The following is a 55,617-nucleotide window of genomic DNA, read 5'->3' on the forward strand; positions in this document are numbered from 1 at the left end:
TATCACTTCTATATGCTTTCCAAATATAGAACCTAGTACAAAATAAACTAACGTCCAGACAAATCCTGTTACATATGAATAAATCGCATATGTCTTAAAAGACATGTTATTCATTCCTACTAAATACGGTACGATATGCCTCACAACAGGTATAAAATAACTTATAACTAATGCATAATGACCATATTTCCCTATCATCTCTTGCGATTTTAGAAGATACTTCATCTTTTTCTTTTTCATCAATTTATTAAGCACTTTTATGCCAAAGATTTTCCCGAGTATATACCCTAAAGAAAGGCCGGATACAACGCCTAAATACGTTAATAAAAAGGCGGGAATCAAATTCAATATACCCATCGATGATACAAATCCACCACTCATTACAATCATTTCATCTGGAATCGGCATACCGATAATACCAAGCCATAAACAAAAAAATAGTGCCCAATAACCATACTGCTCAATGTATGACATTAATTCATGTAGCTCCATTATGCATATGCTCCCCTTAGCTCTTTTTTACAGCTAAAGACGTAAGCTGGTGGGAAATTGAACCACACTTTTTCTAGTGTAATTTCAGGGAAGAAATGCTGTATAAATCCTTTTTTCACAAGTGAATATTGGAATGTAATAAATTCTCCATTCTCATGTATCGTTTCCATTACACTGTTTAAAATGCGCTTTGAAACCTCTTCTGGTAAAGAAGTGAAAGGCAATCCCGATAAGACGTAATCAATACATTCTATATTCAATTGTTCCATATACTTCTTTATATTTTCCGCTGAGCCGTGTATAACAATCACGTTCTGCTCATCTTTAAATTTTCTCTTTAACTCTTTGAAAAATACTTCATTAATTTCAATAAGAAGAAATATTGTCTCCTTCTTCTTTCTCTTTATAATTTCTTTCGTAAAGGCTCCTGTACCAGGCCCTAGCTCTACAATGCATTTCGCTCTATTAAAATCAATTACATCTACCATTTTCTTTGCTAATATCTTTGAACTTGGCGCAATCGCACCAGTATGTTTCGGATTTTTAATAAATTCATTTAAGAATGTTATGAGCTGCATATACTCTCTCTCCATTCGTTCAATAGTTTTTAACTTGTGTTTAAGTATAACTATCGTTTCTTAACAAATATTGAGGAGATTTCTTAAGATTTTATGAAGATGAAGGAAATCTTCATCTTTACTATAAACAAACATAAAAAATTGAATTCCAAAGATAAGCGAATCAAACATATACAAATAAGTCAGCTTGTTTATTTACCATGAATGATCATGTTCCTACTCCGATTTTGTATAGCGAAGTTACTATTTTTATGTTAGAATCCTCTAAGATATTTGAAATTAGTATAGAAATCATTTTTGGAGGCTTTATGAATAATCAAAACGATAATAAATCAAATGCATTATTTGCAGCTATACAAATAGTGCTACCACTTTTATTACCTATTCTTGTCCCTACATTTTTAATAGTGGGAATGAAAAAGTGGATGCCCGATGAAGTTAAGTATCCAAGCATAATATCATTGTTCGCATTATGTATGGGATTTTTCATAGTAGGAATTCTCTTCTCTATTGTTTTACGTTTATGTAAATTATCTGAGGAAAAATTAAAAGAATTAGGATTTTTAGGATTTACACTTTCGGCTGTTAGCACATTTCTAAGTTTTTATGTAGGTTACTTTTGGTTGGCAGACCTTAACTTCACATCAGTTGAATTATCACCTCATGCCGTATTAATTTTCGCTATTCTATGTACCTTGCTATTGGAAGGTATTTTTAAAGTAATGGACATGTTTGATAGTTCGGACGAAAATAAAGCTCACGTATAGACAAAAAAGCATTCGACTAACATGTTAGTCGGATGCTTTTTTACTAAGATAAAACAACTCTTTCATTACTTCGCGCTCACAATCTTATAATAAGAGCGAACTGTTAAGAAGTAATATCCGATATAAATAACGCTGTATACTCCGATACTAATTAGAAGCGGAATCATAATTTCAAATGGTAGTATGTTCCCTAAACCTTTTAATGCAAACAAACTGTGTAGAATTCCGATTACTAGTGGAATTGCAAAGATAAAGCTCACTTGTTTTGCAATAGCTTTTTTCATTTCTTGTTTCGTTACACCGACTTTATGAAGGACAACGTAACGCTCACGATCTGCACTTGCTTCTGTTAGCTGTTTGAAGTAAATAATAGAACCTGTTGCTAGTAAGAATACAAGTCCTAAGAACATTCCGATGAACATCATTAGTCCAGTTGCTTCAAGTCCCATATGGAAACCAGTATAGAAGTCTCTAAATGGTGGTGCCATTTCTGATTCACTAGCTGGCATCACTTTTGTTAATTTTTCTGTTAATACTTTACTGTTTCTTTCATCTTTTACATCAATATTTTTTACAACACGTGTTCCAAATGCTTGCTTCGCCTGTTCATACATTTCATCTGAAACGACAACAACTAATTCACCTAAGTTCGTAATTGCATTATTATTTGCACCTTGGATCGTCAATGTCTTCGTTTCATTTCCAATTTGGAATACCGCTTTATTTCCTTTATATTCAGGGCTAAACTCATACCCTTCAATATAAGAACTATCATATATAAATGCTTCGCCAGTAGCTATATTCACTGTTTCCGCATCGATTTTTTTCGCAAGTTTGTTGAATTCAGATTGAGATATAAATTGATATTTCTCTGAGATACTGTAGTTCATATTAAAGATGAAATCGACTTTAGCTCCTTCAAACTTTCCTTTTACAGGAACCATCTCAACTTCAAATTGATCTTTTACAGGGTGATTCTCTTTCTCTTCAGCAAAAATCGCATTTACTTTCTTATCTAGTTCTGCATCTTTCTTCTCATAAGAGTAGCTGTATGGTGCAACTGCTTTTGATTGTGTAAATGTGTTGTAATACATCGTAACTGACGTACCAACCGCCGTTAATGTTACTGCACTTAAAATAGAAATTGTCGCAAGTGACTTTGCATTTCCTTTAATACGATATAGTAACTGTGACGTCGTTATCATATTCATACCGTTATAAAACGATGATTTATTATTTCTTGCACGTTTCAATACGAATACTGTAAAGAACATAAATAGTAAATACGTACCTAATACTGTCGCAAGTAATATATAAAGTGCGACTGCCATAAAGTTTGCATACATAACTGCCTTCATAAACATTAACGCTAAGAAATAACCTGAGCCGATTAAGAAAACTGAAATTAACGCCATAATTACGGATCCTTTTGGCATTGCTTCTCCTTCACGCTCTGCGCGGAAAAGTTCAATTAACTTAAAGCGATAAATTAAACGATACCCTTGAAGTGATGTATATAAAATAATCACAAAGAAAATAATTGCTGTATCAATAATCGCAGCCATCGGTACTTCAAAATGAACATTTAAGTTTAATCCCATCATACTTACTAGTAGTTCAAGGAATAGTTTCGAAAGGACGCTACCGATCGCAATCCCGATAATTAAAGACATTAATCCCATTAACATATTTTCATAAAAGAGCATTTTACCGATCTGTCTTTTTCGGATACCAAGTAACGAATATAGCCCAACTTCTTTTTTACGTTTTCTTGTAAAGAAACCGTTCGAATATATAATAAACACTGCTACGAAAATGATTAGCATTACACTGGAAACTTGGAATGCACCGCTAATCTTTTTTGATGCTTCCGCTGCTTTTTCCATTTGTGAATTATATTGCAGTGCTTTAAATGTAAAGTAAATTACGATACTAAATATCATAGATGCAAAATATACAAAGTAGTCTTTAAAGTTCCGCTGTATGTTGCGGAGGGCAATGCTAGATAAGGTCATCAGCCATACCTCCAGAAATGGAAGACATTACGTCAACGACTTTTTGGAAGAACTGTTTACGTGTTAATTCACCACGGTGTAATTCTTTATATAACTCACCATCTTTAATGAAAATAACTCGTTTACAATAACTAGCCGCAAACGCATCATGCGTTACCATTAAAATTGTAGAATTATCATATTCATTTAACGACTTCATACTTTCTAATAAATCTGTCGCTGATTTAGAATCAAGTGCTCCAGTCGGCTCGTCCCCAAATATCATACTAGGACTTGTAACGATCGCACGCGATGCTGCGCAGCGCTGCTTCTGTCCACCAGATACTTGGTATGGGAACTGGCTTAAAATATGATCAATACCGAATTTCTTTGAGATTTCAAGAACGCGGCGATCAATCTCACTCGCTTTCACCTTCGATAATGCAAGAGGTAACGCAATATTCTCTTTCACCGTTAACGTATCTAATAAGTTATAATCTTGGAAGATGAAACCTAAATGATCACGGCGGAATAACGCTAGCTTATCATCGTTCATCTTCACGATATCTTTTCCATCAATTAAAATCTCACCGTTCGTCGCATTATCAATTGTAGAAAGAACATTTAAAAGAGTCGTCTTACCCGAACCAGAAGGCCCCATAATTCCAACGAACTCCCCTTCTTTTACTTGTAAGTTAATACCTTTTAAAGCTGCAAATTTATTCCCACCTGTGTCATATACTTTTTCAATATTTTTTGCTTCTAACACTGTTTTCATCTCGACATCCCTCATTTCTTCTATTCTCTATTTTCAACTATATATACTCTCTACTCTTGCCACTATCGATGTTTCTTACACAAACATGACAGTTATGTAAGGCACATAAGTAAAGACATCAGAATTTAACCTAATGTACTAAAGTACTTTGTTACTATAACATTGGGATATCATGCCATCCATTCATTCTCCTTACATGAACATTACATTTTTGTAAGGTTAAAAATGCCCCCACAAAGTTGTGCATGAAATGTCGGATGGAGCTATTTCGTTCCTGATATTCTATATACAAAGGAGGTCATATAATGGATTCACTTAAAAATATGAATGCGGCAATGCAGTATATTGAAGACAACCTTACACACGAAATTGATTTTAAAGAAGTCGCAAAAATAGCTTTCTGCTCCGAATATCATTTCAAAAGAATGTTTTCTTTTCTAGCTGGCATATCACTATCAGAATATATTCGCTGTAGACGTCTTACCCTTGCTGCCTTTGAACTAACAGATCGCAATGCAAAAGTCATTGATGTTGCTATAAAATATGGATACAACTCACCAGATTCATTTACACGTGCATTTCAAAATTTGCACGGAATAACGCCTTCAGAAGCTCGAAGTACTAGTCGTTCTTTGAAAGCTTATTCACCAATGACCTTCCAACTATCCATTCAAGGGGGAAATGAAATGAACTATCGAATTGAAGAAAAAGGGCCATTTCAAATCATTGGTATACAAAAACGAGTACCGATTGTTTTTAACGGTGTAAACGAAGAAATTGCTTCTATGTGGAAAAGTTTAGACAGCCAATCAATCGAAACATTAAAGTCCCTTTCAAATATTGAACCTACCGGAATTATTAGTGCTTCTACGAATTTTTCTGAAGGAAGAATGGAGGAAAAAGGCGAACTCGATCACTATATTGGAGTAGCCACAACGAAAGATTGTCCAAAGCAATTCAAACAACTTGAAGTCGCAGCTTCAACATGGGCTATATTTGAAGCTGTCGGTCCATTTCCTGATGCATTACAAAATGTGTGGGGACGTATTTATTCCGAATGGTTCCCTTCTTCGAATTATGAACTAGCGGAAGGACCCGAAATATTATGGAATGAAAGTAAAGACGTATCCTCACCAAATTTCAGAAGCGAGATATGGGTACCTGTTTTAAAAAAGTAATATAAAGTTCTAAAATTTTTCAAAATAAAGAAGCTGCTCTTCCTCTTTAAAGGAAAAGCAGCTTTTTATTTTATACTTCTTCTCGACTCGTTCTTATACAAGAAAATAGTAATAATCGCAAGCACTATAATAACTACCAAAGTAAATACTCTATAGTTCGAGATAGTAGCAGTACCGATTAACAAGGCAGGTATAACAGCCGTAATTAAGCCACCAAACATACCGACAAACGATCCTACACTTTGTTTTACTATTTGAGTTTCTGATACCCAATCATAATAACCAAATCGATTATTAATAAAAATCCCCCATACTGCCGAAAAGAATGAATATGTTATCGGTGTTATTACGATTAAAAGAGAACTCCAAACATCTAGTTTTAACCCTATTATTAGTAATACGGCACTAATAAGTGATGCAGGTATACTTAATGAAAGATTCATAAGAATTTTACTGTCATAAATCATCTTTGGCGCTATAGGCAACGACTTAATAATCCATACATTTTTTCCTTCTAATGACAATGATACACATGTTGTACACGTCATCGAAATCGCTGCTGCAATAGCAAATGGCGCAACCTTTTGCAACAGGGCCTCAATTCCAGGATACGCTATTAATTGACTTGGTCCTACTACAACTATAGCTAGTGCGAAAGCTAGCGCCATCACAACTCCCATTCCGCTATTTACCACATACACTGTAGAAGAAAAGAAACGCTTCAGTTCTTTTTTATACAATGCGGCCAATACACTTTCTTTTCTCATGCTATGAATTTCATAATTTGAAAGCATATGATAAGTGGTAATCTCTGTATTTATTTGCTTATATTTTAACGAAAGGATTTTTACAAAAAGATAATACCAAATAACCGATATCCCAACGAATAGGATGAAAGCTACAATATCAGCATTAACAATTGCTTTTTGAAACATGTTAGCTAATGGATACACTTTAGTTAGTTGCTCTGAAATAATTGCACCTATTCCGTTCATATCATTAAGACTATATTGAGCATTTCCGCTTTTTAGCATAAAGAAACCGAATGTAATAATTACTATAAAACTTAAAGTCGTAGTTATTTTATTCGTATTTTTAAATTTAGAAGCGATTGCCGTAATAGCAGCTCCAAAAATCGCTGCTATTGTTGTTGGAATTAAAGATGCTATAAACATACTGATGAACCACATAAAGTAAAAAGAAACTGATGGCCTCTCATGTATGCCATAAACAACTCCCATTGGTAGCATGATTATGATTGAAAAGATCGTATTCAGCAAATATAAATACAAAAACCTACTTGTAATAACCGTACTTACACGAATCGGTAATGACATTAAAAGATCGTAATCCTTAAAAGCAAAAATCTCTCCATTTGCCTTAAATATAGTGAAAAACAACGTCAATACACTGCTAATAACTAGTGCATAAACTGGGATAATTTCACTTATTCCTAGTCTCACCAATCCATATGCCGAGGCCCCACAATATAGCATTAACATGACACCAACTAAGGCAATAGATGCTGACAGTAAAACCTTATTCTGCTTCTTCTTTTTATCTTTTTCGTATTTAAAAGTATTTAAACCAAGCTGCGTTATCAAGCGGATTTTTAAAAGACCTAGACTACTAATATTCATTAGCAAGCTCCTTCATAAAGAGCTCTTCCAATGATCCTTCCTTTATTAAAGAATTCACTTCCCCTGAAAGTGCTAATTTCCCTCTATTAATCATCGCTATTTTATTACATAACTTCTCCGCCACATCTAAAACATGCGTAGAAAAGAAAATCGCACTTCCCTTTTCACAAAGCTCCTTCATAATACCTTTCAACACTACAGCAGCCTTTGGATCAAGACCAACGAAAGGTTCATCTAAAACTAATAATTTCGGTTTATGCAAAACCGCTGATATAATCGCTACTTTTTGTTTCATCCCATGCGAATAAGAAGATATTAAGTCTCCCAAGTAAGGTGTAATCTCAAAGGCATCCCCATACTTCTGGATCTGTTCTTCCCGATCCTTCACCGGCACTTTAAATACATCCGCAACAAAGTTTAAATATTGAATTCCTGTTAATTGCTCATATAAATCTGGATTATCGGGAATATACGCCATTACTCTCTTACATGCAATCGGATCCTTTTTTACTGAATGTCCATCAACAAAAATTTCACCCTCTTCAAAATCTATAACTCCTACTAACGACTTAATTGTTGTACTTTTCCCCGCACCGTTATGCCCAATAAATCCAAAGATATCTCCTGCTTGAACAGTAATGTTTAAAAGATCTACTGCTTTCTTACCACCTTTGTATGTCTTGCTAAAATTTATAATTTCTAACATGTGATTTCCCCCAAACTATCTTTTTAACTGAATTTTCAGACCTAAAATCGAAAAATTTACTCAGCGAGCTTTTTCGTTATCCCCACTGAGTATTAAAATTTCTTAACACATAGAAACTATAAATATAAAATTTGACTAGTACAGTTCAATCCCTTATTGCTCACAATTGCATTTCTTTTTTATAAATAGCATATGACTTTATCGTTGATATGAAGATGCATATTAATATTATTCCAATCCCCATAAAAATATTGAATGGATCTGGAAGTACCGCCCCAGCATATATACAAAGTGCACCTATTACAAATACCTTCGAAGCAAATCTGTGTGTTTTTCTCCAAACTACAGGATTTTCTAATGTCCAGTCCACCCGGATTCCTACTAAGCCATTTGGCTTCGTTTGTTGCATATAATTGCCGAGTACTAAAAACAATGTTCCAAGTCCGAAATTAAATGCAATGGAGCCCAATGCAATATAATTAGACACTGCTAATAGCGCAAATATATTACAGCCGAACCCTATCAAAAGAATTGCATAATGGATTGCAGAAAGGACTTTAGCATGCTGTTTATACTTATCTTTCGTTACATCAATATACCCCATAGCTAGCCATATCAAATACAGCAACACCATACTACCTATTGAAACTGAACTCGCTTCTACTTTAGAAAAATATCCATCTACCATTCCTGCAGCATTATAATGACGTGGAATTTGTTTCGGTAAATAAGGCCATACAATGTACCAGCCAATTGCAATTGCAATAATTAAACTCCATGGTAATACGTGTCTTTTCATCCTCTCTCCCCCATAAATTTTATATTAAGCCCCTATCTCTTTCTTATAAGCAACATAGGAATATCCCATCGTTAGTCCTACTGCACCAATAATAATTCCAGCCATTACGAAAGATTTCCATGCTACCGGCGCGAAAACACTTAAAATCATAATGATTCCTAATGCAACAAACACCTTTCCACTAAAACGGTGTGTTTTTCTCCATACTTCTTCGTTACTTAACGTCCACGGTGTTTTTATGCCTACAAAGTAATTTGGTTTACATTGTGGTAAATAGTTTCCGATAACTATGAATAGAATACCAACTAATAATTCAGGCATGCGATTAATGAATAAATTATATCCTAGTCCACTTGTAATAATATCTATATTTCCTACAAATAGTAGCAATAGTATCCCGTTATTCATCATCATAAAAGCTTTAGAAAATTTCTCGTAATTTGCTTTCCTTGGATCAATCTTTGGTATCACATTTAGAAATACATATAACGCAATCATAATTCCAACCATAGAAATCATTCCATATAATTTAGAAGAATAACCATCTACCTTACCACCACTCCAATGTGTCGCGATTGTATCCGGCAAATGTGGCCAAGCAAACGCCCAAGCTATACAAGTTATAAGAATTAATATAATTGCAAAAAGATGCTTCTTCATTTCCCCTCTTCCCCCTTATTCGTAAACGTAAACACCCAAGTCAATAAATCTTGAAATACAGTTGTGTTTAAAGAGTACATAACGAATTGTCCTCTTTTTTCATCTTGGATAAGTTCAGCATTTTTAAGCGCATTTAGGTGATGAGAAATACTTGGCTTTGTCATATTGAACTGTTCAGCAATTTCGCCAGCTGTTAAATCGCCTTCTTTTAATAAGTCTAAAATTTTTCGCCTTGTCGGGTCTGCTAATGCTTTAAATGCTTGATTCAATGTCTTTCTTCCTTTCAATAATTAGACATTTAGATATTTATCTAAATCTTAAAATATTTTCAGTTAATTGTCAATTGTATCCTAGCCCTTTTTACTTTTTCCACTTTTGACCTATATTGTTTACTAGCTTATATTTCAACATAATGAAAAGACGAGAAACACATGATACACTATAGCTACAATTGTTTTTTTAGGAGGAATATACATATGTATAAAATTTTAATCGTTGAAGACGATCCAAATATTTCATCATTACTACAATCTCACATTCAAAAATATGGCTATGATGCTGTTGTTGCGGAGAACTTCGATGATATTATGGAATCGTTTAACGCTGTGAAACCACATCTTGTTTTACTTGATGTAAACTTACCGAAATTCGATGGATTCTACTGGTGCCGTCAAATTCGCCATGAATCTACTTGTCCAATTATTTTCATTTCGGCACGCGCAGGTGAAATGGAGCAAATTATGGCGATTGAAAGCGGTGCGGATGATTACATTACAAAACCGTTCCACTACGATGTTGTAATGGCAAAAATTAAAGGGCAATTACGCCGTATTTACGGTGATTATGCACCAAATATTTCTGAGCGTATCGTTGAAGTTGAAGGACTAAAACTATTCCCTGAGCGTCCAGAAATTCATTTCGGCGCTGAGCAAGTTCTTTTAACGAAGAAAGAAGCAATTTTAGCAGAAATGTTGTTATCTAAATTTCCTCGTACAGCGAGTCGTGAAGATTTACTAGCCGCTCTTTGGGACGACGAAAGCTTCGTTGAGGAAAATACATTAAACGTAAACATCACGCGTCTTCGTAAAAAGTTCAATGAGCTTGGTATTGAAAATGCTATTGAAACAGTACGTGGACTTGGGTATCGTTTTAACGCAACTTGGAGTGAATAAGCATGAAACTATTTTTACGTGATCATTTTGCATTTTTCCTACTATATGTATTAAACTTCGGAATCATTTTCGTTCTCTATGATGCAGTAGATGGATTTCAAAATAATAAGTTTTACTTCATCGTTTTAAGCTTATATTTATTCATCTGTTTCCTCGCTTATCGTTACGTTCGTAATCGTAGAATGTACCACAGATTAAGTGAACCACCAGAGAAAATGGAAGATGCGTTTATTGAAAGAGCGACTGCTCCTATGCCCCACGGTGTAAACGAGCTCGTTCGTACGCAATATCGTCTATTCCAAAAAGACCTACAAACATTTGAAGTAAAACAGCAAGAACACCAATTATTTATTAACCACTGGGTACATCAAATGAAAACGCCCGTTTCTGTTATGCAACTTATGGTGCTTGAAATGGAAGATGAACATTTAATCCCTAAATTCAAAAAAGAGCTAGAGCGATTAAATCAAGGGCTCGATATGGCTTTATACATGGCAAGATTAAATAACTTCCATGAGGACTTCCATGTTGAGACGATTTCATTAAAAGATGCTGTAACAAAAAATATTAACGGATTAAAAGAACTATTCATTCGAAACGGAGTCTTCCCCGTTTTAGAAGTTCATTCAGATTTAAAAGTTGCTTCTGATGCGAAATGGCTAAAGTTCATTATTTATCAGTTAATGACAAATGCAGTTCGCTACTCTGGTGAGCGCGGAAAGAAAGTTTTCTTATCAGCTTATCGCAATGGTAAAGATATTATTTTGGAAGTTCGTGACGAAGGCGTTGGTATTCCGCAAGAAGATATTCGAAGAGTATTTGAACCTTTTTACACTGGAAAAAACGGTCGTGCATTTGGAGAATCTACTGGTATGGGACTTTATATTGTAAGTAAAATTTGTGATTATTTAGGTCACTCTGTGAAACTAGACTCTGAAGTTGGTAAAGGAACGACGATTAAAATCATCTTCCACAACGCTGCAAATAATCAAGCAGAAAATACGGAGAAGGTGACCGAAGCATGATCGTAACATATGCTAGCAAAATGTATGAGATCTCACTCTCATACATTTTTTGCAATAAAACTACATATCAGCCTTCTATCGGGAGGTACTTATTATGACATTTTGGCAATTCGCATTCAAAAATGTAACGCGCAACTCAAGAGCTTATTTTGCTTACTTTATAAGCAGTTCCTTTTCCATTGCTGTTTTCTTTTCATTCGCTGTTTATTTGTTTCATCCAAAATTACAAAATTCCACTATGATCTCTGAAATTTCAGGATTAATGATTTTTTCAGAAGTTGTTATTGTTTTGTTCTCGTTCTTTTTTTTACTCTATTCAATCGGATCGTTTTTAAAGGTTCGTAAAAAGCAATTTGGGATTTTAACTGTTTTAGGTATATCAAAAAAGCAATTACATCGACTCGTTTTCACTGAAAATATGCTAATTGGTATTTTATCTATCTTTTTCGGTATGCAGTTTGGATTTGTATTTTCACAATTTTTCTTATTAGTGACAGCGAAAATTACACACCTACCAGGGATATATTTATATATACCTACGAATGCTTTCATTTTAACAACGATTGTGTTTCTTGGTCTCTTTATCGCTGTATCTGCATTCACACCAATGCTTATTCGAACAAAAAAAGCAGTGCACCTTTTAAAAACAAACAATGTAAAACAAAAAGAAAGAAAACCATCCATATCCATTTCTCTATTTGGTGCTATCTGTTTATTAGGTGGTTATATTTTAGCTGTAAACCCTAAATATTTTTTCTCAATAAACCCGCAAGTAGGCGTTATATATATGGTTTCAAGTATTTTTGTGATTCCAGCACTTGTTACAATTGGGACATATTTTTTCTTTTCTCAAATTAGTTTCTTACTTATTTATATTTTAAAGAAAAGAAGAATTTTTTATATGAAACGTATTAATATGCTTTGGATTTCGGATTTAGCAAGTCGTATTCGCACGAATATCAATATGCTTTTTATTGTAGCGATGCTATCTACAATAGCCTTCACAATGATTACATTTCTATATGGATTTGGAAAGTTTACAAAGCTAGATGTTACGAGAAGTTCACCTTTTCCATTTTCTTATTTTTCATATGACGCAAATCCTTTTGCTAACAAGCATTTAACTTGGCTTGAACAGCAGTTACAAAAAGAAAATTTCTCTTATAAAAAGATAGAAGCTGATTTATATGAAACACCACTGAAAGAAGATGAAGGTATAACGGCTTACAATGACGTCTATGCAATGAAACAAAGTGACTATAATAAACTTGCAGCTTCCCTACGAATGAAACAACTATTCATGAGCGATAACGAAGCATATGTCTTAAGCAATAGCGCTTATTTCACCTTATTTAGCCAATTTGAGCCAAGCTTCAATAGAAAATCCATTACACTTTCTAGCACAAATACGATATTACAAGTAAAGGGCTATGAACAAGCAGGGGCCATTCCATCTAACTTTTCATATCAAACTTTAATTTTACCTGATGTTGTTGTAAACAACTTACCAAGTACAACAAAGCATATATCAGCGTACAATTATAACGTACAAAATTGGGAAAAGACGTATAAAATTGCTAATGATTTTATGAAAAAAATACAAAAAGATCGACAGGAATTCCAATACGAAGGCCCCCTTATCCGCCCCTATGAATCAGCAGACTCATTATATAGAATCACATCAGGAAGTGCTGCATACTTCCTAATCGGGACATTCTTAGGTGTCATTTTCTTTATTGGAGCAGGTAGCGTTCTTTACTTCAGAATGTATACAGATTTAACAAACGAACAAGAAAAATATGTAGCAATTTCAAAAATTGGTGTAACAAATGCAGAGATGAAACGATCTGCAACCATTCAACTTAGCATTTTATTTTTCGTTCCATATGTTATGGCATCCATTCATACAATGTTCGCAACAAAAATGCTTCAAGATGTAATTGATTTATCACTATTCAAAGAAATTTCAGCCGTTCTTATTATTTTTGGCATAGTTGAAATCGTCTTTTTCTTATTCATTCGTTCCTTTTACATGCAAAAGTTATCAGAGTATACGAATGGTTAAGTTTTATGAATATATTAGTACAGGAAAAGGGTATCTCTTATATCCTTTTCTTCTTCACTCTATTAGGAGGTTTAGGTGAATGACATTTTGGCAGTTTGCCTTTAAAAACGTAACAAGGAACGCCAGAGCTTATTTCGCCTATTTTGTAAGCAGTGCGTTTTCCATTGCAATTTTCTTCTCGTTTGCAGTTTATTTATTTCATCCTAAATTGCATATGACAGGCGTGAATGCTGCTCTGAACATATTAATGACAATCTCAGAAGTTGTCATTGTATTCTTTTCATTTTTCTTTTTACTATATTCAATCGGTACTTTCTTAAAAGTACGAAAAAAACAGTTCGGGATTTTAACAGTACTTGGCATATCTCCAAAGCAGTTAAAGAGGCTTGTATTTCTAGAAAACATGTTAATTGGTGGCCTATCCATATTTTTCGGCATTCAATTTGGCCTTGTCTTTTCACAGTTCTTTTTATTAGTTACCGCCAAAATTACGCATGTGCCTGGTTTATATTTATATTGGTGGCCTACAGGTGCTATCATTTTAACTATAATTATCTTTCTTGGACTCTTCATTCTCGTATCATCTTTTACACCGATGCTAATCCGTACGAGAAAAGCTGTACGTCTTTTAAAAGAAGGAACAAAACAAAAAGAAAGAAAAGCATCCGTACTCATCTCTCTATTTGGTGCGATATGTTTAATATCTGGATATGTTTTAGCAGCAAACCCGCTATATTTTATTTCACTAGGAGATATCGCTGGGCTTTTGTACGCTGCCTCCTGTATATTTGTCATCCCATCACTTGCTGCAGCTGGGACATATTTTTTCTTCTCACAAATTAGCTTCTTACTCATTCGCATATTAAAGACGAGAAGAAAATTTTATATGAAACGTATTAATATGCTTTGGATTTCTGATTTAGCAACCCGTATTCGGACGAATATTAACATGCTCTTTATTGTGACGATGTTATCGACACTCGCTTTCACAATGATTACATTCTTATATGGGTTTGGGAAATTCACAAAGTTTGATGAAATAAGGCAAAACCCTTTCCCGTTTACTTATTTATCACATACTGAAAATACGTTAGCTGATGAACATTTAAATTGGTTAGAACAAAAATTTAACGAAGAGCATTTTACTTATAAGAAATTTAAAACGGATATATATGAAGTATCTTCGGCGGAAGAAAGCCCGCAGCTCTATTATGCAATTAAACAAATTGACTATAATATACTGGCTAAGGCGTTAAATTGGGAAACTCTCACAGTGAATAAAGACGAGTCTTATATATTAATTAAAGATTTAGATGCTCAAGTCATTGGAACGCTTCATAATAAGGAAAAGAAAAACACTCTTACACTTACTCAAAACTCTTTACCATTGCAGGTTAAAGACTATACAAGTTATAGCCCGTTCCCAATTGGTTTAGTACCTCAATTAATCGTACTATCTGATGAAAATGTAGAAGCATTATCATCTATTTCGAAAAAAATGAGTGTATATAGCTTCAAAGTTATGGATTGGGAAAAAGCATATAATATTGGTTCAGCATTTATAACAAAAATCGCTAACGACAATGCGGCGATTCAAGCAGAACATCCACCGTTCCACGCAAGTGAAGCAAGTGACTCTTTATACAACAAGAAACTAAATGTTGCTTCCTTTTTCTTAATCGGAACTTTCCTTGGCGTTATTTTCTTTATTGGTGCTGGCAGTGTTCTTTACTTCCGAATGTATACAGATTTAACAAATGAGCAAGAAAAGTATATAACGATTACAAAAATTGGTTTAACAGAAACTGAGATGAAGCAATCTGCTACAATCCAACTTGCTATTTTATTCTTCGTCCCTTACATTATGGCATCCATCCATACGATGTTTGCGACAAAGATGCTACAAGATGTATTAAATCTCTCGTTCTTCGCTGAAATTACAGTCGTGCTTATGATTTTTGGAACGGTTGAAATTCTCTTTTTCCTTTTAATTCGTTCCTTTTATATGCAAAAGTTATCACAACATATTAAGTTTTAAAAATAGAAAGGTGATTATTATGGAAGAGGTATTACACATAAAAAACGTCTCAAAAGTGTATGAAGGAAAAGTCCCTCATACTGCTTTAAAAAATATAAATTTACACGTAGATAAAGGTGAATTCGTTGCGATTATGGGACCATCCGGAAGTGGGAAATCCACATTTTTAAACGTTATTTCGACTATCGATTCACCTACTTCTGGAGAAGTCGTTATTAACGGAAAACAACCGCATACATTCCGTAGAGAAAAGTTAGCTATTTTCCGCCGCCAAGAGTTAGGTTTTGTTTTCCAGAACTTTAACTTATTAGATACACTAACAATTGGTGAAAATATCGTATTACCTTTAACGCTAGATAATGTTCCTTTAAAAGAAATGGACGAAAAACTCGATAACATTTCAAAAAAGCTTGGAATTGATCATATTTTGGACAAACGTATTTTTGAAGTTTCTGGAGGACAAGCACAGCGTACTGCAGTAGCACGTGCCGTTATTCATAACCCTTCTCTTTTACTAGCTGATGAACCGACAGGAAACTTGGACTCAAAAGCAGCTATCGATGTAATGGAACTATTTACGAAGTTAAATAAAGAAGAAGATGCAACAATTTTAATGGTTACGCACGATCCTTTTGCAGCTAGTTATTGTAACCGTGTTATTTTCATTAAAGATGGTGGGCTTTACAATGAACTACACCGCGGATTATATCGCGAGAAATTTTATCAAGAAATATTAGATGTCCTAGCATTACTAGGAGGAAGACGTGGATGACATTTTGGCAATTCGCATTTAAAAATGTCTCTCGTAATTCTAAAGCATATTTCGCCTACTTTGTAAGTAGCGCTTTTTCTATCATGGTTTTCTTTTCATTTGCTGTTTATACGTATCATCCGCGCCTACAAAATGTTCAGAGCTATCAAGAACGAGATACCCTGATGAACTTAGCTGGTTCAGCACAGTTTGTCATTGTCTTGTTCTCATTCTTCTTCCTGCTTTATTCACTTGGAACATTTTTAAATGTAAGGAAGCAACAATTCGGGGTATTAACCGTTCTTGGTATATCAAAAAAACAATTAAAGCGACTTTTATTTACTGAAAATATGATAATTGGAATACTGGCTATTTTTGTTGGTATACAAGGCGGGCTTGTGTTTTCTAACTTTTTCTTACTAGTTACTTCTAAATTAACAGGTGCGAAAGGCCTCTACTTATATTGGCCTACAAAGGCAATTATCGTTACAACATTAACTTTTATTATTTTATTTTTCATCGTTTCTACATTTACACCGATGTTCATTCGTACTCGTAAAACAATTCGACTAATTAAAGTTACTAAAAAAGAAACGGAAGAAAAAAGACCATCAATAATAATCTCGTTGTTTGCCTTAACTTGTTTAGGACTATGCTATTATATTGCTGGTTATCCGCAAGGCTATGTAACGGAAAAAAATGTACAAAATGGATCTGTATTCTTTATCATATTATCTATTTTGCCACTCGTAGTAATCGGGACATATTTTTTCTTTTCACAAACATTTCTTCTCTTCATCTTCATTTTTAAAAAAAGAAGAAAGTTTTATATGAAACAAATAAATATGTTATGGATTTCAGATTTAGTTGCTCGTACTCGTAGTAATATTAATGTACTTTTTATCGTTTCTATGTTGTCTGCACTTGCATTTACAATTATTATTGGGCTGTTTGCTGCTAATAACAATACAAAGGCATCGGTATTAGAGCGATATCCTGTCCCCTTTACGTATACATCAGAAGGTGAAAATCCCCTAGAACAAAAGCACATTACTACAATTGAAACTGAGCTTACAAATGCTAATTTTCAATACCATAAGTATAAGTTTACAGTTTTAAAAGATACAGCTTTAAAAGATACAGCTTTAAAAGAAGAGATTGCGCTTATGAAAATGAGTGATTATAACTCGATTGCTAAGCAATTACAGAGACCAGAAATAGCTCTTGATTCTACACAAGTTTATATTATTTCTCGTCATTCACCAGCGCTCTTAAATCTTGTATCAAATCCATTTGCAAAACAAGATACAATTGCAATCGGATCTAATAAAAAAGAATTTCATATTAAAGGATTTATTAATAAAGGGATAGAAGCATCCTTTGCATTCCCCCATTTAATTGTTGTACAAGATTATGTTTTTGACAATATGATTCCTCATATTGAAACGACCGTAATCTATAACTACTTCGTAGAAAACTGGGAAAATGCAATGGTTCCAACAAAAAATATGTTACGTGCTATTGGTGATGATGCACGTGAGTTCTACGAAAAACATAAAGAAAAGAAAGCGCAAGTTCCTTTCTACATATATACGGCTACTGATGAACTAGTTCACGGTAAAGAAGATGCAATTGCTAATTTCTTTATTTGGGCATTTCTCGGCTTTATTTTCTTTATCGGAGCAGCTAGCGTTTTATACTTCCGTATGTATAACGACTTAACGACTGAAAAACAAAAGTACATTACGATTACAAAACTCGGCTTAACAGAATCGGAAATGTTTCGTTCTGCAACGATTCAGTTAGGAATTTTATTTTTCATTCCTTATATAGTTGCTGGTATTCATACAATATTTGCGATTAAGTTTTTACAAAGCATGTTTTCTTTCTCTTTATTAAAAGAATTAATCATTATACTTACGTTGTTCGGGATTATCGAGATCATTTTCTTCTTCTTAATCCGTTCTCTGTACATTAGTAAATTATCACAGCATATAAAAATATGAATAAAATGGCCTTGTGCATATTGCACAAGGCCATTTTCAATAGTTTTTAAATAATTAGCAGCAATATCCACCATAGCCGCCGCCATAACCGCCGTAACCACCATAACCGCCACCATAACCGCCGCCTCCGCCGAAGCAGCTAGCACCGATAATGATTAATAAAATAAACAATACGATTAGAAGCGCAAAACCGCCTCCGCAGCCACGTCTGCGATCGAAATCATCACATCTGCGGTCGCAATCATCATGTCTGTGTTCACACTTTTCGCCCATTATTCTATTCCTCCTTTAGTATCATTCATAACAAGTTCTTCTTGCTCTAAATGAGGGGATTCCATTTATATTATGTTTTCAGGGCAAATCGGAAGCTTGGCACTCCTAAAAACGGGCTTGTTTCATGAAAAGAGCCCCAACACAAAAAGAGGATACCTTTAAATAGGCACCCCCTTCTTCTAAACAAACATATTAAGTAAAAGCGCAAAGCCGAATGCAATAAATGATAACAATGTCTCCAGCACCGTCCACGTTTTAAACGTTTCTTTTACTGTCAAACCTAAATACTCTTTTACAAGCCAGAATCCTGCATCATTTACGTGAGAAAACATTAATGAACCTGCACCGGTTGCAATAACGAGTAATTCTAAATTTACACCAGACATGTGCTGAATAACCGGTGAAACAATTCCAGCTGCTGTCGTTAATGCTACAGTAGCTGAACCTGTTGCAATTCGGATTAATCCCGCTACCATGAACGCTAAGACGATTGGTGATAATGAAATATGTTCTGCCATTTGAGCGATGGCTGTTCCAACGCCGCTTTCAATTAATATTTGTTTAAATCCACCGCCTGCACCAATTATTAAAATAATGGAACCGACAGGTAGTAAACTTTCATCTGTTAATTTTTTAATCATCTTTTTATTAATTCCTTGTTTTATACCAAGCAAATAAAACGCTGCGAAACATGAAATAAGTAAAGCGATTACCGGACTTCCTACAAATACTAAAAATTCAGTTATTTTTTTCGGTAATGAAATATATGGTGCGACTACTGATAAAATCATTAAAACTACTGGTAATAAAATGATAAAGAATGAAGCTTTACGACTTGGCAAATCAGTAGATACTGTCGTAACTCGAACAAGCTCCGGTTCATTTTCAGGTATAACCCTCTTATGTACCCACTTTGCAAATACCGGTCCTGCGATAATTGCTGTTGGTAACGCGATAATTAATGAATACAATAGTACCTTTCCTAAATTCGCGTTATAAATCCCGATTGCTGTCATCGCACCTGGATGCGGCGGCACTAGCCCATGTACAATCGATAATCCAGCAATAACAGGTAAAGCAATTAACAATATATTTTGTTTCGTTGTTTTTCGAATTGAAATAACAAGTGGTAATAAAATGACGATTCCCACTTCAAAAAACACTGGAATCCCTATAACAAATCCGGCGAATAACATAGCCCAAGGTAATTTTTTCACCCCGAAGAATCGAATGAAGAAATCTGCAACTTGCATGCCAGCCCCTGAATCAGACATCATTTTCCCTAAAATTGTTCCGAGAGCCAAAATACCAACTAAATGTCCTAGTACACTACCAACACCAGTTTCATAGGCAGTAACAATTTTGGTCAAGTTCAACCCAGACATAATAGCTAAAAATAGACTAGCAACTGTTAAACTAATAAACGCATGCCATTTCCACCATGATACCCCTAAAATAACAATTGCGATCGCAATTAACGTGACGATTAATAAGTATATATCCATATCCCATTCCCCTTCGATATGAAATTTTTTTACAAAAAAAGAGGGAATTGGTCCCTCTTCACTTTTTAAACATCATAATTTACAACGTAATGCTGCATTTCCGTATTGTAGTAGCCTTCACTATATTCAATTACTTCGCCAACTTCATCGTAAGAATAGCGCATACGTTTTAATAACGCTGTTCCCTCTTTTTCTCCTAACGCTTCTGCAACGAAATTAGGCGCAAATCCAACAGCGAATTCATCTCTGAAGTTTTCTAAATGTATACCACGGTCCTCGACTAGATCATAAAGCGATTGTAAGTCAAAGTCCGCTAAGTCTGTACTTGCCATTTGTGCTGAAAAATAGTGCGTATAATGAATGTACGGAGTATCATTTAAAGCATATAGACGCTCAATACGAAAACTCTCTTTGCCAAACAAACGAAATGGTACTGTTCCTTCTTCATTATGAACCACTTCTGCCTTTAGCAATTTCTTTTGTACTTTATAGCCTTCTTCCACTAACACTTCTGTAAATTTCTTTCCCTTTGAAAGCTTTGTCGCAGAAGTATTTCGAATGACTTTCGTTCCTTTACCACTTTTCTTTTCTAAATATCCTTCTTGAACGAGTTCTTTAATTGCGTTTCGCACTGTAATTTTACTCACTTTGAACTCTTCTTCTAATTGTGGTTCAGAAGGAATATTTGTATGAATGGCATAAACACCATGTAATATTCGATCACGAATAATATTTTTAATTTGTAAATATAATGGACCTCTTTTTCTCGTTACGTTCACCGTTACACCCACTACCTTTCTACATCACCTACTGATGCCGTCATTGCCCGAAGTATATCTTTCTCTGATGACATTGGCGTATCACCGACGATTGTATGTGCAAGCATTCCAGCTGCTGACGCAAATGAAACAGCTTTCTCTGGTGCAAACTCTTCTATCTCGCCATGAATAATTCCGCTCGTATAAGCATCTCCAGCACCTATTCTATCATATACAGAAAACGTAAGTGTTTTGGCAAAAGTGAACGTCCCATCTTTACATATGAATCCGCGAAGTGAGTGTGTATTATCGCTATTAATAGAACGATGTGTCCCAGAAATTGTAGCGATATTATATATTTCAGCGACTTTTGGAATAAGATCAACAAGCTGTGCTTCTCGCTCCGTCTCTTCCGTTTTCATTCCGAGAACGAACATTGCATCTTTTTCGTTCATCATTACAATATCAGCTAGCCCTAACATTTCTTCATAATGCGGTTTCGCCTGTTTATATCCATCTTCTCCCCAAAGCGATGGACGATAATTGCAATCAAAGACAACAGTGCCTCCATTTTCTTTAACTGCCTTCGCCAAAGATTTCATATGATGGCGCACAGTATCATTCATCGCAAGGGTAATCCCGCAAAAATGAACGATATCAATTTCTTTTGCGATTTCTTCAAATTGGTACATCTCTTCACATGCCGTATTGAAACTACTTTCTAATCGGTTCGAATATGTAACGCGGCTTGCGCGTGCTCCAAATCCATTTTCTAAAAAGTACATACCAACATATTTACCGCCTCTTGAAATAAACGGTGCTTGAATGCCTAGTTTTTGAATGTGCGATACCGCCGCATCTCCAACCGAATTTTCCGGTAAAGTTGAAATAAGAAGCCCTTCATGCCCTAGATGAGAAAGTGCTGCTGCAACGTTCACACCTGTACCTGAAAATGAGTAATTTAATGAGTTTGCTTGCGATAGCAATTCATACCCTGGCACTTGCAGGCGCATCATAACTTCACCGAATGCTGCAATTTTCTTACGCATATTGATCAACTAACTTCTTCACGACCGCTAGTAATTCACGAACATCTTCTGTTTTCGTATTGCCAGTTTCTTTATCAATAATAGAAGAGTACACATGCGGGATAACTTGCTCTACGTTTGCTTCTAATGCAATACGTACAATTGTTTCAAAGTTTTCTTTATCAATTCCGCCCGTTGGCTCTAATGCAAATCCTTCTTCCGCACATGCTTTCGCAACAGCGCGATATTCTTCTTCATGCGCTAAACCTTTCATTGGGAAGTATTTCAATGAATTCCCGCCCATATCACGTACAAGTGCGATCGCTGTTTTAATTGGAACGATTGCTTTTTCTTCTCCAGCTGCACTAATTGGACCAGTAGAAATATTTACGTACCCTACTTTTCCTGTTGGTGATACTAAACTATTAATCCAGCTATCTTTTCCGCCAAGATTTGCACGTGTTGCTCCAACTGAAGGGAACACTTGGTTAATATGGCTACCTGGATAATGCTTCGCAATTTCAGCTACAACTGCTGCTTGGCGATTATCTCCTGCTCCTAGTCCGATTGATACAGCGTCATCAATTTCTTTTCCGTATGCTTTCATCGCAGTTACTGCTTCTTCTACTGTTGGATAATCTTTTGATAACACTCCAACGACTACATAACCTTCTGCTGCCTCAAAGATATCTTTCGCATTTCGGGTATTGTTCGCTAATACATTTAATGCTACGCGGCCTTTATAAAAACGTTTTTGAATGTTTGTCATTTTAGTTTCCCCCTACAATTTCTCTCATTTTTTCTTCAATTACATGTATGTCATCACCTTGAAGTGGGCGTGGATCAATATCAAAGAATCCTTGTCTTACTCCGTAATCACGTGTGTAAATTGCGATTTCCCCTTCGCGTAATGCTGTTACAACGTCTTTTGCTGATTTATTTAACTCGTTCTCGTTAATATGAATACGTGCTCTAAAGATTGCTCTTCCTGCCTCATCTTGAACGATCGTTACATTTACACCATTTAATTCTTTTAGCGGCATAAGTACTTGTAATAACTCTTTTTCTTGTTCACTCTTATCTTCTTTTACTCCGTACTCATCAAGCGCTTGAAGTAAACCGAAAGTTGTTTCTTTCCCAACTTTCATACTTCTACCACTGCAATGTAATTGCACTTTCAGCCACTCGATATATTTTCGTTTCCCGCCGACAATACCAGAAGTAGGTCCTTCAATTGCCTTTGAACCGCTATAAATGGCTAGGTCTGAATACTTCACATATTTTTGAATATCTTCTTCTGCTGCTGCATCAACGATAAGTGGTACATTATTTCGCTGCGCTACTTCCCACGCTTCTTCAACAGAAATCATATTTTTTTGCACTGCATGATGTGATTTCACATAAAGAATAGCTGCTGTATTTTCGCCAATTGCATCTTCAATATGCTCCGCTTTCCCTTCATTTGCGTAACCTACTTCAACGAGCTTACCGCCGCCTAAATAAATCATCGTTTCAACAGGAGCACCGTATTGAACGTTATGACCTTTTAACATAATCACTTCGTTTTTCGCGATTACTTCTTGATGAAGTCTTTCACTTTTACGGCGATTTCCTTCTGTAACGATACCAGCGATAGAAAGCGCAATTCCGCTTGATGCTGAATTTACAACAACTGCTGCCTCTGAATCTAGAATTCTCGCAATATGGTCTCCCGCTTTATCTACTAAATCAGCAATTTCTACATAATTTTGTCCACCATGTTTCATCGCATCCATAACTGTATCTGTAGGAGCGGATACACCTAAAATACTCATTCTACCGCTCGCATTAATAACTCTTTTTAATCCGTACCTAGCATTCAATGAATGACCCATTGATTACAACCCCTTTCGTATCAATTCTTATTTCAGCAATGCGCTGATCCCCTTCTGAATCAATTAACGTAATCGGTTCATCTTTCACCGTAAATAAAGTTAAGTTTGCAATATCGCCTTCTTGAATACGACCAAGCTCTGGTTTTTTCAGCCACTCTGCCGCATTTTTCGTAACTGCATCAATTACTTCTTCTAGCGGATAACCTAGGTAAAGGAATTTCGAAAGAACGTTAGCCATACTGTAAACTGGACCGTGTATACGATTCTTCCGGTAAATATCTGTACTAATTGTATTAAGGGCAATGCCGTAACGCTTCGCTGCCTCTGCTACTTTAAAAGAAAAACTAGCATTACCATGCCCAACATCTAAATGAACACCGCGTTTCACTGCATCTAATAAAACAGATATCGGTTTTCCTTCTTCATCAAATAAATTATTTTCTTTCCCGTTTAAGTAATGTGTAATGACATCATCTTTTTCTAAAAGAGGTACAACTTCCTCTATACGCGGAGGAGCTGAACCGATATGTACCATAATCGGTAATGATGTTTCACGAGATAAAGAACGCGCTACGTGCAGCGGTTCAATTCCGCTATCACAAACGACACTTTTACTCATTCTCGCCTTTAATCCAACGATTACATCTTTATACTTTTCTACTGCATCTATTACTTTCTCTTTATCTATCCATTCCATATTGGATAATTCATCAATTCGTTTCAAACCGATGCGAGAAATATTTAAAAAGGCAAATAAATTCGTTTTTGCCTGCTCTCTACTTTGTACTAAATCTGCAATACGATCAGCTCCGCAGCTACCCGCATCAACAATTGTCGTTACCCCTTGCTTAACGCCAATTTCATCTACCTCATCGCCATACGGATCAAACTCTGGAAAAGCATGAACGTGCAAATCAATCCATCCACTCGATACGTAAGTACCTGAGTAATCAAGAACCTTTCCACCCTCGCCAGCACCAGCTTTCGTCACCTGTGCGATTTTATTATTTTCAACTACAATGTCAATCTCTTCCCCGTTCACACGCTTCACATTACGTAGCACGAATCGTTCTGTCATTGTATTTCCACCCTTTTCTATAAGAAGCCATAAGAATACGCTTACATTAAAGTTTCATTTTATATCTCTTTCACATATTTAGAGTATCACGAAAAAAAAGAAAAGTAAATATAACGTTATAATGTTTAATGGTAAATAAAAAAACAATCCACAAAATGTTGAGAGTACAGGAAATTATATCAATGATTCGACAAGGAATATCGATTTACCGACAAAAAACGGCAATCCATTTCTTATATGCCAAAAGACTGACCCAAAACGGACCAGCCTTTTTCTCTATTCTTGAACAGTCACAATAACCCCGTCCATATTGTTCCCCGAAATTTCATACTGCTTATTCACCGGAACATTCACGTTCATACGATCTGAAACTTTATAATAAGAAACCGTATATTTCTTACCTTCAACCTCAGTTGAAACTTCTTTTTCCTCTTTTAAGAAGTCCAAATATTCCTCTAACGTAATCTTCTTTTTTTGCATAATTGCGCTATGTGGTAAGCCGACATAACGTATGTGCCACGGCTCATATTGAATGCCCGTAATGTTACTTTTATTTTTCGGATAACGTAAAACAAATCCGTGCTTCCATACGTTCTCTTCAATCCATTTTCCTTCAGGAGCTTTCTCCATTTTCTTTTGAGTAGACCCAACGTCGAGTGATAAACCTAAATTATGTTCACTATATCCTGCTGGAAGTGCATAATCAGATCCCATTTCTTTATATAATTTACTTTGTTCTTGAAAATCTCGGTAACCGCTACTCATTAAGAAATGCTGTACTCCATCTTTCCCAGCTGCATCGACAACGTTCAAAAACTTTTTTACAACACCCTTTGATAAGCGAAGATTTCTATCAAATATTACATAGCCTCTTACTAATTCACTATTGTGATTTACATTTATAATATCGGACCTAACACTATCTTTTTTAACCGGGTAATCTTTATTAACTAATAATAGATCACCTTTATAAATTTGTTCCTCTGTAACCTCTATCTTTTCAGTGTTCGCGGCTTTTACTTTGTTATCTTTTTCTGCAATTTTAACATCGATCTCCTTTTGAAATACTGGTAATATATAAAAGCCTACACATGCTGTACATACTATAAAAAGAGAAATAAATACCCACTTTTTCATTTCTAGTTCCTCCTTAACGTAACTTACGTATAGAATAGAAAAAACTATTAAAATAAAAAGTGGGGTAAAGTTTAAATTTTTATTAAATTGCTTTGCTCTCTTCTTTTGGTAATCTCACTTCAAATATCGTTCTAATTACGTTACTTTCAGCAGAGATTGTCCCATCATGCTGTTCGATAATATTTTTTGCGATAAATAGCCCAAGGCCTGTTCCGCCCTGTTGCTCTGACCTGGCCTTATCACCTGTATAAAACATATCAAATAAATATGGTAAATCCTCTTCTGGAATGCTATCTCCGTAATTAATAATTTGTACAACTACCTCTTCATGATCAATATATCCGTTCACATCAACAAACTTTCCATCGTATCCATAGCGAATCGCATTCGTTAAAAGATTTTCAAATACTCGAGCTAACAATTTCCCGTCACCGTTAATAGGTAAATGCGAATCCATATTCAATCTCGCTTCTAAACCTTTTTTTTCTAATAACGGATATAATTCTTCATCTAACTGTATAAGTAATTCACTTATATCAATTGGTCTTTTTTCAATTTGCAGCATGCCATAATTCATTCTCGTTATTTCAAATAATTCATCAATTAAGATTTCAAGCCTTTCGGATTTCGTAAAAGCAATTGTGGAAAAATGTTTAATTTGTTCCTTCGTCAAATTCTCATCTTTAAGAATTAAATCTAAATACCCTAAAACAGATGTTAGCGGCGTTCTTAAATCATGAGCTAAGTTGACAATGAGCTGATCTTTACTACTTTCCGCAAAGTCTCCTCGTTCAACCGCTTCTTTTAATTTTTCACTCGCTACATTAATTTCGCGTGCGATATATCCAAACTCATCATTTGATGAAACACGAACTTGATTTGAAAAATCTCCGTTCGCAAGATGATGAATCCCGTTCGAAATCTCATCAAAATATTTTAAATACGGTCTAGTAAGAAAGAAGAAAAACATAATGGACAGAGGAATAAATACAGTTAAAAAGAAATTAATGTCCCCAATTTGTCTTACCATTGAACGAAATTGGGCTAAAGGATCCTCATAACGAACTGCTAATTTATAATAGAGACGTAGCCCCTCATAAATCAAATACGTTACGCCACCAGCTAATATCATACTTAACGCAAATAGCATAATCATCTTCGAGCGAAAGCTTCTCATCGTTTTAGCCATTGAAAGTATAACCTACCCCCCACACTGTTTTTATTAACTTATCCTTTCTTTTATCTTCCCCAAGCTTTTTTCGCAAAGTACGGATATGTACCATAACTGTATTTCCACTTTCGTAATACCCTTCAGCCCATACTTGCTGAAAAATATTTTCCACACTGTACACTTTCTTCGGATGACTTGCTAATACATATAAAATATCAAATTCTTTTGGTGTTAATTCAATTGGCTCTCCGTACACATTTACTGTTCTTCGCTCAGGATCAATAGCGACTCCGCCTATTTCTAAAGCAGATTTATTCTCCGCTACTTTCGGCTGATTTAACGTAAGAAATCGGCGTAATTGTGCATTTACACGTGCGACTAATTCAATCGGTGTGAAAGGCTTTGTCATATAATCATCTGCACCTAATACAAGACCTGTCACTTTATCAAAATCAGATGTTTTCGCACTTAAGAAAATGATTGGCATGTGGTGCTTGCGGCGAATCTGCCTCGTCACTTCATATCCATCCATTTTCGGCATCATAATATCTAAAACCACTAAGTCAATTGGCTGAGTTTGAATAATATGCATGGCTTCTTCTCCATCAGCTGCTTTAACGACGTGGTAACCCTCTTTTTCTAAATGTATCTCAATTAAATCAGCAATTTCCGCTTCATCATCAGCTATTAAAATTGAAATGCGCTTCATTTTAGTCCCCCTACTTTATTCTGTTTTCATACGCTCGATTTTAAACTAGTCTATCCAATTTGTACAATAAGAAAAGGCTACCCGTAAGAGTAACCTTGATAAATGAAATTATATCGGCGATTTTCAAAATATATCAACTGTAATTTAAATTATATCGGCGATTTTTTAAATATATCGACTTACCGAAAATTAACGACAAAATCATCCCGCTATTTGCAGGTAGTCAGTACTAATAAAAGCTCCCATTCATCGCTCAAAAATAATCCGCTGCTTTGTTATTTCTTCCAACCTGCCTCGATCTACTTCATACTCACGTTCAATACTTTGCGGTACCCTTACTTTTCCGCCTTCAAGCATCACTTCCGGTGAAATAATATCCCTCTCCCAATGTCTACTAGAAGCAGATATATCTCCAGGAATCATAAAGTTTGGCAATGAAGCGAGTGCAACATTTTGAGCTCGTGAAATCCCCATTTCTACCATGCCACCGCACCAAACTGGTATGTTATGCTCCATACAATAATTATGGATTTGAACGGACTCTGTTAATCCGCCCACTCGCCCTGGTTTAATATTAACGACGCGGCAACTGCCAAGCGTAATCGCAACACGTGCGTCTTCTAAACTATGGATGCTTTCATCTAAACAAATCGGTGTTTCAATTTTCTTTTGCAACTGTGCATGATCAAGAAAATCATAATCCGCTAACGGTTGTTCAATCATCATAAGTCGGAATTCATCTAGTCGTTTCAACTTCTCCGTATCCGCTAATGTATAAGCTGAATTTGCATCAGCCATTAACGGGATATTCGGAAACTCTTTACGAATTTCTTTCAGTAATTCGTAATCATGTTCTGGCTTTATTTTCACTTTAAAGCGCTCGTATCCTTCTTCCGCGTACTTCTCGATTTGTTTTAGCATAACCGGAATCGTATTGATCCCAATCACAACGCCGACTTCAATTTCAGACCTATTTCCGCCAAGCAATATCGCTAACGACTGCTTTTGACGATTCGCATATAAATCCCAAACAGCACCTTCAATTCCGGCCTTTGCCATTCGGTTTCTCTTTATATGTTGGAACAAAGACGGTACTTCATTCGGATGAGAGATTTCAGCTTTCAATAAATCCGGTAATAAAAAATCCTGAAGTACATGCAGCGCTGTCTTCACCGTTTCTTCCGTATACCACGGTTCAGAAAATGCAACGACTTCACCAAAACCAATGTATCCATCTGTATCTTCTAATTCAATGACGATACTTTCACGCTTTTCATAAGTCCCGTAACTTGCCGCAAACGGGATAATGAGCGGCATTTCCGTTATATAAAGTGTCGCTTTTTTTATTTCCACCTACATCTCCTCCACTAATTGTCTTAACTCTCGTCTTAACAATTTCTTCGAAGCATTTCGTGGTAATTCCTCTAAGAAACATGCTTTCTTCGGCACTTTATATTTCGCTAATTTCTCTTCGCAAAAACGAAGAATTTCTTCTTCTGTTACGTCTCCACTTTTTACAACAAAAGCAGCTGGTACTTGTCCCCAACTTTCGTCAGCCATACCGACAACCCCCGCTTCTACTACCGCCGGATGAGAGAGCAATACTTCTTCAATTTGAGCTGGATATATATTTTCTCCGCCAGAAATAATTAAATCACTGCGTCGATCTAATACGTATAAAAATCCTTCCTCATCTAAATAACCGAGGTCACCAGTATGAAGCCATCCATTTCTGATCGCCTCATGCGTCGCATCTTCACGGTTAAAGTAGCCACCTGTTACGTTCGGTCCTTTTACTACAATTTCTCCTTCAGCACGGGGCGGCACAACTACGCCGTCTTTTTCAATACGAAGCTGACACTGAAATAGTGGTTTTCCGGCTGATCCTACTTTCGTTAACATATAATCTGCTGTTAACGTACAAATTTGCGATGATGTTTCTGTCATACCGTACGTTTGATACACAGGAATTCCTTTTTCCACACATGTTTCTAATAACGGCTTCGGTGCTGGTCCTCCCCCAAGTAACATGCATCGTAAAGAAGATGGATATGTACCTTCGCCAAGTCGTTCTAATAAATCTGTTAGCATTTTAGAAACGACAGAAATAATCGTAACGCCTCTCGTTTGAAGTGCTTTATGAATAAAATTAGCATCATATTTTGGAACGAGTAAAATGCGCATACCGTACATAATATTTTTCATTAAAAGAGATAACCCGCCAACGTGGAACATTGGCATACAAGCTAACCAACAATCATCATCACGAAGCCCTAAATTAAGCGAAGAACCGACTGCACTTGCCCAGTGGTTACCGTACGTTAAAACAACGCCTTTCGGTTTCCCTGTCGTCCCTGACGTATAAATAATTGTCATCGCTTCTTCTAAAGAGAATTCTTCTTGTATAAATGCTTCCGCCTTCGGTCCTTGCATCACTTCAGCAAATGAACATACTGGAACATTTTCCGTCTCAAACTCTTGATCCGTCACTAAGCAAACAACTTCCGCATCATCCATTTGCCAAAGTAGCTCTTCTCTTGAAAGACGCGTATTTAAAAGCACAGCTACTGCACCTATGTAAGATAGGGCGTGAATAACTGTAATCATCTCCATACCATTTTTCATCAGAACAGCCACCTTTTGCGCCCGCTTCACTCCTACATGCGTGAGGTATTCACAAACAGATACTACTTTTTCATGTAACTGCACGAAGGTAACCTTCTCTTCCTCTATTTCAATTGCAGTGCGATCAGGTGTTAAAAATGCACGTTGCATTAACCAATTCGGCATAGTCTCCATCACTCATTCTCCTTTCATGAAAGAAAGAGACCTGATATGACATCAAGTCTCTTAGTTGTTTTGTTTCCGGTTTTGATCTTTGGTCTCATCCAGCTACAGCGGCTAGAATGTTCGGTGGCTTCACTTCTTCCTACGAGGCAAAAAGCGCCTCTCTGTCAGAAGTTCCATCCCCCTCACATTCTAAACGAACCGCTTCCGCTTTTGGTTTGATCACGGGAAACGAGGGAATTGACCGAAGTCCGGAGTGCGTTTTTCTTTGAACGCGTCGCGGCCTTCTTTTGCTTCGTCAGTTGTGTAGTACAATAACGTTGCGTCTCCAGCTAGTTGTTGAATACCAGCTAAACCGTCTGTGTCTGCGTTGAATGCAGCTTTTAGGAAACGAAGTGCCATTGGGCTGTTTGCTAAAATTTCTTGTGACCATTGTACTGTTTCTGCTTCAAGTTCTTCTAATGGTACTACTGTGTTTACTAAGCCCATATCAAGTGCTTCTTGTGCACTATATTGACGGCATAGGTACCAAATTTCACGAGCTTTCTTATGGCCTACCATACGAGCTAAATAACCAGCTCCGTATCCACCGTCAAAGCTTCCGACTTTAGGACCTGTTTGTCCGAATACAGCGTTGTCTGCAGCGATTGTTAAGTCACATACGATATGAAGTACGTGTCCACCACCGATTGCATAACCTGCTACCATTGCGATAACCGGTTTAGGGATTGCGCGAATTAGACGTTGTAAGTCTAATACGTTTAAACGTGGGATTTGGTCGTCACCTACATAGCCACCATGACCGCGAACTTTTTGGTCGCCGCCAGAACAGAATGCACGTCCACCTTCACCTGTTAAAATGATAACGCCAACATTTGCATCATCACGAGCGTGTGCAAAAGCATTGATTAACTCCATTACCGTTTTAGGACGGAATGCATTATGTACTTCAGGGCGGTTAATCGAAATCTTTGCGATGCCATTGTATGTTGAATAAATAATATCTTCGTAATTGCCTTCTTTTACCCATTCAATAGTCATTACTATTACCTCCTTTTATATTTCTGATCTCCGCTATAAGTGCAACTTCCTTCTTGCTGAAAAAAGTATCACTGCATAGTTTTTAGAAATCCCTTTACTATTGTATCAAACTTTTCCGGTTGTTCCACATGAATTGCATGGCCAGCCCCATCAATTTTGACAAATTTCGCATGAGGGATGCATTTTTCGATGTTTTTTAATAGGCGAAAGAACTTTTCATCGCTTTCTCCATTCAGTAAAAGGACAGGCATTTTTAGGTTTTGCAATTCGTTCCACCATGAAGGTTGAGCCCCTGTTCCCATGCCACGAAGACTATTTGCAAGTCCTTTTGGATTATTAGCAAGTCGTTCTTTTCGCAACGCTTCTTTTACGTTTTGCACTAAACGTTTTTGCGTTTCAAATAGCGGAATATTTTCCCACATCGATACAAAACTTCGGATGCCTTCTTGCTCAATTTTATCGGCAAGTCGTTCATCTTTTTCCTTGCGTTCTTTTCGCTCCTTTGCACTCTCAAGTCCAGCTGTACAGTTTTCTAAAAGAAGCGAACGCACATATTCTGGATATAAGCATGCCATCGTAATCGCAAGTCTACCACCCATTGAATAGCCAAGTATGTGCGCATTTTCAATATGAAGATGATCCAGTAGTTCTTTCATTTGCAGTGCCACATTTTGAATATCATAATGCATCACATCTTCAGGACTTTCCGTTTTCCCGTGTCCAACAATGTCTACTAGAATGACTTGAAACTGCTCGCTCCAAGAAGGAATAAAGGAACCCCACGTTTCCATGCTTCCCGTAAAACCATGAAGAAGTAGAAGTGGTTCCCCGCTTCCGGCTACTTCATATTCATACGATACACCTTGCAATGTTACTTTCATTTTGATTCACCTTGCAAAGATGTATTAATAACGTCCATTGTTTTTGCCCATAGTTCACGATGTAATTTCAAGTTTTCTTCGCGATTCGTACAAATTTCCACGACGTGTAATCCATTCGTTTTCGTTCCAGTTTGTACTTCTTCTCGGAAGTTTTCCCAACCATTTACACGGCTAAATGAACCACCATACATTTTGACAACATGTTCATAATCAAGCCCAATTGGTGTTCCAAATAATGATTCGAAATGTTCCTTTTTCTCGTATTGTGGTAAGAATGAGAAAATACCTCCACCATCATTATTTACAACAACAATCGTTATATTTAACTCATGTAGTTTTGCGGCTAATAGTCCGTTTAAATCGTGATAAAATGATAAATCACCGATTACTAATACGAGCGGATCACAAATAATACTCGCTCCTAAAGCTGTTGAAATGATTCCATCAATACCATTTACACCGCGGTTCGCCATTACTTGAATGTTTTTATCCGATGTGAAGAAAAATGAATCGGTATCGCGAATTGGCATACTATTACTCGCAAATAACGTTGCCCCTTCTGGTAATACACTTACAATATCCGTAATTACTTTTCCTTCAAATGCCGTTTCATATGTTTCCATCTCACGAAGCGTTTCTCTCGTTTTCTCGTTTATTTGTTTCCACATTCCGAACCAATCATTCTTTTTCATAACTGGCATTTTCTCTAGTAATGCTCTGCAAAATTCACTGTCACTAGCTTGTACAACTTCTGTCGCAACTAGAGCTGGATCTATCCATTGTCCAGATTCATCAACAACGATATGAACAGCTTTCGTTTGTTTTTTGATGAACTGCGTTAATGCTTTAGAGACAGGCATTCCTCCGAAACGAATTAAAACATTCGGCTTCCACGTTTCTTTTAACAATTCATTTCGTAAAAATGTATCGTAACAATCTATAACCATCGTTTTATCATGATTACCACTACGGAGGTTAGAAAGTGGATCTGCTAAAATTGGATACCCTGTTTTCTCAGCTACTTTCATAACAACTTCTGTTATTTCTGGATGACTGCCGTCTCCACAAATAATAAGCCCCTTTTCCATATGTGAAAGGCGCCCTACAAGAGAATCTACATATTCACTCGGCATCGTCACGTTCCCTTGCTGAACTACTCCTGTATATTCACCACGCCCTTTATCCCATAAACTTTCTAATGAGAAATCCGGTATAAGCGGCTCGCGAACTGGAAAATTAAGATGAACAGGTCCTTGCGGCGCTAGAAGTGCGCTTGCTATCGTACGCTGCGTTGTCATTCGAGCGTAATGATACATTGCTTCACTTGCTTCAGGAAGTGCCATCTCTGTAAATTGCTTCACAAAAGTACCGTATAAATTAAATTGATTCATCGCCTGTGGTGCACCCACATCTCGTAATTCATGCGGTCTATCCGCTGTCAATACGATAAGCGGCACTCGTGAATGAAACGCTTCACATACAGCTGGATAATAGTTCGCTGCTGCCGTTCCTGACGTACATAATAGCGCAACAGGACGTTTTTTTGCTTTCGCAATACCGAGCGCAAAGAATCCTGCTGATCTTTCGTCTACATGTAAATATGTTTTCATTCCTTCATGTTGTTCCATTAGTAAGGCAATCGGCGTTGACCGTGAGCCTGGACTAATGACAACATCACATACATTTAGACGCGTCAGTTCGTCCACGAACGCGCCTAAATAATATGATAATGCTTCTATATGATTGTTCATTTCATTAATTCCTCCAAAGCACCAAGCATCGGTCTAAACTTCAAACTTGTTTCTTCATATTCAAGCTGCGCTACTGAATCAATTACGATACCACAGCCGGCAAATAAGGATGCCTTCTCGCCATTTAATAATCCGCAGCGAAGTGCAACCGCAAATTCACCATTTCCTTCATCATCTATAAAGCCAATTGGTGCACCATATAATCCTCTATCTAAAAGCTCTACATCACGGATTAATTTCAACGCCTCATGACGAGGTGTACCACCAAGAGCTGGTGTTGGATGTAATTCTTCTACCATCGTTAAAAGACTTGCATCACCTTTTGCTTCTACTGGCGTATATAAATGGATTAAATTTTTCGTCGTTAATAAGCCTGGGCTCTCCGGAATATTAACAGATTCGCAATGCTCACTTAGCACACCTCGAATCATGTTAACTACATAACCGTGTTCAGCCAAATTCTTTTCATCATGAAGAAGCGTCTCACCATTTTGTTTACTTTCTTCTATAGAATTGCCATGACCAATTGAACCAGCAAGGCACATCGATGTGAACTTCTCGCCTTCTTTTCGAATCAATCGCTCAGGTGTCGCCCCTAAGAAGCATGCTCCTTTATAATCAAAAGAAAATACGTAACAATCCGGTTGCCCAATGCGAAGCGCTTCTAAAACAAGAACGGAATCAATATGCTGATCCATCGTTAATTTTAGCTCCCTTGCTAATACAACCTTCTGCACGTTCCCTTGCTTCATTTCATCTTGCACTTTTCCAATCGCGTTCATCCAGCCACTCGGATCAACTTCTACTTTAGAAGTAACTGTTAATTTTGATCCTACTAGTGCACATTTACTCTCTTGTAAAATTCTCTCTTCTACAGAAATAATTTCGTTATAAAGAGTTTCTGCACAATCTTCAGCTGAAACGAACTGATTAATCGTTAACCACGCCTTTTCATTTTTTACAGTTAATAAAAATGCTGGTAGTGAAAATGTGGTATCATCAAATTCTTTCCAAAGATTCGTTTTTTCTTTTTCTTGGTCAAATGAAAATCCACCAAATAAAATAGGACCTGTTCCAAATTCGTATCCTTCTCTTTGTACGAATGCTTTCTCTTTTACTTGATCCCACTCGTCACGAGCAGTTTGAAAGCGTTTGTGAGAAGAATTTGCTATAGTGAAAACAGAGCCAATTCCAGCAAATATTACATGCTGAGCTGGGTCTGCAAAATAACATCTATTTTCGAATGCGATCCTTTTTCCTGCTGCATAAAACAGAAGTGGATCCACCCAATCTATTTGTTTTACAAAACTAACTAATGTTTTTTCATCAGTCGTACGCTTAATAGCTGTAACAAGAACTTCTTGTAAGCCTTTTCGTTTCGTTTGAATCACAATTGTCTCCCCCCTATGGGCGAAAAATAGTCATAATTACGCTTGATTTTAAGATACACCTCAAAGGAAAGGCCTGTCAACGTTTAGCATTTCTGAGAAATTCACCTTCTCTTCCTAGAAAATAAACGTTGACACTAAATGATGCTTTTTCTACACTTAATTGTGTACAATATGTGACCAAGGAGGATTCAACATGGAAATGAACGTCGAAACGAATTCCTCTCCTACGGCGCCAAAGCCAAGTAAACAAACAGGCTGGCGAATTTGGTGGAGTTTATTACGTCCCCATACATTAACAGCAGCTTTCGTTCCTGTTTTCATCGGAACAGCTTTTGCAATGCAGGTCGGAGGTATAAATCAAATACATCTTCCTCTTTTCTTTATGATGCTTCTTGCTTGCCTTCTCATTCAAGCAGCAACGAACATGTTTAATGAATACTTTGATTATAAAAGAGGACTCGATCATGAAGGTTCAGTTGGAATAGGCGGTGCTATCGTCCGCGATGGCATTAAACCAAAAACCGTTCTTAACTTAGCATTCGGATTTTTAGGCATCGCAACGCTATTAGGTGTTTATATTTGTATGAACTCTAGCTGGTGGCTTGCTGCAATCGGTCTTGTTTGTATGGCCGTTGCTTACCTTTACACTGGTGGCCCTATTCCAATTGCGTACACACCATTTGGAGAGCTAACAGCAGGATTATTTATGGGTGTCATTATTATTGGTATTTCATTCTTTATCCAAACAGGCGCAGTAACATCAGAAGTGATTTTATTATCTATTCCAAGCTCCATTTTAATTGGTGCAATTTTACTATCTAACAATATTCGTGATTTAGATGGTGATAAAGAAAATGGTCGTAAAACGTTAGCAATTCTCGTTGGACGCGAAAGAGCCGTTGGTGTACTTGCTTCTATGTTTATCGTTGCCTACATTTGGACAATCGCTTTAATCATCGTTAACATCGTATCACCATGGATGCTTATCGTATTCTTAAGTGTACCGAAAGCATTTAAAGCGACGAAAGGCTTTATCGGCAAAAGCATTCCAATGGAAATGGTACCTGCGATGATTTCAACAGCAAAAACAAATACAATTTTCGGTCTCCTAATGGGAATCGGATTATTGCTTGGATACTTCCTATAGAAAGGAGCTGCTTATGCGGCTCCTTTTTTCATATACCGACTTCCCGGCTGAAATTCACCTCATAATTCCTACTCTCAACGCTCATACTATGTAAAGAAACTGAATTGTAGGAAGGTGGACGACTATGTTAACTCCACAACAAATAAATCAATTTAAATCTATTCTAGAAAAACAACAGCAAGAAGTTGAACAAACGATACAAACTCATGAAGATGAAAACCGTACATCTGAACGTGATTCAGTAGGAGAATTGTCTAGCTATGACAACCATCCAGGTGATATGGCTACAGAATTGTACGAACGTGAGAAAGATTTCGGACTCATCGAATTTTGGCATAAACAGTTAGAAGATACGAAACATGCTCTGCAAAAAATTGAAGCTGGTACGTACGGAATTTGCGAAGTGTCTGGTGAGGAAATTCCATTTGAAAGATTAGAAGCAATGCCAACTGCTACAACGTGTATTCAGCACACTACAAATAAATTAGATATGCAGACGCGCCCAGTTGAAGAAGAGGTGCTAGATCCTTCGTTTCATAAGCACGACGAAGATCATTCTGTAGAGTACGATGCTGAAGATGCTTGGCAAGACGTCGCAAATTACGGAACATCAGAAACACCATCCGATTTAGAAAGACAGGATTCAAAAAACTATAATGGCATGTACGTAAATAGTGAAGAAAATGTTGGGTATGTAGAGGATTTCGAAAACTTTATTGGAACAGATATGTATGGAAAAAACCCACAAGTTTTCGCAACAGAAGAACATGAAGAATATGAACAATTGCTTGATGACTTTGAAGAACGCACCTTTAAAGGTGAATTATCTTCAGATGATTCTGGTTCTAAAGCATAAAAAAAGCATTCCGAAATTCGGAATGCTTTTTTCGCTAGCTAATTAGTTTTTTGTAACGTTAGCTGCTTGTGGTCCGCGGTTTCCATCAACGATTTCGAAAGAAACTTCTTGACCTTCTTCTAAAGTTTTGAAGCCGTCGCCTTGAATAGCTGAGAAATGTACGAATACGTCTTCTCCGCCTTCAACTTCGATGAAGCCAAAACCTTTTTCGCCGTTAAACCATTTAACTTTACCTGTTTGCATGTCATGTACCTCCTAAATAAAAATGAAACTATGAATCCACATGAAAAGGTGGATATAAAGGACATGAATGTATAACAAGCTTACAGCCTTTAATACAACGCGCTTTATTTCCGTACCACATTATGTAGCTCAATAGTGTTTTCACTATATCATGCTATATCAAAAACGTCAAATGAGAACACTTTCGTCCCATCGTTTTTTATAATTCTAGTATAACCTTAAATTTTCATTCTATTTTTATTCAAAAATTACCAAAACTACAGTATTCTAATTCCTTTGATTTCTGTACAATATAATTACTACATATGATGAGGTGAAAAAATGCAAGCACATGAAATCGAGTATAAATTATATGGCGATGATATGCAGTTTGTTGAAATTGAATTGGATCCAGAAGAAAGCGTTGTCGCAGAGGCTGGCGCAATGATGATGATGGAAGATCATATCGAGATGGAAACGATTTTCGGTGATGGTTCTGGACCATCTAATGGTCTATTCGGTAAATTAATGGGCGCAGGTAAACGTCTCGTTACAGGTGAAAGTATGTTTATGACTGTATTTACAAATACAGGTCATGGCAAACGACACGTATCATTCGCCGCTCCTTATCCTGGAAAAATTATTCCTGTTGATTTAACAGAATACCAAGGAAAAGTAGTCTGCCAAAAAGATGCATTTCTTTGTGCCGCAAAAGGTGTTTCTATCGGAATTGAGTTTACTAAAAAAATAGGAACTGGTTTCTTCGGTGGTGAAGGTTTCATCATGCAGAAACTTGAAGGTGATGGTCTAGCTTTCATGCATGCAGGCGGAACTGTATATAAGCGTGAATTGAAACCTGGCGAGAAACTTCGCATTGATACAGGTTGTCTCGTTGCAATGACGAAAGATGTTAACTACGATGTTCAATTCGTTGGAAAAGTAAAAACAGCTCTATTTGGCGGCGAAGGTTTATTCTTCGCAACGCTAGAAGGTCCTGGAACAGTTTGGATTCAGTCCTTAACACTTAGCCGCTTAGCAGCACGTCTTACAAGCCCAGCAGCTCAAAACAGCGGTGAAGGTAGCGTTTTAGGCGGACTTGGTCGTTTATTAGATGGAAAAGAGTAAGAAGTGCCCTTATAGGGCACTTTTTATTTAGGTGGACTATACAAACCATTTTGGATCATAAAGTATTTCATCGCTTCATTAAGCCACGCCTCTTCTTCTTCCGTATAAGGAGAAGGCATCATATTATTATATTGTTCTTCTACATTCTCTAATTTACCTAGAGAATACATTGTCTCTTCACCGACATACTTAAGAGTCGCTTTCATATGTTCATCAACCAATTTTTGCACTTCTGAATCCTCAATTTGTCTTCCAAATAACCTTTTCACTTCTTTTGCTAAACGCATAAACTCTTTATCAAGTGCTATGTCCTCTTCTTCCGGCTTATTATATAATCCATCAGCCACTTCTTTTGGTACATATTCTTCAAGCCATAAACGCTGTTCGTTTTCTTTTTGGATACTATTAATTAAGCTCATTAATATATTACTATCTACCTCTTCATCTTCCTCAAGGTATACCATTGTTCGTTCAATCGCCTTTATCGAAACTTCAAGTTGTTTTTTCTTTTCTTCAAAGGCTACTCTTTGATTTTGTAATGTTTCTTTTAAGCTTATATTCAAACTTTTCACATTGAGCATGACACGAATTTCTTCTAAACTATATCCTAATACTTTAAGACTCACTATTTTTTGGAGCGCTAATATATCTCTATCTTTATATACACGGTGTCCTGAACTTATATTTTTTTCAGGTTTAAGCAGGCCAAGTTCATCGTAATACTGTAGTGTTCGTATTGATATACCTGTTCTCTTTGAAAACTCACCAATTGAATAGCCTTCCTTTTTGCTCATCCTACACTCCTCCTAACAATATGTTTACAAAAATCATACTCCCTCACGTAACTGTAGGTTCAAGCCTTTTTTCAAAAAGAATGAATCAAGTCCCTCACTGCATATATTGAACTATACCTTTTCTTAAGGAGGGCTTTCTTGATGCGTACTCCTTTATCCTTTGATAAAGACACTGCCATATTGTTAGCATCTTGCTGCGATCTAACGTATGAACAATATAAACAAAATGGCATTTTCGAAATACCCGATGGGTTCCAATATGTACAAGGGTTTCAAGGAAAGGCCATTCAAAAGACAGAATGGTTCGGATTCATATTAGAATCTGAGGATACAATTATTGTAGCTTTTAGGGGCACACAAACAGATACAGATTGGATTATCGATTCACTCGTTAACCAAAAGCCATACCCATATGCTTTAAATAGTGGAAATGTCCATAATGGCTTTCTTTCAATTTATGAATCTTGCCGGGATTCCATTATGGATATGCTCGTGTCATTACCAGCCCATAAGAAACTTCTTGCAACAGGCCATAGCTTAGGCGGTGCACTCGCTACACTACACATACTAGATGCACGTATAAATACTGCCTTCGCACAGTACGGTCTTTATACCTTTGCCTCTCCAAAAGTTGGAGATATCGCCTTTCGAAATTATTATAAACTGCAAGTAGCTAGTAGCTTTCGTTTTGTCAATTTATTCGATGTCGTTCCTCTTCTCCCTCCAAGAAATGTCCATTTTAATGATAAAGACTGGGAATATGCACACGTCCATCACAACATGACATTTACGAAAAATACAAAATCCATTACGAATAACCATTCCATTACAACATACAAAACATGTCTGACCTCTCATTTTTAACCAGTAAACAATTGGAAATTTAATATTTGTATACTATAATAATCTATGAAATTACTTTCGGATGAGGGGACCTTACATGCTAAAATTTTTCTTTGCACTTTTTCTTATAATAATTTTTTCGTTTACAGGTTTCTTTACATTTTCATACTTTGCGACAGGGGAATATGACGGAACAGCTATAATATATACCGCTATCCCATTTCTTTCTTAAGCAACATAAATAAAACGAGCTTAATCCCATTAAGCTCGTTTTATTTTTCTAAGCAAGCGTATCCTTGTTTTAAAAATAAATAAAAGCCCCTTCAACAGGGGCTTTCATCTAAAATAGTTTAACAGTATTACCAATACCCCAAATTTCATTACTGTACTGCAAAATTGTTCGATCACTCGCAAAATGCCCAGATTGTGCAATGTTCAAAATCGACATTTCCAGCCATTTCTCCCTATTTTCATAGGCCCTTCCGACAGCTTCTTGTCTTTCTGCATATGGGCTAAAATCTCGAAGAACGAAGTATTCATCATTTTGAATAACGAGAGAATCATAAATCGCCTCAAATTCAGCTCCCGACTGTGCAAAGAAACCATTCGTTAACTGATCTACTACTTTTTTAATGTGCATATTGTGGTGATAATAGTCACTTGCACGATATCCACCGTTTTGGTAGTAATGAAGGACCTCATCCGCCGTTAAGCCGAAAATGAAGCAGGCATCATCACCGACCCGGTCTTTTATTTCAATATTAGCTCCATCTAACGTTCCGAGTGTAATTGCACCATTCATCATGAATTTCATGTTACCTGTTCCCGATGCTTCTTTGCTCGCAGTTGAAATTTGTTCACTTACATCTGCCGCCGGGAATATATCTTCTGCTAAAGAAACTCGGTAGTTTTCTAGAAAGATAACTTTCATAAATTGACTTACGTACGGATCGGTATTTACTTTTCTTGCAAGCTCATTTATTAATTTAATAATTTTCTTCGCATAATAATAGCCAGGTGATGCTTTCGCTCCAAAAATAAAAGTACGCGGGTAAAATGAAAAACTAGTATCCTCTTTTAAACGGTTATACAAGTACAAAATATGAAGAACATTTAATAACTGTCGTTTATAGGCATGTAACCTTTTCACTTGCACATCAAAAATAGAATTTGGATCAATAGTGATCCCCATTTTATTATGAATGCTCTCCGCTAAAATAATCTTACGCTCTTGTTTTACCCCTGCAAGCTTTTCTTGAAAACTAGTATCATGTATGAAGTTTTGCAGTGCTTGCAGCTTAATTGGCTCTTTCTTCCATTCTTCTCCAATCGCTTCCGAAATAAGATTCGTCAGCTGTGGATTCGCCTTCATTAGCCAGCGCCTATGAGCAATTCCATTCGTTTTATTATTAAACTTATCTGGATAAAATTCATAGAACAATCGCATTTCACGCTGCTTTAAAATTTCTGTATGAATTTTCGCCACACCGTTAACGCTATGGCTACCAACAATCGCTAAATGAGCCATTTTCACAAGGTCATGCGCAATAATGGCCATGTCCTCAATACGCTTCCAATCGTACGAATAACGGTCCCAAAGCTCATGACAGAAACGTTCATTAATTTCTTCAATAATCATATAAATTCTCGGTAATAACGGTTTAAAAATGCGAATTGGCCATTTCTCAAGCGCTTCTGATAACGTCGTATGATTCGTATAGGAAATCGTCTGCGTTGTTATGTGCCAAGCTTCTTCCCATGTCAATTTTTCTTCGTCTAATAAAATACGCATAAGTTCTGGAATTGCTAGAACCGGATGTGTATCGTTTATATGAATCGCGATTTTTTCATGTAACTGACGAAGACTACCGTGTCTCTCCCTATGCATACGAACGATATTTTGCAAACTTGCTGATACGAGGAAATACTGTTGTTTTAAACGAAGTATTTTCCCCTCATCATGCGTATCATCTGGATATAAAAACTCCGATACGGCCTCTGTTTCACGCTTATATTTCAAAATATCTTTACAATTTTGCGGGAAAGGAACTGGCTCCGCATTCCAAAGCCGAAGCGTATTTACAGTACTCGTTTCATACCCTACAACTGGAACGTCATATGGTACTGCCATAATAACTTCTGCATTTGTATGCCTGAACTCTAAACGTCCATCAATTTCTAGTGGCTCAACGTTTCCAAAATAACTTACTTCTACGGCTTGGTCATACCTTCTTACTTCCCAAACGTTTTCATGAAGAAGCCACTGTTCTGGAAATTCTACTTGATAGCCATCAACAATTTTTTGATCAAACAGACCATGCTTATAACGAATACCACAGCCATGTCCTGGTAAGTTTAAAGAAGCGAGTGAATCGAGGAAACAGGCTGCTAAACGTCCAAGTCCGCCGTTACCAAGGCCAGCATCTGCTTCAATCTCTTCTAACTCGTGCAAAGAAATTCCAAGTTCAAAAAGTCCTTTTTCACATACATCTCGAATGCCTAAATTTAATATGTTACTGCCTAGTAAACGCCCAAGTAAAAATTCAATGGATAAATAATACATTTGTTTTTGATCCCCAGAACGATAACTTTCATTCGTTGCAATCCATTGACTATTCATATACTCACGTACCATATGACCGAGCGTATTATACTGATCACGAGTTGTAGAATCTTTGAAACTTTTCCCATACATCGTTTCTAATTTTTCTAGAAAAGCGGATTTGAAGCTTTCAACATGAGTAAACATTTTTTCACCACCTCAATGTTATTCCATGAGACTTTTATACAATTTCTTGTATGCAAGAGCAGATTTCCCCCAGCTATAATCTTCAGTCATCGCTTGCTTTACAAGCTTATCCCATACCGGTTTATCTTGATAAAACTCAATTGCACGAAGAATCGTATGTAACATGTCATGCGCATTAAAATTCGTAAAGCTAAAGCCATTCCCAATTCCAGTGTCCTCATCGTAAGAATGTACAGTATCATTTAATCCGCCTGTTTCTCTTACAATTGGAATCGTGCCATATGCTAGCGCAATAAGTTGTCCAAGTCCACACGGTTCAAACAGCGATGGCATTAAAAACAAATCGCTTCCCGCGTACACTTGGTGCGCTAACGCTTCATTAAACCCAATATATACTTTTACCTTTTCTGGATACTCGTATGCCATCCATTCAAAGAACTGCTCATATTCAGAATCGCCTGATCCCAAAATAATACATTGTACATCTTCTTCCATTATTTCACGGAATACAGTACGTACTAGATCAAGCCCCTTTTGCTTCGTTAATCGTGTTACCATCGAAATAACTGGTGTATCTTCTTTTTCTGGTAAACCAAAATAACGCTGCAATGCGCGTTTATTTTCACTCTTTTCCTCTAATGACTCTGCACTATACTGAGCCGTAATATATGGATCTGTTTCTGGATTATATACGCTCGTATCAATTCCATTTACAATGCCACTAAGCTTATCGTTATGCTTTCGTAGCAATCCATCTAACTTCTCACCGAAAAACTCATATTGAATCTCTTCTTTATATGTCGGGCTAACCGCTGTAATTTGGTCAGATGCGATAATACCGCCTTTCATAAAGTTCACGTTTCCATAAAACTCAAGCTGCTCACTATGAAGATATTCATGACCAAGCTCCAGTAAGTCGTACATCACTTCAGGAGGAAACACACCTTGGAACTGCAAGTTATGAATCGTATATACCGTTTTAATATGCTCATATAACGGGTTATCTTGATACTTTTCACGAAGTAAGAAATTAACCATAGCTGTGTGCCAATCATGGCTATGAAGAACATCTACTTCGAAATCAAGATGCGGAATACACTCTAAAACTGCTTTTGAAAAATAAGAAAAACGCTCCCCATCATCATAATGGCCATATAGAGAATCTCTCTTAAAATAATATTCATTATCTATTAAGTAATACGTAATCCCGTCCTGCTCACCTTTTAAAATCCCGCAATATTGATTTCTCCATCCAAGAGGAACGTTAATTACTTTATGAAGCGTACATCCTTCTCTTAACTCTTTCGGGATAAGACTGTAGTTTGGAAGTATAATGCGAACATTCACTCCTAATTTTTTTAATTCTTTTGGAAGCGCTCCTGCTACATCAGCTAGACCTCCGGATTTAATAAACGGTACACATTCTGATACTGCAAATAAAATATTCACCTGTTGTTCCACTGCACGAAAAGCGTATACATCATAAATCGCTCTTCTTACAGCTTCCTCCCTTCAAGTTTTCATATAGGGTAAAACCTTAATTAGTGGGGGTTTTCTAAATCCCCCACTAATTATGCACCTGCTATTTACGAATAACTGTTGATTGTACTATTTTGTACACTACCTTTTTCTACAACATATGGCTTATCAGCACTTCCTTTTAACACTACGCCGTCGCCAAGTTTCACATCTTTATCAATAATAACACCGTCTATTATACAATTATCTCCAATTTGGCTCTTTTGCATAATAATACTATTACGTACAATTGAACCTTTTCCAATTTTAACAGAACGGGCGACAACACTATTTTCCACTTCCCCTTCAATAATACTGCCGTTTGCAACCATTGTATTTTTCACTACTGCACCCTTCATATAACGAGTTGGTGGCTCATCTTTTACTTTCGTAAAGATCGGTGCTTCTTTCTTAAATAATTGCTTCCAAATAGAAGGCTGCAAAATTTCTAGACTATGTTTATAGTAACTTTCAATCGAATCAATAATAGCTACATACCCTGTATGCTCATACTTAGCAATATGCAGTGATTCCCCTCGCTTTTCTCTCACTACATCAAATAAACTGTATTGCTCCACATCTTTATATGTCTCAAATAAGTCTAGCAATAATTGTTTCTTTAACACATATGTTTGAAGCGAAACCCCTTCATGACAAACTTCAGTAATATCTGCAGACGTATGTATATGTCGCTCTAACACCGCTTGAAAGTTTAACGCTGTTACAAGATGGCTATTCGTAATAACAACATATTCTTCTCTGCTTCTTAGAAAATAATCAATATGTCTTCTAAAATGTGCAAAAGATCCAAATTCGTCATGATCACATTGGCAGTTCGGTGGGAATAAAAACAGGCCATCACGCTTTCTATCTAAATCCCACTGTTTTCCTGAACCGACATGATCCATTAAAGAACGATTTTTATGACTTGTAAAAACCGCCACGCTATGAATATTAGAATTCACCATATTTGAAAGCATGAAATCAATGAGTCGGTAACGGCCTCCAAACGGTAACGCCGCTAATGAACGATGCCCTGTTACTTTCTTTAAGGAAGGAAAACTTCCCGTTGCATTAATAATCCCCAACATTTTTTCTCCCATTCATTTCATCCCCCTTTTCTATTTTCCTTCAGCAATTAGTACTACATCGTCAACATTTTTTTCTGGGCGAATTATTGTCCCATCTTCAATAACCATTTCTGATCCAACAATCGCTCTTTCAATCACAACGTTTTTACCAATCTTTGCCCCAGGCATAACGACGGAATCGATTACCATACTACCTTCTTCTACCGTTACTCCTTGGAATAAAACAGAATGCTTCACGTCCCCTTCAATGACGCATCCTTCATTAATAAGTGACTCTTCTACTTTTGCCTGCTGTGCAATATATTGAGGTGGCTCATTTGGATTCACAGAATAAATGCGCCAATTACGATCGTTCAAGTTCAACGATGTTTCATCACGAAGTAAATCCATATTCGCTTCCCATAAGCTTTTCACCGTTCCAACATCTTTCCAATATCCTTCAAATGGATACGCCATCAACTTCTTCCCTTCATCTAATAAAAGCGGAAGTACATCTTTTCCGAAGTCATTACTAGATTCAGGATTTCTCGCATCCATCTCTAAATATTCTTTTAAAATAGCCCAGTTAAAAATATAAATTCCCATTGATGCAAGATTACTTCTTGGAAATTGCGGTTTCTCCTCAAATTCAACAACTTCCATCTCTTCATTTGTATTCATGATGCCAAAGCGACTTGCTTCATCCCAAGGCACTTCAATAACAGAAATTGAAACGTCCGCTTCTTTCTCAACATGATAATCTAGCATTTTACTGTAATCCATTTTATAAATATGGTCACCAGATAAAATAAGAACATATTCTGGTTCATACTGACTTAAATAGTTTAAGTTTTGATAAATAGCACTTGCCGTACCTGTATACCACTTCACACCTGAAGACTCCGCATAAGGAGGTAACACAGTGACTCCACCGTTTACACGATCAAGATCCCAAGCATTTCCGATTCCAATATAATTATGAAGTTCTAACGGTTGATATTGTGTTAAAATCCCCACCGTTTCAATACCGGAATTTGCACAGTTACTTAACGTAAAATCAATAATGCGATATTTACCACCAAATGGAACAGCTGGCTTGGCTAAATTTTTTGTTAATGCACTTAAACGACTACCTTTTCCCCCTGCTAGTAACATTGCTACGCACTTTTGTTTTTGAGCCATCTTGTTTTTTGCTCCCCTTTCTCGTCTTCACTGGTCGTAATATGGATACGCCAAATGGTGGAATTGTAATTTCTACATGTGCCTCTTGATTATGGTATGGTTCTAGAATCGTCTTGAGACGTTTCTTATTAACTTGCCCCGATCCGCCATATTGCGCCGAGTCACTGTTTAAAATTTCGTTATAGTACTCGAAATCCGGTACACCTACTTTATAGTTTTCATATGTAGCTTTCGTAAAATTACATACGACAACTAACGCATCTTCCTGCTTATCCCCTTGGCGGATAAACGAGAAAATACTTTGCTCATTATTATTAGCATCAATCCACTGAAATCCTTCAGACGAGTGATCTAACTGCCAAAGTGGTTTTGAGCGCTTATACAATGCTATGAGCTCTTTAAAGTAATCATGCATATTACGATGCATTTCAAAATCATGTAAATTCCAATCTAAATCTTCAAGGTCTTTCCACTCATCAAATTGCCCGAATTCTCCACCCATAAAGAGTAATTTCTTACCTGGATGAGTAAAGAAATATCCATATAATAAACGAAGCTGAGCAAACTTATCCCAGTAATCTCCCGGCATTTTATTTAATAACGACTTTTTCCCATGAACGACTTCATCATGAGAAAGCGGCAATATGAAGTTTTCAGAGTGAGCATATATTAAAGAAAATGTCATTTTCTCATGAATGTATTTCCGGTACTCTGGCGCACATTCCATATATTTCAGCACGTCATTCATCCAACCCATATTCCATTTATAATTGAATCCAAGTCCACCCTCGTATGTTGGAGCTGTTACAAGTGGCCAAGCTGTTGAATCTTCCGCTGTCATAAGAAACTCTTCATCTTCTGCAAACACGGCTTCATTTAACTCTCGTAAGAAAGAAACGGCGTGTTCATTGCTTTGCTCTTTTCCTTCTTTATTCCAGTACAGCATATTCGCAACTGCATCTACTCTGAACCCATCAATATGGAAATACCTCATCCAAAATAACGCATTTGAAATTAAGAAATTACGTACTTCCCTCTTTCCTAAATCAAAATTAACAGTTCCCCATACCTGGTTTTCTTGTACATCTATATCTTTATATTCATAAGTCGGTGTCCCATCAAACAAATATAAACCGTGAGCATCTTTACAAAAATGCCCCGGCACCCAATCTAAAATGACACCGATTCCATATTTATGACATTCATCGACAAAATACATCAAATCATGTGGCGTGCCGAATCTACTTGTCGCTGCATAATATCCTGTTCCTTGATATCCCCAAGAACGATCATATGGATGCTCAACAAGCGGCATAATTTCAATATGTGTAAATTGATGTTCCACCACATACGGAATGAGCTCCTCGGCCATTTCTCTGTAAGAATACAGAGCGCCATCTTCTTTCTTTTTCCAAGAACCGAAATGTAATTCATAAACTGTCATCGCTTCTTTATAAATCGATTTTTTCTTTCTCTTACGAATCCAGTTTTTATCATTCCATTCATATCCCTCTATATCAAAAACTACAGATGCCGTATTTGGTCTTACTTCTGCATATACAGCGTAAGGATCTGCTTTTAAAATAACGGCATCGTCCATCGTTTCAATCGCATACTTGTATATCTCATTCTCTTCAATATGCGGTACAAACAAGGACCAAATCCCCTCTTCTGTCACTTGTAGCATCTTATGTTGCTCATAATCCCATTCATTAAAATTCCCAACAACACTCATTGCTTTTGCATGAGGAGCCCATACTGTGAATCGTACACCTCGCATCCCATCTTCCGTCACAATATGTGCCCCAAAGATGTTATAACTGTCATAGTACTTTTCTGTATGAAACTCATCTCGTTTCACTTCTTCACAATTTATTACATCCAATATGTTCACCTCACTAAGATGACAGAATTTTTTTACTCTTTATCATTTCTGCGAAAAACTGAAATATCCTTGTTATTTTTTAAAAAATATTCGTTTTTTTCTTAAATTTCACTTAAAATTTTCACATTTTCCGTGTAAATTATCGAATTTTGACGAATATTCATTGCAAACGCTTCATTTCCTACTAGCCTTTCATCCTATTATTTATTTCTCAACCTTTATTTCATAAGATTTATCCTATTTTACTCGCTATTTATCACTTAAAATCGTAACAAAATAATCTGTCATAAAAAAATGTTTCTCAATATTTTTTGTCACAATTTTATTGAAATGGAAAATTCATAAGCATATACTCATTCTCAATAAAGAACATTGAACTTTCGCAAATATAATTCATACTGAAACACTATGTTTACTCTATCGATGCTCCAGGCGAAAGTCTGATAAAAATTAAATTAGGGGGCTTTCTTATGTCATTAAAACAAAAGGTTGGAATGGGAGTTGTCACAGCTTCACTTGGCTTATCCCTTACATTCGGCGGTGTATTCGCCTATTTCAGTGATTCTGAAACATCGGGTAATTCATTTCAAACCGTCTAACAACGAAATTAGGTACTGAAAAAGATGGTAAGCTACTCGGTCAATATTAATATGCTCGTCCAGATGAAAACCTTACAGGCGACGTAAATGGCGATAAAATAATTGATATTAAAGATGCTGAAATTATCGCTAATAACTATGGTAAAAAAGGAGTATCTGTAAAAGATGGCGATCTTAATAATGACGGCATCGTCGACGAAAAAGACATTCGCTTCGTAGAAAAGAAATTCTTGAAAAAAGGACCAGATGCAGCAAAATCACAAACACCTGTAGAAAAATCAAAAAGAGGTACACTGGCAGATATTTTAAAGAAATTAGGATTAACACCTAAAAAATGATAAAGTGAAACTTTAATCAGTGGGGGTTTTGTTCATCCACCACTGATTATTAGTTGAACAAATCGGGCTTTTACGGGCAGTTGATCCCCCACCTAACTTCTTTGCTTTCGCTGCATTTTGAGGTGGGGGTCTTACTGCCCGTTAATGCGGGATAATAAAGAGCACTCTATATAAAGTAGAGTGCTCTTTTCTATAAACGACCCTTATCCAGCAAAAGGGGTATATTGGGGATATACAAGGGAAACCGGAAAAGGAATTTATATTAAATTATATAAAAACTCAGAGGTAGGAAGCAGTTTCCCGCCTCTGAATTATTTAGCGATTATTATAGTACTGGTGCCATTGTTTCTTTTAATACTTTTACAGAATGAGCGAATTTCGCTTTTTCTTCTTCATTTAGCTCAAGTTCTACGATTTCACGTACACCTTCGCGGTTAATAACAGCTGGAACACCTACGAAAGCATCTTTCTCACCATATTGACCTTCAAGGTATGCCGATACAGTTAATACGCTGTTCTCGTTGCTTAAGATTGCTTTAGTTACACGAAGTAGTGACATACCGATTCCGTAGTAAGTTGCGCCTTTACGCTCAATAATGTGGTAAGCTGCATCGCGTACATTTTCAAAGATTTTATCTAAATCTTCTTGGTTATACTGTTCGTTGTTCGCTAAGATTGTTTCTAGTTTTTGTACACCTACAGTAGCGTGGCTCCATACTGGAAGTTCAGTGTCACCGTGCTCACCAACGATGTAAGCATGAACGTTACGTGGATCTACATCTAAGTAGTCACCTAACATGTAACGGAAACGAGCAGAGTCTAAAGTAGTACCAGAACCGATTACGCGCTCTTTCGGTAAACCAGATTCTTTCCAAGTTACGTAAGTTAAAATATCAACTGGGTTAGTTGCGATTAAGAAGATTCCATCGAATCCGCTATCCATAATACCGCGAACGATTTGTTTAAAGATCTTTGTATTTTTCTCAACTAAGTCTAAACGAGTTTCGCCTGGCTTTTGTGGTAATCCAGCAGTGATAACTACTAAATCTGCATCTTTACAATCTGCATAGCTACCGCTCCAAACTTTTGTTGGTGCTGGAGAGAATGGTACCGCATGGCTTAAGTCCATTGCTTCTCCTTCTGCTTTTGCTTCATTAACATCTACTAGTACGAATTCTTCAGCTACACCTTGGTTGATCATTGAGTAAGCGTAACTACAACCTACAGCTCCTGTTCCTACTAATACTACGCGATTGATACCTTTTTTCATGTTAATTTCCCCTTTCAATTGTTTACATCTATTTTTTATTATTGTTTAAGTAATTAATTAAAATACTAATTTAATGTTGTTTAACTTCTTTACATACATATTGTAGCACGGATTATTGTGAATTCCTTCACAAATTATGACCTATTTGTGAACTTTTTCACATAGAGTGTAAAGTTGTTAGAATGCGGGTGAAATCCATCTCAATGGAGGCGTTTTCTTTAGATTGTGAAAGGTTTTTTCTTAAAGTTTTCTTGGTAAGTGAAATTATATCGAACACAACTTTGGTTATATCGACGTTTCGACAAGAATAGCTTCTTCTATCTATATTATTTATCCCGCTATTTGTGGGTAGTAAGACTCCCACCTCAAAATTTGGCTGGAGCGAAGAAGTTAGCCTTCACATAATTCTCATCATTTAACTTTTGTAAATCCGCAGCAATACTTTTAGAGGTTTTTATAAGGGGTCACCATACATTGCCATCAACTTAAGAAATTGGTATTTCCCCATATCGAAAAAAATGAGCTGAATTATTATAAATAACTCTGGAAAGATAAAATTTTCATTTTGGGGATACTTCAAAATATTAGCCTGATGGACATAGGTATCACCACATGTCCATGGATTAAAGAAAGAGCCTATTATTAAACTGTACCCTACTCTTTGGGTCGGAAGAGGTGCTATAGATGAATGTAAAGACATATAGGGCTCAAGTGTTTTCTTGGTCTAAGGAGGCCAAGGTAGAAATAGTAGAACTCATTTCCGCCGGCATAGGTATGGTCGGACCCGTTCTGTTCGCCACAGTTCTAGGCTATCCCGCTCTTGGTTTTGCTGCATCGGTCGGCAGTTTGGCAGTCAGTAGCGTGAAAGTCGGTTCGAGTTTTATAAATCACGGGAAAAGGTTGGCATCAGCGCTGATATCAGTAGTGCTCGCTGCGATTGCTGCTGTTCTCTCTTTCGGACATGGCTATCTGACATTTGGAGTCTTGATCCTGCTGGTAAGCCTTGCTGCGTTAATTGGCGGATATAGTCGTGCCTTGGCGGTGGCAACAACACGCTTTGTCGTATTCCTGATTATCATCCTCAATATGGTCGACCAGACGGAGTACCGGATGGAACTAATTTTTTCAGTCTTAGCAGGGGCGATTTGGACCGTCAGTATCAGCTTGGTGCTAGGCATCTGGGTACACCGTTGTTTTAAATCATCGCTGGATGGAGCTGTGAAAGGGCCAACATCGAAAAAAATCATTCTATGGTGGAACTCTCTTGCACACCTATCCAGTTGGCAATTCCCAATCAGGCTCGCATTATGTCTAGGTATAGCTGAGGGATTGCGAATACTTTGGCCCGAGCACCACTTCTATTGGATTGCAATTACCGTAGCAATCCTTACTCAGCGGAAAATATAACTCTTTCCAATCAAAACAACACAACGAGTGCTTGGTACAGTAATCGGCGTGATTGTTGCGAGCTTGCTTCTCGCAACTAGTCTACCAATTTGGGGGTTAGTTATAAGTATCGGGCTATTCGCAGGTGCTCGACCTCTTCTAAAGGTTCGAAATTATCTTGTATACTCTGCAACCATGATCCCGCTCATTATTTTGATCATGGAAGCCGGCAAGCCGTTCCAGTTTATCATTCTGTTCGACCGTGTATTTGCAACCCTTATCGGTGCAGTCATCGTGATTGCAGTGAACTTGATATTCAGTAGAGCGATGGCGAAATCAGTGTAAAGGTGGTTATCTAGCGAAAGATGCTTTAACATTTTAGGTATCTTTTCCAGTAGAACAACCCCCCCCTATAATGACCTTTTCATACTCCATCTTTTATAAAAAAAGCAGACTACTAAAAGTTCGCTTTAGATAACATATATACAACAAAAAAGAGATAGCAGATTATGCTATCTCTTTTAGTATGACCCGTACGGGATTCGAACCCGTGTTACCGCCGTGAAAGGGCGGTGTCTTAACCACTTGACCAACGGGCCAAAATCTGGCAGAGAAGAAGGGATTCGAACCCTCGCACCGCGTTCGCGATCTACTCCCTTAGCAGGGGAGCCCCTTGAGCCACTTGGGTACTTCTCTATAATATGGCTCCGCAGGTAGGACTCGAACCTACGACCGATCGGTTAACAGCCGATAGCTCTACCACTGAGCTACTGCGGAATAATTATGGTGGGCCTAAATGGACTCGAACCATCGACCTCACGCTTATCAGGCGTGCGCTCTAACCAGCTGAGCTATAGGCCCATAAAAAGCGGGTGAAGAGAATCGAACTCTCGACCAGAGCTTGGAAGGCTCTTGTTTTACCACTAAACTACACCCGCATTAAATTAAAAATGGTGAGCCATGAAGGATTCGAACCTTCGACCCTCTGATTAAAAGTCAGATGCTCTACCAACTGAGCTAATGGCTCATTTTGAAAGTGGTGCCGGCTAGAGGACTTGAACCCCCAACCTACTGATTACAAGTCAGTTGCTCTACCAATTGAGCTAAGCCGGCTTGCGATTTCAAAATGGTGGCTCGGGACGGAATCGAACCGCCGACACGAGGATTTTCAGTCCTCTGCTCTACCGACTGAGCTACCGAGCCTTTATGTAAAAAAATGGCGGTCCCGACCGGGGTCGAACCGGCGATCTCCTGCGTGACAGGCAGGCATGTTAACCACTACACCACGGGACCATTTGGTTGCGGGGACAGGATTTGAACCTGCGACCTTCGGGTTATGAGCCCGACGAGCTACCGTACTGCTCCACCCCGCGATGATATAATATTTAATTTAGAAAAAATGGAGGAGGTAGAGGGATTCGAACCCCCGCGCGACTCTCGCCGCCTGTCGGTTTTCAAGACCGATCCCTTCAGCCGAACTTGGGTATACCTCCGAGATATGAACTTTGAGTGGTGGACCTTGTAGGACTCGAACCTACGACCGGACGGTTATGAGCCGTCTGCTCTAACCAGCTGAGCTAAAGGTCCTTTATGGTAGCGGCGGAGGGGATCGAACCCCCGACCTCACGGGTATGAACCGTACGCTCTAGCCAGCTGAGCTACACCGCCATAAGTTATATTCAAATAAGTGGAGCCTAGCGGGATCGAACCGCTGACCTCCTGCGTGCAAGGCAGGCGCTCTCCCAGCTGAGCTAAGGCCCCATATTTTGAAAATATCGGGAAGACAGGATTTGAACCTGCGACCCCCTGGTCCCAAACCAGGTGCTCTACCAAGCTGAGCCACTTCCCGTTAATAAAAACGCGCCCGAGAGGAGTCGAACCCCTAACCTCTTGATCCGTAGTCAAACGCTCTATCCAATTGAGCTACGGGCGCATATGGTGCCGAGGGCGGGGGTCGAACCCGCACGGTGGTCACCCACCGCAGGATTTTAAGTCCTGTGCGTCTGCCTGTTCCGCCACCCCGGCATGTCATACTGAAAATTGGAGCGGAAGACGGGATTCGAACCCGCGACCCCAACCTTGGCAAGGTTGTATTCTACCACTGAACTACTTCCGCAAGACATGTTTGAGTTATTTTATTAAAAGTGCGGGTGAAGGGAGTCGAACCCCCACGCCAAAGGCGCTAGATCCTAAGTCTAGTGCGTCTGCCAATTCCGCCACACCCGCATGTTATAATTTAAAAAGAAAAAATGGGGCGACTGATGGGAATTGAACCCACGAGTGCCGGAGCCACAATCCGGTGCGTTAACCACTTCGCCACAACCGCCATGATTTTCTGGTGCCGACTAGAGGACTTGAACCCCCAACCTACTGATTACAAGTCAGTTGCTCTACCAATTGAGCTAAGTCGGCTAAATGGTGGAGGATGACGGGATCGAACCGCCGACCCCCTGCTTGTAAGGCAGGTGCTCTCCCAGCTGAGCTAATCCTCCGAATTGCCTGGCAACGTCCTACTCTCACAGGGACAAGGTCCCAACTACCATCGGCGCTAGAGAGCTTAACTTCCGTGTTCGGTATGGGAACGGGTGTGACCTCTCTGC

General features: G+C 37.3%; 45 protein-coding genes, 22 tRNA genes, 1 rRNA gene and 3 pseudogenes (1 of these 71 cut by a window edge). 15 read left to right on the forward strand and 56 right to left on the reverse strand.

Annotated elements, in window-relative coordinates; genetic code table 11:
* Window positions 1-492, reverse strand: the 5' portion of a protein-coding gene (locus ABH960_RS21855) for a DedA family protein (protein ID WP_000418950.1). 123 nt of this gene lie to the left of the window's left edge; only the first 492 of its 615 coding nucleotides appear in the window; it begins with the start codon at window positions 490-492; its stop codon lies off the left edge, out of view.
* Window positions 492-1,070 (reverse strand): class I SAM-dependent methyltransferase, encoded by a 579-nt coding sequence (locus ABH960_RS21860; protein ID WP_404448412.1) that lies wholly within the window; start codon window positions 1,068-1,070, stop codon window positions 492-494. Before ABH960_RS21860 ends, ABH960_RS21855 begins: the two co-directional genes overlap by 1 nt.
* A gap of 200 nt (window positions 1,071-1,270) precedes the next feature.
* On the opposite strand from ABH960_RS21860, the gene ABH960_RS21865 reads away from it, so the two are divergent.
* The gene (locus ABH960_RS21865) at window positions 1,271-1,837 is read left to right on the forward strand and encodes an epimerase (RefSeq protein ID WP_078178319.1); all 567 of its coding nucleotides are present in this window, start codon (window positions 1,271-1,273) and stop codon (window positions 1,835-1,837) included.
* A 65-nt stretch (window positions 1,838-1,902) separates the two neighbouring features.
* Here the strand turns inward: ABH960_RS21865 and ABH960_RS21870 are convergent, their stop codons facing one another.
* Both ABH960_RS21870 and ABH960_RS21875 read right to left on the reverse strand, forming a co-directional pair.
* A complete protein-coding gene (locus ABH960_RS21870; protein ID WP_000176129.1) occupies window positions 1,903-3,852 on the reverse strand; it encodes an ABC transporter permease in 1,950 nt (649 codons plus the stop codon).
* Complete coding sequence (locus ABH960_RS21875; RefSeq protein WP_000859658.1) at window positions 3,839-4,609, reverse strand: ABC transporter ATP-binding protein; 771 nt, start codon at window positions 4,607-4,609, stop codon at window positions 3,839-3,841. The genes ABH960_RS21870 and ABH960_RS21875 overlap by 14 nt, the downstream gene beginning before the upstream one ends.
* Before the next feature lie 305 nt (window positions 4,610-4,914).
* Here ABH960_RS21875 and ABH960_RS21880 point away from each other — a divergent pair, with 305 nt between their 5' ends.
* Window positions 4,915-5,787 carry an AraC family transcriptional regulator gene (locus tag ABH960_RS21880; protein ID WP_404448415.1) on the forward strand — a complete coding sequence of 291 codons (873 nt, stop codon included), beginning with the start codon at window positions 4,915-4,917 and terminating at the stop codon, window positions 5,785-5,787.
* A 65-nt stretch (window positions 5,788-5,852) separates the two neighbouring features.
* Here ABH960_RS21880 and ABH960_RS21885 read toward each other — a convergent pair whose 3' ends face one another.
* The 5 genes from ABH960_RS21885 to ABH960_RS21905 all read right to left on the reverse strand — a co-directional run bounded on the left by ABH960_RS21885 (window position 5,853) and on the right by ABH960_RS21905 (window position 9,861).
* Complete coding sequence (locus ABH960_RS21885) at window positions 5,853-7,427, reverse strand: permease (protein WP_404448417.1); 1,575 nt, start codon at window positions 7,425-7,427, stop codon at window positions 5,853-5,855.
* Window positions 7,417-8,133, reverse strand: coding sequence for an ABC transporter ATP-binding protein (locus ABH960_RS21890; RefSeq protein ID WP_107887305.1), 717 nt, complete (start codon window positions 8,131-8,133; stop codon window positions 7,417-7,419). Before ABH960_RS21890 ends, ABH960_RS21885 begins: the two co-directional genes overlap by 11 nt.
* 160 nt (window positions 8,134-8,293) lie before the next feature.
* Window positions 8,294-8,932: an SdpI family protein gene (locus ABH960_RS21895; protein WP_404448419.1), complete on the reverse strand. Its 639-nt coding sequence runs from the start codon at window positions 8,930-8,932 to the stop codon at window positions 8,294-8,296.
* A gap of 24 nt (window positions 8,933-8,956) precedes the next feature.
* Window positions 8,957-9,592 (reverse strand): SdpI family protein, encoded by a 636-nt coding sequence (locus tag ABH960_RS21900; RefSeq protein WP_002143549.1) that lies wholly within the window; start codon window positions 9,590-9,592, stop codon window positions 8,957-8,959.
* Window positions 9,589-9,861, reverse strand: coding sequence for an autorepressor SdpR family transcription factor (locus tag ABH960_RS21905; RefSeq protein ID WP_002089211.1), 273 nt, complete (start codon window positions 9,859-9,861; stop codon window positions 9,589-9,591). Before ABH960_RS21905 ends, ABH960_RS21900 begins: the two co-directional genes overlap by 4 nt.
* 207 nt (window positions 9,862-10,068) lie before the next feature.
* Between ABH960_RS21905 and ABH960_RS21910 the strand changes: the two genes are divergently transcribed.
* The 6 genes from ABH960_RS21910 to ABH960_RS21935 all read left to right on the forward strand — a co-directional run bounded on the left by ABH960_RS21910 (window position 10,069) and on the right by ABH960_RS21935 (window position 18,649).
* A complete protein-coding gene (locus ABH960_RS21910) occupies window positions 10,069-10,764 on the forward strand; it encodes a response regulator transcription factor (RefSeq protein ID WP_000276730.1) in 696 nt (231 codons plus the stop codon).
* Window positions 10,765-10,766: 2 nt separating this feature from the next.
* The gene (locus tag ABH960_RS21915; protein ID WP_404448422.1) at window positions 10,767-11,789 is read left to right on the forward strand and encodes a sensor histidine kinase; all 1,023 of its coding nucleotides are present in this window, start codon (window positions 10,767-10,769) and stop codon (window positions 11,787-11,789) included.
* A 94-nt stretch (window positions 11,790-11,883) separates the two neighbouring features.
* Complete coding sequence (locus tag ABH960_RS21920; RefSeq protein WP_404448424.1) at window positions 11,884-13,854, forward strand: FtsX-like permease family protein; 1,971 nt, start codon at window positions 11,884-11,886, stop codon at window positions 13,852-13,854.
* Between the two features lie 79 nt (window positions 13,855-13,933).
* On the forward strand, window positions 13,934-15,892 hold the full coding sequence (locus ABH960_RS21925; RefSeq protein ID WP_404448426.1) for an FtsX-like permease family protein: 1,959 nt from the start codon (window positions 13,934-13,936) through the stop codon (window positions 15,890-15,892).
* 19 nt (window positions 15,893-15,911) lie between these two features.
* Complete coding sequence (locus ABH960_RS21930; RefSeq protein WP_002164884.1) at window positions 15,912-16,664, forward strand: ABC transporter ATP-binding protein; 753 nt, start codon at window positions 15,912-15,914, stop codon at window positions 16,662-16,664.
* Window positions 16,661-18,649 carry an FtsX-like permease family protein gene (locus ABH960_RS21935; RefSeq protein WP_404448428.1) on the forward strand — a complete coding sequence of 663 codons (1,989 nt, stop codon included), beginning with the start codon at window positions 16,661-16,663 and terminating at the stop codon, window positions 18,647-18,649. The genes ABH960_RS21930 and ABH960_RS21935 overlap by 4 nt, the downstream gene beginning before the upstream one ends.
* A 54-nt stretch (window positions 18,650-18,703) precedes the next feature.
* Here ABH960_RS21935 and ABH960_RS21940 read toward each other — a convergent pair whose 3' ends face one another.
* From ABH960_RS21940 to ABH960_RS22015, 16 genes are all read right to left on the reverse strand, one after another.
* Window positions 18,704-18,922 carry a YjcZ family sporulation protein gene (locus ABH960_RS21940; protein ID WP_016127572.1) on the reverse strand — a complete coding sequence of 73 codons (219 nt, stop codon included), beginning with the start codon at window positions 18,920-18,922 and terminating at the stop codon, window positions 18,704-18,706.
* A gap of 179 nt (window positions 18,923-19,101) precedes the next feature.
* Window positions 19,102-20,427, reverse strand: a complete 1,326-nt coding sequence (gene gntP / locus ABH960_RS21945) for a gluconate permease GntP (RefSeq protein WP_002143553.1) — start codon at window positions 20,425-20,427, stop codon at window positions 19,102-19,104.
* A gap of 65 nt (window positions 20,428-20,492) precedes the next feature.
* Window positions 20,493-21,218 carry a GntR family transcriptional regulator gene (locus tag ABH960_RS21950; RefSeq protein WP_002015828.1) on the reverse strand — a complete coding sequence of 242 codons (726 nt, stop codon included), beginning with the start codon at window positions 21,216-21,218 and terminating at the stop codon, window positions 20,493-20,495.
* Window positions 21,218-22,234 (reverse strand): sugar kinase, encoded by a 1,017-nt coding sequence (locus ABH960_RS21955; protein ID WP_404448431.1) that lies wholly within the window; start codon window positions 22,232-22,234, stop codon window positions 21,218-21,220. The genes ABH960_RS21950 and ABH960_RS21955 overlap by 1 nt, the downstream gene beginning before the upstream one ends.
* On the reverse strand, window positions 22,227-22,982 hold the full coding sequence (dagF, locus tag ABH960_RS21960) for a 2-dehydro-3-deoxy-phosphogluconate aldolase (protein WP_002191030.1): 756 nt from the start codon (window positions 22,980-22,982) through the stop codon (window positions 22,227-22,229). The genes ABH960_RS21955 and dagF overlap by 8 nt, the downstream gene beginning before the upstream one ends.
* Window position 22,983: 1 nt before the next feature.
* A complete protein-coding gene (locus ABH960_RS21965) occupies window positions 22,984-24,087 on the reverse strand; it encodes a DgaE family pyridoxal phosphate-dependent ammonia lyase (protein WP_404448433.1) in 1,104 nt (367 codons plus the stop codon).
* On the reverse strand, window positions 24,065-25,165 hold the full coding sequence (locus tag ABH960_RS21970; RefSeq protein WP_016120965.1) for an amidohydrolase/deacetylase family metallohydrolase: 1,101 nt from the start codon (window positions 25,163-25,165) through the stop codon (window positions 24,065-24,067). The genes ABH960_RS21965 and ABH960_RS21970 overlap by 23 nt, the downstream gene beginning before the upstream one ends.
* Window positions 25,166-25,441: 276 nt before the next feature.
* Window positions 25,442-26,302, reverse strand: coding sequence for a D-Ala-D-Ala carboxypeptidase VanY (locus ABH960_RS21975; protein WP_002167478.1), 861 nt, complete (start codon window positions 26,300-26,302; stop codon window positions 25,442-25,444).
* Window positions 26,303-26,384: 82 nt separating this feature from the next.
* Window positions 26,385-27,491 (reverse strand): HAMP domain-containing sensor histidine kinase, encoded by a 1,107-nt coding sequence (locus ABH960_RS21980; protein WP_404448435.1) that lies wholly within the window; start codon window positions 27,489-27,491, stop codon window positions 26,385-26,387.
* The gene (locus ABH960_RS21985) at window positions 27,484-28,182 is read right to left on the reverse strand and encodes a response regulator transcription factor (RefSeq protein ID WP_113938199.1); all 699 of its coding nucleotides are present in this window, start codon (window positions 28,180-28,182) and stop codon (window positions 27,484-27,486) included. Before ABH960_RS21985 ends, ABH960_RS21980 begins: the two co-directional genes overlap by 8 nt.
* A 246-nt stretch (window positions 28,183-28,428) precedes the next feature.
* Window positions 28,429-29,535: an o-succinylbenzoate synthase gene (gene menC / locus ABH960_RS21990; RefSeq protein WP_404448437.1), complete on the reverse strand. Its 1,107-nt coding sequence runs from the start codon at window positions 29,533-29,535 to the stop codon at window positions 28,429-28,431.
* Window positions 29,536-30,981 (reverse strand): o-succinylbenzoate--CoA ligase, encoded by a 1,446-nt coding sequence (locus ABH960_RS21995; protein ID WP_113938200.1) that lies wholly within the window; start codon window positions 30,979-30,981, stop codon window positions 29,536-29,538.
* A gap of 210 nt (window positions 30,982-31,191) precedes the next feature.
* Window positions 31,192-32,010 (reverse strand): 1,4-dihydroxy-2-naphthoyl-CoA synthase, encoded by an 819-nt coding sequence (gene menB, locus ABH960_RS22000; RefSeq protein WP_002089233.1) that lies wholly within the window; start codon window positions 32,008-32,010, stop codon window positions 31,192-31,194.
* A 68-nt stretch (window positions 32,011-32,078) separates the two neighbouring features.
* On the reverse strand, window positions 32,079-32,891 hold the full coding sequence (gene menH, locus ABH960_RS22005) for a 2-succinyl-6-hydroxy-2,4-cyclohexadiene-1-carboxylate synthase (protein ID WP_113938201.1): 813 nt from the start codon (window positions 32,889-32,891) through the stop codon (window positions 32,079-32,081).
* On the reverse strand, window positions 32,888-34,642 hold the full coding sequence (gene menD, locus ABH960_RS22010) for a 2-succinyl-5-enolpyruvyl-6-hydroxy-3-cyclohexene-1-carboxylic-acid synthase (protein WP_404448440.1): 1,755 nt from the start codon (window positions 34,640-34,642) through the stop codon (window positions 32,888-32,890). Before menD ends, menH begins: the two co-directional genes overlap by 4 nt.
* Window positions 34,639-36,033 (reverse strand): isochorismate synthase, encoded by a 1,395-nt coding sequence (locus tag ABH960_RS22015; protein WP_404448442.1) that lies wholly within the window; start codon window positions 36,031-36,033, stop codon window positions 34,639-34,641. The genes menD and ABH960_RS22015 overlap by 4 nt, the downstream gene beginning before the upstream one ends.
* Before the next feature lie 193 nt (window positions 36,034-36,226).
* On the opposite strand from ABH960_RS22015, the gene ABH960_RS22020 reads away from it, so the two are divergent.
* Entirely contained in the window at window positions 36,227-37,180 is a 954-nt protein-coding gene (locus ABH960_RS22020) for a 1,4-dihydroxy-2-naphthoate polyprenyltransferase (RefSeq protein ID WP_002015811.1), read from the forward strand.
* Between the two features lie 124 nt (window positions 37,181-37,304).
* Window positions 37,305-38,036, forward strand: a complete 732-nt coding sequence (locus ABH960_RS22025) for a yteA family sporulation protein (protein ID WP_404448444.1) — start codon at window positions 37,305-37,307, stop codon at window positions 38,034-38,036.
* Window positions 38,037-38,078: 42 nt separating this feature from the next.
* Here the strand turns inward: ABH960_RS22025 and cspD are convergent, their stop codons facing one another.
* Window positions 38,079-38,279 carry a cold-shock protein CspD gene (gene cspD, locus ABH960_RS22030; RefSeq protein WP_001193051.1) on the reverse strand — a complete coding sequence of 67 codons (201 nt, stop codon included), beginning with the start codon at window positions 38,277-38,279 and terminating at the stop codon, window positions 38,079-38,081.
* Window positions 38,280-38,600: 321 nt separating this feature from the next.
* Here cspD and ABH960_RS22035 point away from each other — a divergent pair, with 321 nt between their 5' ends.
* Complete coding sequence (locus tag ABH960_RS22035) at window positions 38,601-39,383, forward strand: TIGR00266 family protein (protein ID WP_002015806.1); 783 nt, start codon at window positions 38,601-38,603, stop codon at window positions 39,381-39,383.
* A 23-nt stretch (window positions 39,384-39,406) separates the two neighbouring features.
* Here ABH960_RS22035 and ABH960_RS22040 read toward each other — a convergent pair whose 3' ends face one another.
* The gene (locus ABH960_RS22040) at window positions 39,407-40,177 is read right to left on the reverse strand and encodes a MerR family transcriptional regulator (RefSeq protein ID WP_002089240.1); all 771 of its coding nucleotides are present in this window, start codon (window positions 40,175-40,177) and stop codon (window positions 39,407-39,409) included.
* A 141-nt stretch (window positions 40,178-40,318) separates the two neighbouring features.
* Here ABH960_RS22040 and ABH960_RS22045 point away from each other — a divergent pair, with 141 nt between their 5' ends.
* Window positions 40,319-41,041, forward strand: coding sequence for a lipase family protein (locus tag ABH960_RS22045; protein ID WP_002089241.1), 723 nt, complete (start codon window positions 40,319-40,321; stop codon window positions 41,039-41,041).
* A 319-nt stretch (window positions 41,042-41,360) separates the two neighbouring features.
* Here the strand turns inward: ABH960_RS22045 and glgP are convergent, their stop codons facing one another.
* The 5 genes from glgP to glgB all read right to left on the reverse strand — a co-directional run bounded on the left by glgP (window position 41,361) and on the right by glgB (window position 49,424).
* Window positions 41,361-43,769, reverse strand: a complete 2,409-nt coding sequence (gene glgP / locus ABH960_RS22050; protein WP_016095894.1) for a glycogen phosphorylase — start codon at window positions 43,767-43,769, stop codon at window positions 41,361-41,363.
* A gap of 18 nt (window positions 43,770-43,787) precedes the next feature.
* On the reverse strand, window positions 43,788-45,218 hold the full coding sequence (glgA, locus tag ABH960_RS22055; protein WP_269481210.1) for a glycogen synthase GlgA: 1,431 nt from the start codon (window positions 45,216-45,218) through the stop codon (window positions 43,788-43,790).
* A gap of 137 nt (window positions 45,219-45,355) precedes the next feature.
* A complete protein-coding gene (glgD, locus tag ABH960_RS22060) occupies window positions 45,356-46,390 on the reverse strand; it encodes a glucose-1-phosphate adenylyltransferase subunit GlgD (RefSeq protein WP_404448447.1) in 1,035 nt (344 codons plus the stop codon).
* Window positions 46,391-46,408: 18 nt separating this feature from the next.
* Window positions 46,409-47,539: a glucose-1-phosphate adenylyltransferase gene (gene glgC / locus ABH960_RS22065; protein ID WP_404448449.1), complete on the reverse strand. Its 1,131-nt coding sequence runs from the start codon at window positions 47,537-47,539 to the stop codon at window positions 46,409-46,411.
* Window positions 47,487-49,424, reverse strand: coding sequence for a 1,4-alpha-glucan branching protein GlgB (glgB, locus tag ABH960_RS22070; protein WP_404448451.1), 1,938 nt, complete (start codon window positions 49,422-49,424; stop codon window positions 47,487-47,489). The genes glgC and glgB overlap by 53 nt, the downstream gene beginning before the upstream one ends.
* Window positions 49,425-49,894: 470 nt before the next feature.
* Here glgB and ABH960_RS22075 point away from each other — a divergent pair.
* Together ABH960_RS22075 and ABH960_RS22080 are read left to right on the forward strand one after the other, a co-directional pair.
* A pseudogene (locus ABH960_RS22075) lies at window positions 49,895-50,014 on the forward strand (TasA family protein); the annotation flags it as partial.
* A pseudogene (locus ABH960_RS22080) lies at window positions 50,008-50,361 on the forward strand (dockerin type I domain-containing protein); the annotation flags it as partial. The pseudogenes ABH960_RS22075 and ABH960_RS22080, both read left to right, overlap by 7 nt.
* 325 nt (window positions 50,362-50,686) lie before the next feature.
* On the opposite strand, the gene ABH960_RS22085 reads toward ABH960_RS22080, so the two are convergent.
* Complete coding sequence (locus tag ABH960_RS22085; RefSeq protein WP_002129674.1) at window positions 50,687-51,631, reverse strand: L-lactate dehydrogenase; 945 nt, start codon at window positions 51,629-51,631, stop codon at window positions 50,687-50,689.
* A 684-nt stretch (window positions 51,632-52,315) separates the two neighbouring features.
* Here ABH960_RS22085 and ABH960_RS22090 point away from each other — a divergent pair.
* Window positions 52,316-53,362: pseudogene (locus ABH960_RS22090) on the forward strand (FUSC family protein).
* A 182-nt stretch (window positions 53,363-53,544) separates the two neighbouring features.
* On the opposite strand, the gene ABH960_RS22095 reads toward ABH960_RS22090, so the two are convergent.
* From ABH960_RS22095 to rrf, 23 genes are all read right to left on the reverse strand, one after another.
* Window positions 53,545-53,616 (reverse strand) — tRNA-Glu (locus ABH960_RS22095).
* A gap of 6 nt (window positions 53,617-53,622) precedes the next feature.
* Window positions 53,623-53,713: transfer RNA gene (locus ABH960_RS22100), tRNA-Ser, on the reverse strand.
* 6 nt (window positions 53,714-53,719) lie between these two features.
* A tRNA-Asn gene (locus ABH960_RS22105) sits at window positions 53,720-53,794 on the reverse strand.
* A 7-nt stretch (window positions 53,795-53,801) separates the two neighbouring features.
* Window positions 53,802-53,878, reverse strand: a tRNA-Ile gene (locus ABH960_RS22110).
* A 6-nt stretch (window positions 53,879-53,884) separates the two neighbouring features.
* Window positions 53,885-53,955: transfer RNA gene (locus tag ABH960_RS22115), tRNA-Gly, on the reverse strand.
* A gap of 13 nt (window positions 53,956-53,968) precedes the next feature.
* Window positions 53,969-54,044, reverse strand: a tRNA-Lys gene (locus ABH960_RS22120).
* A gap of 10 nt (window positions 54,045-54,054) precedes the next feature.
* Window positions 54,055-54,130, reverse strand: a tRNA-Thr gene (locus ABH960_RS22125).
* A 14-nt stretch (window positions 54,131-54,144) separates the two neighbouring features.
* Window positions 54,145-54,220, reverse strand: a tRNA-Phe gene (locus ABH960_RS22130).
* A gap of 14 nt (window positions 54,221-54,234) precedes the next feature.
* A tRNA-Asp gene (locus tag ABH960_RS22135) sits at window positions 54,235-54,310 on the reverse strand.
* Between the two features lie 3 nt (window positions 54,311-54,313).
* A tRNA-Met gene (locus tag ABH960_RS22140) sits at window positions 54,314-54,390 on the reverse strand.
* A gap of 27 nt (window positions 54,391-54,417) precedes the next feature.
* Window positions 54,418-54,510, reverse strand: a tRNA-Ser gene (locus tag ABH960_RS22145).
* A 17-nt stretch (window positions 54,511-54,527) separates the two neighbouring features.
* Window positions 54,528-54,604 (reverse strand) — tRNA-Ile (locus tag ABH960_RS22150).
* Window positions 54,605-54,608: 4 nt separating this feature from the next.
* A tRNA-Met gene (locus ABH960_RS22155) sits at window positions 54,609-54,685 on the reverse strand.
* 20 nt (window positions 54,686-54,705) lie between these two features.
* Window positions 54,706-54,778, reverse strand: a tRNA-Ala gene (locus tag ABH960_RS22160).
* 14 nt (window positions 54,779-54,792) lie between these two features.
* Window positions 54,793-54,866 (reverse strand) — tRNA-Pro (locus ABH960_RS22165).
* 10 nt (window positions 54,867-54,876) lie between these two features.
* A tRNA-Arg gene (locus tag ABH960_RS22170) sits at window positions 54,877-54,950 on the reverse strand.
* A gap of 3 nt (window positions 54,951-54,953) precedes the next feature.
* Window positions 54,954-55,042 (reverse strand) — tRNA-Leu (locus tag ABH960_RS22175).
* A gap of 16 nt (window positions 55,043-55,058) precedes the next feature.
* A tRNA-Gly gene (locus ABH960_RS22180) sits at window positions 55,059-55,133 on the reverse strand.
* Window positions 55,134-55,162: 29 nt separating this feature from the next.
* Window positions 55,163-55,243 (reverse strand) — tRNA-Leu (locus ABH960_RS22185).
* Between the two features lie 24 nt (window positions 55,244-55,267).
* Window positions 55,268-55,343 (reverse strand) — tRNA-His (locus ABH960_RS22190).
* A 10-nt stretch (window positions 55,344-55,353) separates the two neighbouring features.
* A tRNA-Thr gene (locus ABH960_RS22195) sits at window positions 55,354-55,429 on the reverse strand.
* A gap of 4 nt (window positions 55,430-55,433) precedes the next feature.
* A tRNA-Val gene (locus ABH960_RS22200) sits at window positions 55,434-55,509 on the reverse strand.
* Between the two features lie 5 nt (window positions 55,510-55,514).
* A 5S ribosomal RNA gene (gene rrf / locus ABH960_RS22205) occupies window positions 55,515-55,617 on the reverse strand; the annotation flags it as partial.

Origin of the sequence: Bacillus sp. RC252 (assembly GCF_044909215.1) — a bacterium.
Taxonomy (GTDB): Bacteria; Bacillota; Bacilli; order Bacillales; family Bacillaceae_G; genus Bacillus_A; species Bacillus_A mycoides.

Excerpts from the sequence above, each read along its gene's own strand:
- ABH960_RS21860 (WP_404448412.1), bottom strand. The coding sequence starts at position 1,070 with ATGCAGCTCATAACATTCTTAAATGAATTTATTAAAAATCCGAAACAT.
- ABH960_RS21865 (WP_078178319.1), top strand. The coding sequence starts at position 1,271 with ATGAATGATCATGTTCCTACTCCGATTTTGTATAGCGAAGTTACTATT.
- ABH960_RS21870 (WP_000176129.1), bottom strand. The coding sequence starts at position 3,852 with ATGACCTTATCTAGCATTGCCCTCCGCAACATACAGCGGAACTTTAAA.
- ABH960_RS21875 (WP_000859658.1), bottom strand. The coding sequence starts at position 4,609 with ATGAAAACAGTGTTAGAAGCAAAAAATATTGAAAAAGTATATGACACA.
- ABH960_RS21880 (WP_404448415.1), top strand. The coding sequence starts at position 4,915 with ATGGATTCACTTAAAAATATGAATGCGGCAATGCAGTATATTGAAGAC.
- ABH960_RS21885 (WP_404448417.1), bottom strand. The coding sequence starts at position 7,427 with ATGAATATTAGTAGTCTAGGTCTTTTAAAAATCCGCTTGATAACGCAG.
- ABH960_RS21890 (WP_107887305.1), bottom strand. The coding sequence starts at position 8,133 with ATGTTAGAAATTATAAATTTTAGCAAGACATACAAAGGTGGTAAGAAA.
- ABH960_RS21895 (WP_404448419.1), bottom strand. The coding sequence starts at position 8,932 with ATGAAAAGACACGTATTACCATGGAGTTTAATTATTGCAATTGCAATT.
- ABH960_RS21900 (WP_002143549.1), bottom strand. The coding sequence starts at position 9,592 with ATGAAGAAGCATCTTTTTGCAATTATATTAATTCTTATAACTTGTATA.
- ABH960_RS21910 (WP_000276730.1), top strand. The coding sequence starts at position 10,069 with ATGTATAAAATTTTAATCGTTGAAGACGATCCAAATATTTCATCATTA.
- ABH960_RS21915 (WP_404448422.1), top strand. The coding sequence starts at position 10,767 with ATGAAACTATTTTTACGTGATCATTTTGCATTTTTCCTACTATATGTA.
- ABH960_RS21920 (WP_404448424.1), top strand. The coding sequence starts at position 11,884 with ATGACATTTTGGCAATTCGCATTCAAAAATGTAACGCGCAACTCAAGA.
- ABH960_RS21925 (WP_404448426.1), top strand. The coding sequence starts at position 13,934 with ATGACATTTTGGCAGTTTGCCTTTAAAAACGTAACAAGGAACGCCAGA.
- ABH960_RS21930 (WP_002164884.1), top strand. The coding sequence starts at position 15,912 with ATGGAAGAGGTATTACACATAAAAAACGTCTCAAAAGTGTATGAAGGA.
- ABH960_RS21935 (WP_404448428.1), top strand. The coding sequence starts at position 16,661 with ATGACATTTTGGCAATTCGCATTTAAAAATGTCTCTCGTAATTCTAAA.
- ABH960_RS21940 (WP_016127572.1), bottom strand. The coding sequence starts at position 18,922 with ATGGGCGAAAAGTGTGAACACAGACATGATGATTGCGACCGCAGATGT.
- gntP (WP_002143553.1), bottom strand. The coding sequence starts at position 20,427 with ATGGATATATACTTATTAATCGTCACGTTAATTGCGATCGCAATTGTT.
- ABH960_RS21955 (WP_404448431.1), bottom strand. The coding sequence starts at position 22,234 with ATGCGTAAGAAAATTGCAGCATTCGGTGAAGTTATGATGCGCCTGCAA.
- dagF (WP_002191030.1), bottom strand. The coding sequence starts at position 22,982 with ATGACAAACATTCAAAAACGTTTTTATAAAGGCCGCGTAGCATTAAAT.
- ABH960_RS21965 (WP_404448433.1), bottom strand. The coding sequence starts at position 24,087 with ATGGGTCATTCATTGAATGCTAGGTACGGATTAAAAAGAGTTATTAAT.
- ABH960_RS21970 (WP_016120965.1), bottom strand. The coding sequence starts at position 25,165 with ATGACAGAACGATTCGTGCTACGTAATGTGAAGCGTGTGAACGGGGAA.
- ABH960_RS21975 (WP_002167478.1), bottom strand. The coding sequence starts at position 26,302 with ATGAAAAAGTGGGTATTTATTTCTCTTTTTATAGTATGTACAGCATGT.
- ABH960_RS21980 (WP_404448435.1), bottom strand. The coding sequence starts at position 27,491 with ATGGCTAAAACGATGAGAAGCTTTCGCTCGAAGATGATTATGCTATTT.
- ABH960_RS21985 (WP_113938199.1), bottom strand. The coding sequence starts at position 28,182 with ATGAAGCGCATTTCAATTTTAATAGCTGATGATGAAGCGGAAATTGCT.
- ABH960_RS21995 (WP_113938200.1), bottom strand. The coding sequence starts at position 30,981 with ATGGAGACTATGCCGAATTGGTTAATGCAACGTGCATTTTTAACACCT.
- menB (WP_002089233.1), bottom strand. The coding sequence starts at position 32,010 with ATGACTATTGAATGGGTAAAAGAAGGCAATTACGAAGATATTATTTAT.
- menH (WP_113938201.1), bottom strand. The coding sequence starts at position 32,891 with ATGAAAGTAACATTGCAAGGTGTATCGTATGAATATGAAGTAGCCGGA.
- menD (WP_404448440.1), bottom strand. The coding sequence starts at position 34,642 with ATGAACAATCATATAGAAGCATTATCATATTATTTAGGCGCGTTCGTG.
- ABH960_RS22020 (WP_002015811.1), top strand. The coding sequence starts at position 36,227 with ATGGAAATGAACGTCGAAACGAATTCCTCTCCTACGGCGCCAAAGCCA.
- ABH960_RS22025 (WP_404448444.1), top strand. The coding sequence starts at position 37,305 with ATGTTAACTCCACAACAAATAAATCAATTTAAATCTATTCTAGAAAAA.
- cspD (WP_001193051.1), bottom strand. The coding sequence starts at position 38,279 with ATGCAAACAGGTAAAGTTAAATGGTTTAACGGCGAAAAAGGTTTTGGC.
- ABH960_RS22035 (WP_002015806.1), top strand. The coding sequence starts at position 38,601 with ATGCAAGCACATGAAATCGAGTATAAATTATATGGCGATGATATGCAG.
- ABH960_RS22040 (WP_002089240.1), bottom strand. The coding sequence starts at position 40,177 with ATGAGCAAAAAGGAAGGCTATTCAATTGGTGAGTTTTCAAAGAGAACA.
- ABH960_RS22045 (WP_002089241.1), top strand. The coding sequence starts at position 40,319 with ATGCGTACTCCTTTATCCTTTGATAAAGACACTGCCATATTGTTAGCA.
- glgP (WP_016095894.1), bottom strand. The coding sequence starts at position 43,769 with ATGTTTACTCATGTTGAAAGCTTCAAATCCGCTTTTCTAGAAAAATTA.
- glgD (WP_404448447.1), bottom strand. The coding sequence starts at position 46,390 with ATGGGAGAAAAAATGTTGGGGATTATTAATGCAACGGGAAGTTTTCCT.
- glgC (WP_404448449.1), bottom strand. The coding sequence starts at position 47,539 with ATGGCTCAAAAACAAAAGTGCGTAGCAATGTTACTAGCAGGGGGAAAA.
- ABH960_RS22085 (WP_002129674.1), bottom strand. The coding sequence starts at position 51,631 with ATGAAAAAAGGTATCAATCGCGTAGTATTAGTAGGAACAGGAGCTGTA.